The sequence below is a fragment of the Marivita sp. S2033 genome (assembly GCF_046592965.1).
Lineage (GTDB): Bacteria > Pseudomonadota > Alphaproteobacteria > Rhodobacterales > Rhodobacteraceae > Marivita.
Window position 1 is genome coordinate 218,560 of the sequence record NZ_JBISBV010000005.1, and the last position, 50,541, is coordinate 269,100.

At 62.7% G+C, this 50,541-nt stretch carries 44 protein-coding genes, 1 tRNA gene and 1 pseudogene (1 of these 46 only partly in view); 26 read left to right on the forward strand and 20 right to left on the reverse strand.

Features of this window, described 5'->3' with window-relative positions; genetic code table 11:
- A protein-coding gene (proS, locus tag ACGKZZ_RS11215) for a proline--tRNA ligase (protein WP_411223648.1) crosses the window boundary here: on the forward strand, positions 1 to 840 show its 3' portion. It extends 513 nt beyond the left edge of the window; the window shows 840 of its 1,353 coding nt (coding positions 514–1,353); its start codon lies off the left edge, out of view; its stop codon occupies positions 838 to 840.
- A gap of 84 nt (positions 841 to 924) precedes the next feature.
- On the opposite strand, the gene glmM is transcribed toward proS, so the two are convergent.
- The 9 genes from glmM to ACGKZZ_RS11260 form a co-directional block, all read right to left on the reverse strand.
- Positions 925 to 2,268, reverse strand: coding sequence for a phosphoglucosamine mutase (gene glmM, locus ACGKZZ_RS11220; RefSeq protein ID WP_411223649.1), 1,344 nt, complete (start codon positions 2,266 to 2,268; stop codon positions 925 to 927).
- Positions 2,268 to 3,278 carry a dihydropteroate synthase gene (folP, locus tag ACGKZZ_RS11225; protein ID WP_411223650.1) on the reverse strand — a complete coding sequence of 337 codons (1,011 nt, stop codon included), beginning with the start codon at positions 3,276 to 3,278 and terminating at the stop codon, positions 2,268 to 2,270. Before folP ends, glmM begins: the two co-directional genes overlap by 1 nt.
- A gap of 39 nt (positions 3,279 to 3,317) precedes the next feature.
- Complete coding sequence (locus ACGKZZ_RS11230) at positions 3,318 to 4,244, reverse strand: dihydroneopterin aldolase (RefSeq protein WP_411223651.1); 927 nt, start codon at positions 4,242 to 4,244, stop codon at positions 3,318 to 3,320.
- A gap of 123 nt (positions 4,245 to 4,367) precedes the next feature.
- Complete coding sequence (locus tag ACGKZZ_RS11235) at positions 4,368 to 5,000, reverse strand: cell wall hydrolase (RefSeq protein ID WP_411223652.1); 633 nt, start codon at positions 4,998 to 5,000, stop codon at positions 4,368 to 4,370.
- Positions 5,001 to 5,187: 187 nt separating this feature from the next.
- Complete coding sequence (locus tag ACGKZZ_RS11240) at positions 5,188 to 7,680, reverse strand: putative PEP-binding protein (protein WP_411223699.1); 2,493 nt, start codon at positions 7,678 to 7,680, stop codon at positions 5,188 to 5,190.
- 128 nt (positions 7,681 to 7,808) lie between these two features.
- Complete coding sequence (gene glyS, locus ACGKZZ_RS11245; protein ID WP_411223653.1) at positions 7,809 to 9,980, reverse strand: glycine--tRNA ligase subunit beta; 2,172 nt, start codon at positions 9,978 to 9,980, stop codon at positions 7,809 to 7,811.
- Positions 9,980 to 10,507: a DUF6446 family protein gene (locus tag ACGKZZ_RS11250; protein WP_411223654.1), complete on the reverse strand. Its 528-nt coding sequence runs from the start codon at positions 10,505 to 10,507 to the stop codon at positions 9,980 to 9,982. Before ACGKZZ_RS11250 ends, glyS begins: the two co-directional genes overlap by 1 nt.
- Before the next feature lie 3 nt (positions 10,508 to 10,510).
- On the reverse strand, positions 10,511 to 11,215 hold the full coding sequence (locus tag ACGKZZ_RS11255) for an FkbM family methyltransferase (RefSeq protein ID WP_411223655.1): 705 nt from the start codon (positions 11,213 to 11,215) through the stop codon (positions 10,511 to 10,513).
- Positions 11,215 to 12,144, reverse strand: coding sequence for a glycine--tRNA ligase subunit alpha (locus ACGKZZ_RS11260; RefSeq protein WP_411223656.1), 930 nt, complete (start codon positions 12,142 to 12,144; stop codon positions 11,215 to 11,217). The genes ACGKZZ_RS11255 and ACGKZZ_RS11260 overlap by 1 nt, the downstream gene beginning before the upstream one ends.
- Before the next feature lie 156 nt (positions 12,145 to 12,300).
- On the opposite strand from ACGKZZ_RS11260, the gene ACGKZZ_RS11265 reads away from it, so the two are divergent.
- Positions 12,301 to 14,031 carry a serine protease gene (locus ACGKZZ_RS11265; RefSeq protein ID WP_411223700.1) on the forward strand — a complete coding sequence of 577 codons (1,731 nt, stop codon included), beginning with the start codon at positions 12,301 to 12,303 and terminating at the stop codon, positions 14,029 to 14,031.
- On the opposite strand, the gene ACGKZZ_RS11270 is transcribed toward ACGKZZ_RS11265, so the two are convergent.
- Positions 14,015 to 14,953, reverse strand: a complete 939-nt coding sequence (locus ACGKZZ_RS11270; protein WP_411223657.1) for a DMT family transporter — start codon at positions 14,951 to 14,953, stop codon at positions 14,015 to 14,017. The two genes, ACGKZZ_RS11265 and ACGKZZ_RS11270, sit on opposite strands and share 17 nt — an antisense overlap.
- 142 nt (positions 14,954 to 15,095) lie before the next feature.
- On the opposite strand from ACGKZZ_RS11270, the gene ACGKZZ_RS11275 reads away from it, so the two are divergent.
- Positions 15,096 to 15,260: a hypothetical protein gene (locus ACGKZZ_RS11275; protein WP_411223658.1), complete on the forward strand. Its 165-nt coding sequence runs from the start codon at positions 15,096 to 15,098 to the stop codon at positions 15,258 to 15,260.
- Positions 15,261 to 15,302: 42 nt separating this feature from the next.
- Here the strand turns inward: ACGKZZ_RS11275 and ilvC are convergent, their stop codons facing one another.
- Positions 15,303 to 16,325: a ketol-acid reductoisomerase gene (gene ilvC / locus ACGKZZ_RS11280; RefSeq protein ID WP_411223659.1), complete on the reverse strand. Its 1,023-nt coding sequence runs from the start codon at positions 16,323 to 16,325 to the stop codon at positions 15,303 to 15,305.
- Between the two features lie 134 nt (positions 16,326 to 16,459).
- Between ilvC and ACGKZZ_RS11285 the strand changes: the two genes are divergently transcribed.
- The 3 genes from ACGKZZ_RS11285 to ACGKZZ_RS11295 all read left to right on the forward strand — a co-directional run bounded on the left by ACGKZZ_RS11285 (position 16,460) and on the right by ACGKZZ_RS11295 (position 18,570).
- The gene (locus tag ACGKZZ_RS11285; protein WP_411223660.1) at positions 16,460 to 16,915 is read left to right on the forward strand and encodes an Lrp/AsnC family transcriptional regulator; all 456 of its coding nucleotides are present in this window, start codon (positions 16,460 to 16,462) and stop codon (positions 16,913 to 16,915) included.
- On the forward strand, positions 16,912 to 17,370 hold the full coding sequence (locus ACGKZZ_RS11290; RefSeq protein WP_411223661.1) for an Lrp/AsnC family transcriptional regulator: 459 nt from the start codon (positions 16,912 to 16,914) through the stop codon (positions 17,368 to 17,370). The genes ACGKZZ_RS11285 and ACGKZZ_RS11290 overlap by 4 nt, the downstream gene beginning before the upstream one ends.
- A gap of 75 nt (positions 17,371 to 17,445) precedes the next feature.
- Positions 17,446 to 18,570, forward strand: coding sequence for an aminotransferase class V-fold PLP-dependent enzyme (locus ACGKZZ_RS11295; protein ID WP_411223662.1), 1,125 nt, complete (start codon positions 17,446 to 17,448; stop codon positions 18,568 to 18,570).
- A gap of 137 nt (positions 18,571 to 18,707) precedes the next feature.
- Here the strand turns inward: ACGKZZ_RS11295 and ACGKZZ_RS11300 are convergent, their stop codons facing one another.
- Positions 18,708 to 19,340 (reverse strand): DnaJ domain-containing protein, encoded by a 633-nt coding sequence (locus tag ACGKZZ_RS11300; protein WP_411223663.1) that lies wholly within the window; start codon positions 19,338 to 19,340, stop codon positions 18,708 to 18,710.
- Positions 19,341 to 19,416: 76 nt separating this feature from the next.
- On the opposite strand from ACGKZZ_RS11300, the gene ACGKZZ_RS11305 reads away from it, so the two are divergent.
- Entirely contained in the window at positions 19,417 to 19,674 is a 258-nt protein-coding gene (locus tag ACGKZZ_RS11305; RefSeq protein ID WP_411223664.1) for a BolA family protein, read from the forward strand.
- Between the two features lie 9 nt (positions 19,675 to 19,683).
- On the opposite strand, the gene ACGKZZ_RS11310 is transcribed toward ACGKZZ_RS11305, so the two are convergent.
- The 3 genes from ACGKZZ_RS11310 to ACGKZZ_RS11320 all read right to left on the reverse strand — a co-directional run bounded on the left by ACGKZZ_RS11310 (position 19,684) and on the right by ACGKZZ_RS11320 (position 22,933).
- Positions 19,684 to 20,064: a DUF4177 domain-containing protein gene (locus ACGKZZ_RS11310; RefSeq protein ID WP_411223665.1), complete on the reverse strand. Its 381-nt coding sequence runs from the start codon at positions 20,062 to 20,064 to the stop codon at positions 19,684 to 19,686.
- Between the two features lie 7 nt (positions 20,065 to 20,071).
- The gene (gene gatB, locus ACGKZZ_RS11315) at positions 20,072 to 21,586 is read right to left on the reverse strand and encodes an Asp-tRNA(Asn)/Glu-tRNA(Gln) amidotransferase subunit GatB (RefSeq protein WP_411223666.1); all 1,515 of its coding nucleotides are present in this window, start codon (positions 21,584 to 21,586) and stop codon (positions 20,072 to 20,074) included.
- Between the two features lie 84 nt (positions 21,587 to 21,670).
- Positions 21,671 to 22,933 carry a hypothetical protein gene (locus ACGKZZ_RS11320; RefSeq protein ID WP_411223667.1) on the reverse strand — a complete coding sequence of 421 codons (1,263 nt, stop codon included), beginning with the start codon at positions 22,931 to 22,933 and terminating at the stop codon, positions 21,671 to 21,673.
- Positions 22,934 to 23,136: 203 nt separating this feature from the next.
- On the opposite strand from ACGKZZ_RS11320, the gene ACGKZZ_RS11325 reads away from it, so the two are divergent.
- Positions 23,137 to 23,856, forward strand: a complete 720-nt coding sequence (locus tag ACGKZZ_RS11325; RefSeq protein ID WP_411223668.1) for a transglycosylase SLT domain-containing protein — start codon at positions 23,137 to 23,139, stop codon at positions 23,854 to 23,856.
- On the opposite strand, the gene ACGKZZ_RS11330 is transcribed toward ACGKZZ_RS11325, so the two are convergent.
- Entirely contained in the window at positions 23,853 to 24,743 is an 891-nt protein-coding gene (locus ACGKZZ_RS11330; RefSeq protein ID WP_411223669.1) for a lysophospholipid acyltransferase family protein, read from the reverse strand. The genes ACGKZZ_RS11325 and ACGKZZ_RS11330 overlap by 4 nt on opposite strands.
- A 191-nt stretch (positions 24,744 to 24,934) precedes the next feature.
- Positions 24,935 to 27,490 carry an aminopeptidase N gene (gene pepN / locus ACGKZZ_RS11335; RefSeq protein WP_411223670.1) on the reverse strand — a complete coding sequence of 852 codons (2,556 nt, stop codon included), beginning with the start codon at positions 27,488 to 27,490 and terminating at the stop codon, positions 24,935 to 24,937.
- A 156-nt stretch (positions 27,491 to 27,646) separates the two neighbouring features.
- On the opposite strand from pepN, the gene ACGKZZ_RS11340 reads away from it, so the two are divergent.
- The 7 genes and pseudogenes from ACGKZZ_RS11340 to ACGKZZ_RS11370 all read left to right on the forward strand — a co-directional run bounded on the left by ACGKZZ_RS11340 (position 27,647) and on the right by ACGKZZ_RS11370 (position 38,001).
- Complete coding sequence (locus ACGKZZ_RS11340; RefSeq protein WP_411223671.1) at positions 27,647 to 27,910, forward strand: DUF2256 domain-containing protein; 264 nt, start codon at positions 27,647 to 27,649, stop codon at positions 27,908 to 27,910.
- A 21-nt stretch (positions 27,911 to 27,931) separates the two neighbouring features.
- Positions 27,932 to 30,079, forward strand: coding sequence for a malate synthase G (locus ACGKZZ_RS11345; RefSeq protein WP_411223672.1), 2,148 nt, complete (start codon positions 27,932 to 27,934; stop codon positions 30,077 to 30,079).
- Between the two features lie 325 nt (positions 30,080 to 30,404).
- Positions 30,405 to 30,481: transfer RNA gene (locus ACGKZZ_RS11350), tRNA-Arg, on the forward strand.
- Positions 30,482 to 30,631: 150 nt separating this feature from the next.
- Positions 30,632 to 31,825: a DUF932 domain-containing protein gene (locus ACGKZZ_RS11355; RefSeq protein WP_411223673.1), complete on the forward strand. Its 1,194-nt coding sequence runs from the start codon at positions 30,632 to 30,634 to the stop codon at positions 31,823 to 31,825.
- A gap of 124 nt (positions 31,826 to 31,949) precedes the next feature.
- Entirely contained in the window at positions 31,950 to 33,092 is a 1,143-nt protein-coding gene (locus tag ACGKZZ_RS11360; RefSeq protein ID WP_411223674.1) for a hypothetical protein, read from the forward strand.
- Between the two features lie 233 nt (positions 33,093 to 33,325).
- A pseudogene (locus ACGKZZ_RS11365) lies at positions 33,326 to 33,920 on the forward strand (ParB/RepB/Spo0J family partition protein); the annotation flags it as partial.
- 778 nt (positions 33,921 to 34,698) lie between these two features.
- The gene (locus ACGKZZ_RS11370) at positions 34,699 to 38,001 is read left to right on the forward strand and encodes a DUF499 domain-containing protein (protein ID WP_411223675.1); all 3,303 of its coding nucleotides are present in this window, start codon (positions 34,699 to 34,701) and stop codon (positions 37,999 to 38,001) included.
- 171 nt (positions 38,002 to 38,172) lie between these two features.
- On the opposite strand, the gene ACGKZZ_RS11375 is transcribed toward ACGKZZ_RS11370, so the two are convergent.
- A complete protein-coding gene (locus tag ACGKZZ_RS11375; protein ID WP_411223676.1) occupies positions 38,173 to 38,862 on the reverse strand; it encodes an RES family NAD+ phosphorylase in 690 nt (229 codons plus the stop codon).
- Positions 38,859 to 39,272 (reverse strand): MbcA/ParS/Xre antitoxin family protein, encoded by a 414-nt coding sequence (locus ACGKZZ_RS11380; RefSeq protein ID WP_411223677.1) that lies wholly within the window; start codon positions 39,270 to 39,272, stop codon positions 38,859 to 38,861. Before ACGKZZ_RS11380 ends, ACGKZZ_RS11375 begins: the two co-directional genes overlap by 4 nt.
- 214 nt (positions 39,273 to 39,486) lie before the next feature.
- On the opposite strand from ACGKZZ_RS11380, the gene trbB reads away from it, so the two are divergent.
- The 11 genes from trbB to ACGKZZ_RS11435 all read left to right on the forward strand — a co-directional run bounded on the left by trbB (position 39,487) and on the right by ACGKZZ_RS11435 (position 49,137).
- Positions 39,487 to 40,485 carry a P-type conjugative transfer ATPase TrbB gene (trbB, locus tag ACGKZZ_RS11385; RefSeq protein WP_411223678.1) on the forward strand — a complete coding sequence of 333 codons (999 nt, stop codon included), beginning with the start codon at positions 39,487 to 39,489 and terminating at the stop codon, positions 40,483 to 40,485.
- Positions 40,482 to 40,814 carry a TrbC/VirB2 family protein gene (locus ACGKZZ_RS11390; RefSeq protein ID WP_411223679.1) on the forward strand — a complete coding sequence of 111 codons (333 nt, stop codon included), beginning with the start codon at positions 40,482 to 40,484 and terminating at the stop codon, positions 40,812 to 40,814. The genes trbB and ACGKZZ_RS11390 overlap by 4 nt, the downstream gene beginning before the upstream one ends.
- Positions 40,815 to 40,880: 66 nt before the next feature.
- On the forward strand, positions 40,881 to 41,174 hold the full coding sequence (locus tag ACGKZZ_RS11395) for a VirB3 family type IV secretion system protein (RefSeq protein ID WP_411223680.1): 294 nt from the start codon (positions 40,881 to 40,883) through the stop codon (positions 41,172 to 41,174).
- A 9-nt stretch (positions 41,175 to 41,183) separates the two neighbouring features.
- Positions 41,184 to 43,679, forward strand: a complete 2,496-nt coding sequence (gene trbE, locus ACGKZZ_RS11400; RefSeq protein WP_411223681.1) for a conjugal transfer protein TrbE — start codon at positions 41,184 to 41,186, stop codon at positions 43,677 to 43,679.
- Positions 43,676 to 44,464 (forward strand): P-type conjugative transfer protein TrbJ, encoded by a 789-nt coding sequence (gene trbJ / locus ACGKZZ_RS11405; RefSeq protein WP_411223682.1) that lies wholly within the window; start codon positions 43,676 to 43,678, stop codon positions 44,462 to 44,464. Before trbE ends, trbJ begins: the two co-directional genes overlap by 4 nt.
- Before the next feature lie 13 nt (positions 44,465 to 44,477).
- Positions 44,478 to 44,744, forward strand: a complete 267-nt coding sequence (trbK-alt, locus tag ACGKZZ_RS11410) for a putative entry exclusion protein TrbK-alt (RefSeq protein WP_411223683.1) — start codon at positions 44,478 to 44,480, stop codon at positions 44,742 to 44,744.
- A 3-nt stretch (positions 44,745 to 44,747) separates the two neighbouring features.
- Positions 44,748 to 46,097, forward strand: a complete 1,350-nt coding sequence (trbL, locus tag ACGKZZ_RS11415; RefSeq protein ID WP_411223684.1) for a P-type conjugative transfer protein TrbL — start codon at positions 44,748 to 44,750, stop codon at positions 46,095 to 46,097.
- A complete protein-coding gene (gene trbF, locus ACGKZZ_RS11420) occupies positions 46,094 to 46,783 on the forward strand; it encodes a conjugal transfer protein TrbF (RefSeq protein ID WP_411223685.1) in 690 nt (229 codons plus the stop codon). The genes trbL and trbF overlap by 4 nt, the downstream gene beginning before the upstream one ends.
- Positions 46,780 to 47,754, forward strand: a complete 975-nt coding sequence (trbG, locus tag ACGKZZ_RS11425) for a P-type conjugative transfer protein TrbG (protein ID WP_411223686.1) — start codon at positions 46,780 to 46,782, stop codon at positions 47,752 to 47,754. The genes trbF and trbG overlap by 4 nt, the downstream gene beginning before the upstream one ends.
- Complete coding sequence (locus tag ACGKZZ_RS11430) at positions 47,751 to 48,887, forward strand: TrbI/VirB10 family protein (RefSeq protein WP_411223687.1); 1,137 nt, start codon at positions 47,751 to 47,753, stop codon at positions 48,885 to 48,887. The genes trbG and ACGKZZ_RS11430 overlap by 4 nt, the downstream gene beginning before the upstream one ends.
- Position 48,888: 1 nt before the next feature.
- Positions 48,889 to 49,137 carry a DUF2274 domain-containing protein gene (locus ACGKZZ_RS11435; protein WP_411223688.1) on the forward strand — a complete coding sequence of 83 codons (249 nt, stop codon included), beginning with the start codon at positions 48,889 to 48,891 and terminating at the stop codon, positions 49,135 to 49,137.
- A 413-nt stretch (positions 49,138 to 49,550) separates the two neighbouring features.
- Here the strand turns inward: ACGKZZ_RS11435 and ACGKZZ_RS11440 are convergent.
- On the reverse strand, positions 49,551 to 50,541 hold a 991-nt coding region (locus ACGKZZ_RS11440; protein WP_411223689.1), incomplete at its 5' end, for a formylglycine-generating enzyme family protein.

A 50,541-nucleotide genomic window follows, 5' to 3' on the forward strand; every position in this document is an offset into this window, starting at 1 on the left:
CACGCCTATAACCGGCACTTGGTCAGCTACTTGCGCACCTATGAACGCATGGGGCTGCAAGCGATCCCGATGCGCGCGGATTCCGGCCCGATCGGCGGTGACGATACACATGAATTTCTCGTGCTGGCCGAGACGGGCGAGTCAGAGGTGTTCTATGACAGCGAGATCACCGATCTGAAATTCGGCGACCGGCAGATCGACTACGATGACAAGGCGCAGTGTCAAGCGGTGCTCGACGAATTCACCTCGCGCTACGCGCGCACCGACGAGACCCATGACGAGGCCGAATTTGCCAAGGTCCCCGAAGACCGCCGCCGCACCGCGCGGGGTATCGAGGTCGGTCAGATCTTCTACTTCGGCACCAAGTATTCCGACGCGATGGGCGCCACCGTGGCTGACGCAGAGGGCAATCGCGTTCCGGTCCACATGGGAAGCCACGGCATCGGCGTCAGCCGCCTGCTCGGCGCTATCATCGAGGCGAGCCATGACGACAAGGGCATCATCTGGCCCGAAGGCGTGACCCCGTTCCATTGCGGAATCGTCAACCTCAAGCAAGGCGATGCAGAAGCCGATGCAGCGTGCCAGTCGCTCTATGACAGCCTGATCGCGCTCGGGCTTGACCCGCTGTATGATGATCGCAACGAACGCGCCGGAGCCAAATTTGCAACGATGGATTTGATCGGCTTGCCGTGGCGGATCACGGTCGGTCCGCGCGGCCTCAAGAACGGTGTCGTGGAACTCACGTCCCGTCGCACCGGCGAAAGCGAGGAACTGGCGCCGGAAACGGCGATCCAGCGCGTCGCTGACATCTACGCGAAGGTCCGGCCTTCTTCTCATTGAAAATACTCCGGCGATTTGGGGGTGGCTCCCCCATTCCGCCGGTTTGCGTATTTTGCCACGCGGCCTGAACGCCGCGCTGTCAGATCACGCCGTAGCCTCGACTTCGGCAACGATGCCGTCAACCACGTCGACAAGCAGCGCCTCGTCTTCGCATTCCGCCATCACCCGGATCAGCGGCTCGGTTCCGGACTTGCGGATCAACAGCCGGCCCTTTCCGTCAAGCCGTGCTTCGGCGTCGGCAATGGCCCGCTTGACGGATGCGGCTTCCAACGGCGTCGCCGAGGCGTCATAGCGGACGTTCTTCAACAATTGTGGCACCGGATCGAAATTGCGCACCAACGCGCTGGCGGGGCGGCCGGACCGGCACATTTCGGCCAAAAACTGCAAACCGGCCATCAACCCGTCGCCCGTGGTGGCGTAATCCGTCATCACGATATGGCCCGACTGCTCTCCGCCGAGGTTCCAGCCGCCGCGCCGCATCGCCTCGACGACATAGCGGTCGCCGACGCCCGTGCGCTCAAGCCGCAAACCGCGTGCATCCAGAAACCGCTCCAGCCCGAGGTTCGACATCACCGTCGCCACAAGAACGCCACCGGCCAGCCGCTCTTCCTCGGCCCAGCGCGCCGCCATCAGCGCCATGATCTGATCGCCATCGGCAACCTGACCGGTCTCGTCGATCAGGATCACCCGGTCGGCATCGCCGTCCAGACAAATGCCAACATCCGCGCCATGCGCAACCACCGCCTCTGCCGCCAGTTGCGGATGAGTCGAGCCACAGCCCTTGTTGATATTCAGACCGTTCGGGCTCACCCCAAGTGGGATCACGTCGGCGCCCAGTTCCCAGAGAACCTCTGGCGCGGCCTTGTAGGCGGCCCCGTTGGCGCAATCGACGACCACCTTCAGACCGTCCAGCCGCTTGCCTGACGGAAAGGTGGATTTCACCCGTTCCTGATAGCGGAACCGACCGTCGTCGATCCGCTTGGCGCGCCCGATATTGTCGGCCTGCGCCACGTCCACGCCGCTGTTGATCAACGCTTCGATCTCGGCCTCGTCGTCATCCGACAATTTGAACCCGTCAGGACCGAAGAACTTGATTCCATTGTCCTGCGCCGGGTTGTGGCTGGCCGAGATCATGATGCCCAGATCGGCGCGCATGGATGGTGTCAGCAATCCGACAGCCGGTGTCGGGACCGGACCGAGCAGCAAGACGTTCATTCCCGTCGAGGTCAGACCGGCGGTCAGTGCGTTTTCGAACATATAGCCCGACAGCCGTGTATCCTTTCCGATAACAACGCGGTGTACGCCTTTGGAATCGCGCCTGAAATGGCGACCGACGGCGGCACCGATGCGCAGCGCCATGTCGGCGGTCATCGGATGGATGTTGGCGGTCCCACGAACGCCGTCGGTGCCAAAAAGCTTGCGTGCCATTACGGCTCTCCAAATTCTATCGCGCGCCAGAGCGAAAGCGCTTGGCGCGTTTCCAACACATCATGCACACGGATCACTTGCACCCCTTGCGATGCAGCGTGCAAGGCCACGGCGATCGAGCCAGGCATTCGTGTGTCCGCTTTGCCCGCACCCGTAATCGTACCGATGAACTTTTTGCGGGATGCACCCAACAGGATCGGACAACCCAAGCCGTGAAACAGGGATAGATCGCGCAACAGCGTCAGGTTGTGCTCTTGTGTCTTGCCAAACCCGATGCCCGGATCGACGATGATCCGGTCTCGGGCAATGCCAGCACGAACCAACGCGTCAACGCGGGCGTCCAGGAAATCATAGACGTCAAACCGCACGTCATCATAGCGCGGCGCGTCCTGCATGGTTTGGGGGTCACCTTGCGCGTGCATGACGCAGACAGGAACTCCATGCGCGGCGCAAAGCGGCGCGAGGTCGGGATCATAGGTGAAACCGGACACATCATTGACCAACGTCGCCCCCGCCTTCAACGCGGCCTCGGCCACCGCAGCTTTGCGCGTGTCGATCGAGATCGGAACGCCAAGCTCCGCAGCAATGGCGGCAATCGGGACAGCGACGCGTGCAATCTCTTCTTCAATCGCGATGGTGTCGGCACCCGGACGCGTACTCTCGCCGCCGACGTCTATGATATCAGCGCCATCGGCCGCCATCTGGCGCGCGTGGTTCAGCGCCGCCTCATGGCTCGCAAAGCGCCCGCCGTCGGAAAAGCTGTCGGGTGTCACGTTCAGGATGCCCATCAGCGAGGTGCGAGACATGTCGCACCCGGCAATCGCGGCGCGCGGGGCGGTCAGGCGCTCCAGCACATCGCCCGGCACATCTGCCGCCGGTACAATCGACGCAGCACTGGTGCGGTCTTGCGCAACGACATCGCTGAACCACAACGGCGAACCCGCAAGCGGCAGCGCGCCAGCGGGGCGCGGCAGGCCGGATCGGGGCAGGGGGCGGTAATAGGTGCTCATGCACGGTCAATGAAACGCGCCGCGCATTTTGACAAGCACTTAGAGCACGGTTTCGCCGATGGGCGCGTTGCGGACCGATACATGGTCCGACGGCGGAACGTCCGCGCCGATGCTCAAAAGCTCGCTAGCTTCCATCATCGCGGCAAACCACGTTGTCAGCGCGACAGCATCGCTGAACGCTGATTTCGGACCATCTACGGCATCCAGAACAATCTTCGATGGCGCCCACACGCAGACCTGCCCGTTCTTCATCGCCCAATCAAGCTCGGTGCGTGTGGAGACGACCTTGCATCGCGTGTCGCGCGCGGCCAGAACCCAACCGTTCTGTTCGATTGCCAAAAGGTCGATCCGTCTTTGCGCCAACGGATGCGTGACCTTCGGACGCGGACCGTCGGGCAGCCCGACAGTCAAGATCAGCGGCGCAGTTTGGGATTGCAGGGCGTCGATCCAGGTACCCAGATGCTCTGACCGCAATGCGTCGTTCGAAAGATAAACCACACGCGGATGCGGCCGTAGGTGCTCGGCATCCGTCGCCGCGTCGCCCAAATCCGCTCGCGAGCGCACAATCTCGACCCCCAACGCCCCCGGTCCACGGTCCAGTTTCTCGATCCGCACGAAGGTTCGCAGCGCTTGGGGTTCCAGCAAAATACGCTCTGCGATCCGGGCCGCCAGCGTTTCGAGCAGGTTCACGCGCTCTTCTGCAAGCTCGGTCGCGATCGCTTCGGTCACCCGATCATAGGACAGGATGCGATCAACGTCATCGTCAATAAGTCCAACGATCGGTTGCACTTCCACGACGATGTTAAAGCAAATTCGCTGGGTCGTCCCACGCTCGGACTGGAACGCACCGATCTCGACCTCGACGATATGGTCGCGCAACGAGATGCGGTCGACCGGGCCGTCAGCCGCCGTGGCGATTGCTCGCTCGGCGGGGTGCGCAAATGCCTGTCGGATTTCGGTGCTCATCGCGCGTCCTTGAGTATCGATTCCCAGTATCGGGATATCAGAGGGTGCGACGAACGCAAATGCCGCGAAGGGGCGTATCAGACGCCGCTCGCGACAGGGAAGGGGTGACGGCCGGTTTTCAGTTCAGCTGTTCGAGCTGACGCGCCATGTGTGGCGATAAAACAGGTGCACGCCGATGGAGGCCGTTTTCGTGTATGTGCGCGACCAGCGCGGGTTGACGGCATTGGTGTGATAATGTGTGGCTCCATCGGTCAGGTCGAGCGGTGCAACCCCGTCGAGAATGGCGCGCGCCACCTTGCCCACACGCTCCCAGGCGCGTGGTTCGCGAATGCGCTCGGGAATGCCGTCGCAGGTATAGGTGAACTGGCACTGGTACTTGCGCCCGGTGCCCTGATTGATCACGCCGCAGACATTGTCCGGAAACCGGCTGCTCTTGACGCGGTTCATGATCACTTCGGCCACGGCGAACTGCCCCTTGACCGTCTCGCCGCGCGCTTCGAAATAGAGCGCCTCGGCCAGACATTCCCACTGCGCGCCACCTTCAGCTTTGCTTTGGCTGTTCAGCCAGGAGGTGTTGTAGACCGCAGTCTCGCGCGACGTGGGCGTCACCAGCGAAGTCAGGTGAGATTGGCCCGCAGCGTCCAATCCGTTTTTCTCCTGTTGCAAGAGCGACGCAGCCGCGTCTTGCGACCGTTCTGCGACGGCCGGCGATGTCAGCATGGCCGCAGCCACGATCAATGCAAAAATTCTCGTCATGACGAGTTTTCATCTCGCGATGTTGTGGGTGGCGGCTAGACACACAAACAAACTGGCAGCGCCGCGCAATCGAGCGGGCTGTTAGCGAAAAATAGCTCTTCCCACAAGGCATGGGAGATATGCACCAGACGCAACCCGGTGTTTGCGGTCAAAATGGGGCGAAATCTGGGCGGTATTTCGCCCGCCGCTACTTCATCTTGTCCGCCAACGCAAGCTGTGCGGCAGCCAGTCGCGCCACCGGAACCCGGAACGGAGAGCAGCTGACATAGTCGAATCCGGCCTCGCGACAGAACGCAATCGATTCGGCATGCGCGGCATGTTCGCCGCAAATCGACAGGATCACGTCGGGCTGCGCCGCGCGTCCGCGTGTGGCACCAAGGCCCAGCAATTCGCCCACCCCTTCGGTGTCGAGTTTGTGAAACGGGTCTTCGTCGAACACGCCCTGGCGCACATATTCCGACATGAACCGCCCGGCATCGTCACGCGACAGGCCATAGGTCATTTGCGTCAGGTCATTGGTGCCAAAGCTCAGAAACTGCGTGTGCTCGGCGATGTCGCCGGCACGCAAACAGGCGCGCGGCGTTTCCACCATGACGCCAAGCCGAAACGTGAATTGCGCACCGGTCTCGGCCCGCACGGCGGCGGCAACGGCGTCGATGCGCGCCCGCACGAGTTCGACCTCGCGCTTGGCCGACACAAGCGGCAGCATGATCTCGGGGACGATCGCAACACCGTCCTTGCTGGCTTCGACCGTGGCCTCGAATATGGCGCGCGCCTGCATGTCATAGATTTCCGGCACCGTGATGCCCAGCCGCACACCGCGCATTCCCAGCATCGGGTTGTACTCGGTCAGGCTTTCGATACGGCGGGTCACATCGCTGACCGGAATGTCCAGCGCTTCGGCCAGTTCGCGCTGGCCGGCGCGCGAGGTGGGCAGGAACTCGTGCAAGGGCGGATCGAACAGGCGAATGCAGACCGGATGGCCCTGCATGATACGGAAGAGCTCAAGGAAATCAGCGCGTTGCATCGGCAGCACAAGTTCAAGTGCCGCCTCGCGGTCCTTCGGGTCATGCGCGAAGATCATTTCGCGCATGGGCGTCAGGCGTTCGGTTTCAAAGAACATGTGCTCGGTGCGGCAGAGGCCGATACCTTGCGCGCGAAAATGAAGCGCGGCCCGCGCGTCTGCGGGGGTGTCCGCGTTGGCACGCACACCGATGTCGCGCTCGGCATCGGCCCAGTTCATAAAGGTGCGAAAGGTGTCGTCGAGCGTCGCCTCGATCATGTCGACCGACCCTGCCAGAATCTGTCCGCTGGTGCCGTCGATGGTGATTACATCCCCTTCCTTGAGGACACGCCCATCTGCTGCGACCAGCATCCTGCGATTGGCCTGAAAGCGCAAAGTGGCGGCGCCGACGACGCAAGGCAGGCCCAATCCGCGCCCGATCACCGCGGCATGGCTGGTCATCCCGCCCCGCTCGGTCAACACGGCAGAGGCGGCATGCATGCCCCGAATATCTTCGGGGCTGGTTTCGCGGCGCACCAGCACGCAAGGCTCACCACGTGCGGCACTGGCCTGCGCGGCCTCCGAGGTGAAGACGATCCGCCCGGTCGCCGCACCGGGGCTCGCGGCGATGCCCGATCCGAGGATGTCGCGGGCAGAGGACGGCGCGACCTGCCGGTGCAGCAATTCCGACAGTGCACGCGGTTCGATCCGCATCAACGCTTCTTGTCTGGTGATGATGCGATCTTCCGCCAGACGCACCACGATCCTCAACGCGGCGCGCGCACTGCGTTCGACGCGAACACCGTCAAGAATGCTCAGTTCACCATTCGAGATGGTGAATTCGATCTGCATCTCTTCGCAAAGCTTTTCGCGCATCAGCGCGGCAATGTGTTTCAGCGCACCAAACGCGTCGGGTGCCAATTCTTCCAGCGATGCACCGCGCTTGTCTTTTTCCAGAAAGATGGATTTGACACCGCCTTTCAACGCTTCACGCCCTTGGCTCTGGCTCAGATACCGTCCGGTGACTTGCGGCAGGCCGGTCACCGAATTCACCAGTTGCAACACGCCCGATCCGCTTTCACCCCGACCGCGGCCCAGAGTCATTTCCTGAACGACCAACCCGAGCCCGGCATCCACCGGAGCACCTTTGGCCTGACGCAACAACCGAGCGGTCGTTCCTTCCCACGCGCGTGCCATGGAACGCAGGATTTCGGCCAATTGAACACCCGGGTCTTGCGGGAAGGGAACCTCTGCCTCCTCTTCAAATCTGTGCAGCGCCGCTGACAAAGCCTCTGGTCCGGTGCCGTCCATTTCATCGAACATTTCTGCATCCAGCCGGGCCACATCTACGGCGTAGGTCTGAATAAACCGTAAATAAAGATCCGTCGCCGAAGCTTCTCCGATGCGCTCGCACAGCTCGGCGTGGCGCGCGTCGTTCATGCCGATGTTGAGAACAGCACGCGGGCCACCCCAGTCGGGGTCCTCGGACGACGGCCGCACGCACAGCAGCGCTTTTTCGTCGAATTCGGCCAGAATGCCGGAAACGTCGGGAAGGTAACCACTTGTAAACCTGTGGACCGTATCAAAAGAGAGAGCGACCGTGCGCGGCACCGGCAGATCGAGTCGCACCAGTCGCTGCAAGCACTTTGCGCGACCGCCATGCGTTGGCGCCGACATGGGGGATGTCGGTGTGATCAGTGTCACGTCTGGGTCGTCGCGTCCCGGTTTCTGCACTGCGGCACCTTTTGGTTTGGGCGCAGCATAAGGCCGCTCTGCGCACTGGCAAGAGGTGTTTGTCCGCAGCCTCAGCCCTCGATGCGGGTCAGGTCGGCCACCTGCAGACAGGTGGTCCGGATGCTGCTGAGCAGGTTCAGGCGGTTTCGGCGCAATACTTCGCTTTCGGCGTTGACCTGCACGGCCTCGAAAAACGCATCGACCGGGGCGCGCAGATCAGCCATTGCCGCCATTGCGGTGCCAAAATCCTGTGCCGCCATCGCCGGGACAATCTTGGACTCGGCAACCTCCAGCGCCTCGAAAAGGGCGATCTCCGTCGGGTCTTCGGCAAATTTTGCATCGCCGCCGAAGGAATATTCAACCCCGTCCTTTTCCTCGGCCTGGCTCAAGATATTGTTCGCGCGCTTGAAGCCTTGGACAAGGTTTTCGCCGTCTTCGGTGTCAAGAAACGCTTGTAACGCTTTGGCGCGTTTGACCAAAAGTGCCAGATCATCATTGCCTTCCATCGCGATGCAAGCGTCGATCACGTCATGACGAATACCTTGGTCGCGCAGGTAGACTTTCAGGCGGTCGTGGAAGAAAGACAACAATTCCGGACCGTTTTGATGAGCGACCCTACCGTCTGGAAGTCTGGTCTCCGCAATGACGATTGGAGCATGACCCCTAGCAGCTGCTTCGGACGGGCCAAGACGCGAATTGACGATAGACCGGTCGATGCGCGGAAAGTGGGCATAAAAAAGGTCGTGCAGAAGTACCGAGTCGTGCTGTTGTAACACCAACCGGATCACCCCCAGCGCCGCCCGGCGCAGGGCGAACGGGTCTTTCGACCCCGTTGGCTTTTCGTCAATCGCCCAGAATCCGGTCAGTGTGTCGATCTTGTCGGCCAGCGCGACGGCCACGGAGACCGGAGCGGTTGGCACGTCGTCCGATGGCCCGAGCGGCGAATAATGCTCTTGGCAGGCGGCGCCAACCTCGGACGGCAAACCTGCGGCATCGCTGTAATAGCGGCCCATAAGCCCTTGAAGTTCCGGAAATTCATACACCATCTCTGATGCCAGATCGGCTTTGGCCATGCGCGCGGCCTGTTCCGTCAAATCCGCATCCGCGCCGACAACCGGCGCAAGTTCGCGCGCCAGGGCAGCCACGCGGTCGACCTTGTCTTTGACGCTGCCGAGCTTGTTGTGGAATGTCACGGCCTCCAGCGCATCGAGCCAGGGCTGCATCTTTTCGCCCTTCGCCACGCGCAAGTCATTGTTCCAGAAAAATTTAGCGTCGGCGAGACGCGCCGACAGAACCTTCTGGTTGCCGGCAAGGATAGTCGCGCCGTGATCGGCGGTTTCAACGTTCGCCACGGTGATGAAGCGCTCGATCTGGCCAGTCTTGGGATTGCGCACCGAAAAGAACTTCTGATGTTCCTTCATAGAGGTCTGCAACACCTCCGCCGGAAGATCGAGGAACTCCGATCCGATCTCCCCCAACAAGACGACCGGCCATTCGACAAGCCCGGCGACCTCGGCCAAGAGACCTGCGTCGTCAACAACGTCCAACCCGTTTGCGAACGCCTGATTGGTCGCATCGTGCCAGATCGCGTCGGCCCGTTCGCGCCCATCGAGAATGACATGCGCTTTCTTCAGCTTGGCCTCATAGTCGTCAAACCGGATCACATCAAATGCGTCCGGCGCCATGAAGCGATGCCCCTTCGTGCTGCGCCCCGACGTGATCCCGTCCACGTTCAATGGTACGATCTCCGATCCATCTTCGGCCGACAGCACGCAGATGATGGAATGCAGCGGGCGCACCCAGCGCAAGGTTCCGTCACCCCAGCGCATTGATTTCGGCCACGGGAAGTTGCGGATGGTGTCTTCCAGAACTTCGGCGACAATCTCTGCGGCAGGGCGGCCCGGCTTGTCGATCACCGCATAAAAAACGCGCCCCTTTTTCTCGTCGCGCTCGACCAGATCGGTGCGTGCCACACCGGCACCGCGCAAGAACCCCTCGATCGCCTTTTCGGGCGCGTCGACGCGGGGGCCTTTGCGCTCTTCTTTGACATCGGGCGAGCGGTCGGTCAGCGTATCGACCCGCAGCGCCAGACGGCGGGGCGTGGCATAGGCGGCGGACCCGGCATAGGTCAGTCCCGCCTCGACCAGCCCGTTGGTGATGCGTGACTTCAGGTCGTCTGCGGCCTTGGCCTGCATCCGTGCGGGGATCTCTTCGGAAAAAAGCTCGATTAACAGGTCGGGCATCAGTTGCCTCCGGGTTCGCGTTGCGGGCAATCGTCGCCCAGCGGCGAGCCGTCATAGGCCTTGTCGCCGCAATCGTTGATTTCGTGCCAGATATAGCCGCGTCCGTCTTCGGTGATCGCGACCACGCGGTCGATGCCGAATTCGCGGTTGCGTTCGCTGACAAACACATGCGCGCGGCCATCGGCCATGTCATCGCCGATCGCGTCGGCGTCAAAACACTCGAACCATGCCGGTGCGTTGCGCGGAGCGGCGCCGGTGTATTCCTCATAGGTGCCGCGCAAGGTCGACAGCGGGGTGCGCGTGGTAAAGCAGGCGCGATAGCGGATGGGTGAGCTGTCGGCGTCAATGGCCTTGAAATCCTCGTAGAGGATTGTCTCGCGCCGTCCGTCGAGCGTTGTCAGCTGCACATCGTCCGTCCCGGTCGGAACCACGTTTTCGTAATACGCGTAGACCTGGAGGTAATACATCGCCACCCCGGCGACGAGCGCGCAGATCAGGATGACCGCGGCAAGGAATTTTCCGGTCATCGTTTATTTCCAATCCATGTTGACGACAGGTTGCGACATGCCGGCAGCACGCACACGCAACGCGTCGGTACGCTCGGACAGTGCAGGGATGCGGCTTTCGTGGGTTTCCACGAACATGTATCCGACCCGATCCAGAACAGGGGTGTCGAACAGAGCCTCGAGCAATGGCACCTCTGCACCCTCGATGTCCATCTTGATCACGCCGACCTCTGTGTCGAGCGCTGCAAGAAACGCAGGGAAGTCGATCACGCTGACGTCAATCGCGGTCGACGTGTCGACGTTGCACTTGTCCGACATCAGCGAGGAGGATTGCGATTGTATTTCGCGATCGGTGTCAAAGGCCGCCGTGCGGTAAAAGGGCAGGGTGCCGTCCTGCGTGCCTGCGGCGGCTTCGATCACCTCGACATTTTGCAAATCGCCAAGGCGTTCGCGCAGATGCGATGCGGTCCAGGGATCAGGCTCGAACGCATAGACCCTGGAGGCATAAGGCGCCATCGCGCGGGTGTGCTGACCCAGATTGGCTCCAAGATCGATGCAGACCGTTCCCGCCGAGCGTGCGAGCGCGTCGCGAAACGCGGCTTCGGCAATCGGCGTTTCGACCAGCTTGCGCAGCTTGCGGCGGTATTTAAGCCCTATCGCCCCCGGCACATGCTGGAGCAGGGCGTATTTGGCCCGCCGCAGGGGTGTATTTCGCCCGGTGCCTGCCATCAGGCCGCGTGCCCTCCGGCATCTGTCTGCACAAACGCGTCTGCACACATCTTGGCCAATGCGCGCACGCGTCCGATGTAGGATTGCCGCTCGGTCACGGAAATCACGCCGCGCGCGTCGAGCAGATTGAAGATATGGCTGGCCTTGATGCACTGATCATAGGCGGGATGGGCCATGACGATCCGCATGCCGGTTTTCGGGTCGTCATGCGGTGCATCCAGAATACGCGCACACTCGGCCTCGGCATCCTCAAAATGGCGCAGCAGAATGCCGGTGTCCGCGACATCGAAGTTCCAGCGTGAATATTCCTGCTCGGTCTGGCGAAACACGTCGCCATAGGTCAGCGGGATCGGCGCGTCGGGATCGTTATAGGGCATGTCCATGACGTGATCGACGCCCAGCACATACATCGCCAGCCGCTCCAGACCATAGGTCAACTCGCCGGACACAGGGTGGCAATCATGCCCGCCAACCTGTTGAAAATATGTGAATTGCGACACTTCCATCCCGTCGCACCACACTTCCCAGCCAAGGCCCCACGCGCCCAGCGTCGGGCTTTCCCAGTCATCCTCGACAAAACGGATGTCGTGCAACGCCATGTCGATCCCGATGGCCCGCAGCGACCCGAGATACAGGTCTTGCAGGTTCGCCGGTGAGGGTTTGATCAGCACCTGATATTGGTAATAGTGCTGCAAGCGGTTCGGGTTTTCGCCGTAGCGCCCATCGGTCGGGCGGCGCGAGGGTTGCACGTATGCGGCGGCCCAGGGTTTCGATCCGAGCGAGCGCAGCGTGGTTGCCGGGTGAAACGTGCCAGCCCCCACTTCCATGTCGTAAGGCTGGAGCATGGCGCAGCCCCGAGAGGCCCAATAGGTTTGCAGGCGCAGGATGATTTCCTGAAAACTGCGCGGCTTTGTTACGGTCTGGTCCATCGTCGTCGCACCCCGGTTTGCGTTGGCGTCTGATTAGGCTGTGGGGCCTTGAGGGTCAATTGCACCCAAGGCTCTATTTTCGCGTTCCAGTGGCGAGACATTCTTGCTAATGCAGGGCGTTGAAACTGGTTTTTTCGGGCGGGTGACAGTCGAATGATGCGCAATGTCTTTTTTTCCATGCTGGCCACTTTGGTGTTTTGGGTCCAGCCGGTGGCGGCGCAGGACACCAGTTATATCCAGATCGAGGCACAACCGAGCCTGTCCGCGGCGGAAGGGAGGCTGCGCGATTACGCAGCTCAGCTTGCCGACGTCAACGGCTTTGATCTGGGGCGCGGATGGTACGGCATTGCCCTTGGTCCCTATCCGCGCGACGAAGCGGCGGCGATCCTGCGCAATCTGCGTGCGCGTGGCCTGATCCCGAGCGACAGCTATGTCGAAGGCCCCGAACGCTACGGCCAGCGCATATGGCCCATCGGTGCAGGCCCGGCGGTCAGTGCGCCAATCGTCGAGACACCGAGCGTCGAAGCATCCGAACCGGCAGACTCCACACCGCCGCAAGCGGCCGACGAAACACCCCGCGAGGCGCGCGCCTCGGAAGCGAATTTGAACCGGATCGCCCGTCAGGACATCCAGATCGCGCTCAAATGGGCGGGGTTTTACAACGCTGGAATCGACGGCGCGTTCGGGCGCGGCACCCGATCCGCCATGGCCGCGTGGCAACAGGCCAATGGCTTTGATGACACCGGCATCCTCACCACCGGCCAGCGGGCAGAATTGTTCCGCCAATACAACGCGGTGCTTGACGGGATGGACCTGCAAACCGTGCGCGAAACCCGTGCCGGAATCATGATTGACTTGCCCTTGGGCGCTGTCGGATTTGATCGCTATGACAGCCCGTTTGCGCATTTCGGCGCGACGGGGGCTGTCGAGGGTGCACAGGTCTTGCTGATCAGCCAACCGGGCGACCGGGACCGGCTTGCCGGGCTTTACGAGATCATGCAGACACTCGAAATTGTTCCACTCAAGGGCGACCGCGACCGCAAGCGCGACAGCTTCACCCTGACCGGAGAGAATGCAAGAATCGTGTCCCACACCGAAGCCCGGCTGACAGACGGTGCGATCAAGGGGTTCACCCTTGTCTGGCCCGCCGGCGATGAGGAGCGTCGCACCCGTATTCTGGCCGCGATGCAGAACAGTTTCACGCCAATCGACGGCGTGCTTGATCCGGCCGTGATTGCCGACGACACGCAGCGCGTCGATCTGGTGGCCGGGCTTGAGATTCGCAAACCCAAACTGACCGCCTCGGGCTTTTTCGTTGATCGTCAGGGCCGGGTGGTCACAACGCAGGCTGCGGTCGCCGCATGCGGGCGCATCACGCTCAACGGAGAATACGACGCACAGGTCGTGGCAACCGATCAGGCGTCGGGCATCGCGGTGTTGCAAGCGACGCAACCGCTGTCGCCGACGGCCGTGGCGCAGTTCAGCAACGGCACGCCGCGACTGAAGTCGGAAATTGCCGTGTCGGGCTATTCCTTCGGCGGCGTCCTGTCTTCGGCGACGCTCACGTTCGGCAGGCTTGCCGATCTGCGCGGACTCGATGGTGAGGATACGATCAGCCGTCTTGCCATCAGCACGCTGGACGGCGACGCTGGTGGTCCGGTGCTGGACGATAGCGGCGCGGTGGTCGGCATGTTGATGCCGCGCGATGCGGGCGGGCGGCAACTTCCTTCCGATGTCAGCTTTGCCACCAAGAGCGATACGCTTCGCGCCATACTGGAGCGGGCAGGCATCAGCGTTCAGGCCACACCCGGCATGGCGCGGCTCGATCCGGTTGACCTGACCGAGAAAGGCACCGCGATCACCGTTCTGGTCAGCTGCTGGGAGTGACCTCTGGCCGTTCCTTGCCGCCGAAAAGCCGCCTGAGCGCGCCCCATTGGCTGATGAAAAGCCCGCTCAGGATCAGGGCCAGCGCCAGCAAGAGGATCGGTTTGAACGGCTCTCCGAGGATGACGATGCCCAGCACGACGGACCACATCGGCACTTGGTAATTGACCAGCGACATGAACACCGGACCGGCGCTGCGAATGACCAGCACCCGCAGCAGATTGGCCCCCGCCGTCGGGAGCAATCCCAACACCGCGATGATCAGCAGGATGTTCAGCGGCGGCATTTGGGGCACGCCTTCCACGACGAACGCCGCTGGCAGCACCACCAGTGAGCCGAAGATCAGTGTTGTCGCGGCAAGCCCGAACGAGTCGATGGGCGGCAGTTTGCGCACGATGATCGAACTGATGGCGTAACACGCCGCCGCGCCAAGACAGGCAAGCCTGCCGAAGGGTTCCAGCGGGTCTCCGCTCGACGCGAAGACCTGCCCACCCAGGAGCACCGTCACACCGGCAAAGCCGACGGCAAATCCGAACACACGGCGCAGGCTCATCCGCTCTCCGGGAACAAAGACATGCGCCAGCGGCAACACCATCAACGCCACGGCTGCCATCGACACGCCTGCAAAGCCGGATGTGACGGTCTGCTGGCCCCAGCTCAGCAGCATGAAGGGCACGGCCGAGTTCAACACGCCCGAAAGGAAGAGCGCCGTCCACGCGGTTTCCTCGGTCAGAAACACGCGCCTGCCGCGCCACATCCAGAAGGCGGTGGTCAACAGGCAGGCAAAGCCGATCCGGCCACCGGCAAGCCAGAACGGCGTGATCCCGGTCAGGGCGATTTCGATGAACAGAAACGTCGCCCCCCAGACAAATCCGAGGGTCGCGATCATCGCCCAGTTGGCAGGTGTGATTTCGGGCGATTGCATGGGTCTTGCTTTCCTTTACGGCCGGTTTGCGACTGACGGCCGTGCGGAGCGGTTCCCATTGTTCACTGGGTTATCTCGTCACACCGTCGAAACCGATGCGCCTGCCTAACGTTTACTGCATGTAAATTGAAGGAGACATCTCATGGAATATCCCGCCGTACTCGGTCTGGTCGTTGTCATTCTGGTAGGCATCCTGGCCTTCGCCATTTATTCGCGAAAGAAAACCCACGAAAACCTCAAGAACGAGAAAGGCCCGATCAGCCCGCTCGATGCAGAGAAAAACCGGATGAAAGATCCCAAGGTCTGAAAGGCTCCAGCCCGCAAACCGGGCCGGAGCATGTCGTAAAGGTCAGTTCTTTTCCTTGTCGACCATCTTGCCCGCCGAAATCCACGGCATCATGCCGCGCAGCTTTTCACCGGTCGCTTCGATCTGGTGCTCGTCGTTGATCCGGCGCGTCGCTTTGAACGACGGCTGGCCAACGGCATTTTCCTGCATGAAATCACGCACGAACTTGCCGGTCTGGATGTCAGTCAGAACGTCCTTCATGCGCTTCTTGGTTTCGTCGTAGGGCAGGATGCGCGGACCGCTGACGTACTCGCCATATTCGGCGGTGTTCGAGATCGAGTAGTTCATGTTCGCGATGCCGCCCTCGTAGATCAGGTCGACGATCAGCTTGACCTCGTGCAGACACTCGAAATAGGCCATTTCCGGCTCGTAGCCGGCTTCGACCAGTGTCTCGAAGCCCATGCGGATCAATTCCACCAGACCGCCACAGAGAACCGCCTGCTCGCCGAACAGATCGGTCTCGCATTCCTCGCGGAAGTTGGTCTCGATGATGCCGGACCGTCCGCCGCCGATGGCCGAGCAATAGCTGAGGCCGATTTCCAGCGCCTTGCCCGAGGCGTCGTTATGCACTGCCACAAGGCAGGGTACGCCGCCGCCCTTGGTGTATTCGCCGCGCACCGTGTGGCCCGGCCCCTTGGGCGCCATCATGATGACGTCAACGCCGGGTTTCGGCTCGATCAGGCCGAAATGCACGTTCAGGCCGTGGGCAAACGCGATTGCCGCGCCATCCTTGAGGTTGTCATGCACGTATTTCTTGTATGTCTCGGCCTGCAACTCGTCGGGCATGGTGAACATGATCAGATCACACCAGGCCGCAGCCTCCGCGATGCCCATCACCTTGAGCCCTTCGCCTTCGGCCTTCTTGGCCGAGGCCGAGCCTTCGCGCAGCGCCACGACGACGTTTTTCGCGCCGCTGTCGCGCAGGTTCAGTGCGTGGGCGTGGCCTTGGCTGCCGTAGCCCAGAATGGCCACTTTCATGTCCTTGATCAGGTTGATGTCGCAATCGCGATCGTAATAAACGCGCATCTCAGTCACCTCGTTTTGGCGTTTCCATTGCGGTGCAGCATAGGGAGATATGTCGCGTGAGGGCTGCAAACTTCATTCCGTTTGGCCGATCTATGGGGATTTCATTCTTCATTGGCAGAGTTTATGAAGATTTCATGTTGGATTCGACCGACCTCCGTATTCTGCGCCAGTTTCAGGCGGCGCCCGACAGCCCCAGCGCGGATCTGGCCGATCGTGCAGGCGTCACCCCGACAACCCTGGCGCGCCGACTCGAGCGGATGCGGGAGGCGGGCGTGATCCGTGCGGTGCGCGCGGTGATTGACTGGCACGTCTTGGGATATTCGGTCGAGGTGTCGTTGCGCGTCACCCTCGACAAGACGCAACCGCGTGCGTTCGACGAGTTCCTTGCCGCGGCGCGTGGCGTGCCCGAGGTGATCGAGATGCAGACGTTTCTCGGACAGGTCGATGCCCGTCTCTCGGTCATCGCGCGTGACATGCCGCATTACCAGCAGGTCTATCGGGACAAGCTTCTGACCCTGCCGCATATCGCCGACATCGAGGCATTGATGCATGTTGCGCGGGTGAAATTCGACGAAACTCTGCCGTTATGATCGACCTTGATGACATGGACCGTGCGATGATCCGCATCGTGGCGCAGGATGCGCTCATCAGCGCGGGCGCTTTGGGCCGGCAACTCGGCCTGTCGCAACCCGCTGCATGGCGCAGGCTCAAGCGGCTTAGGGATGCAGGCGTCTTTCGCGGCCGGCGTCTGGATCTTGATGCGCAGGCGCTCGGGTTTGGCGTGACAGTGTTTCTGGGCGTCAAGATCGCCACCAAGGGGCGCGTCAGTCTCGATGATTTCGAGCGCGCGGTGAGCGCGATTCCCGAAGTACAGACGGTCGAGCATGTGTTGGGAGCGTATGATTACCGCCTGCGCGTCGTTGCCCGCGACATCGCGGATTTCGAACGCGTCCTGCGGCGGCGCATCATGACTTTGCCGGGCGTCGGCAACATTGATGCCAATGTCCTGCTGTCCGAAGAGCGCCTTTTGGGTCCGATCGGATAGCGGACTGCGTCCAAACAGCCTTTGCCAATCGCGCGCGGGCGCGTTACCTCAGAAGCAACTCAAGGAGGTTTGCCCATGGCGTTGCTCGACACTGTAGACCCGGACGGTCTCGAAGAATTCTCGGTCGTGTTCACCGACCGCTCTCTCAATCACATGTCCAAGACCTTTCAAACCGTCATGACGGACATTTCGTCAATGCTGAAAGAGGTCTATAACGCCGACGCCGTGGTGCTGGTGCCGGGTGGCGGCAGCTACGGCATGGAAGCGGTGGCGCGTCAGTTCGGGCAGGGGGCAAAGGCGCTGATCGTGCGCAACGGCTGGTTCTCCTATCGCTGGACGCAGATTTTCGACATGGGCCAGTTCGGTGGCGAAACGATCGCGATGAAGGCGCGCCAGACCGGCAACGACGTGTTCGCGCCCTTCGCGCCCGCACCCATCCAAGAGGTGACAGCCCGCATCCGTGAGGAAAAACCCGACATCGTCTTTGCGCCCCACGTCGAAACCAGCGCCGGTATCATCCTGCCGGATGACTACCTGACCGAACTGGCGAGCGCTGCGCATGACGTGGGCGCGTTGATGGTGCTGGATTGCATCGCGTCCGGCTGCGCCTGGGTCGATATGAAGGCGACCGGCGTCGACGTTCTGATCTCCGCACCGCAAAAGGGATGGTCGGCCAGCCCCAGTGCCGGTCTGGTCATGCTGTCCGAACGCGCCATCGCGCGGCTGGAGGATACCACGTCAAACAGCTTTGTCACCGATCTGAAAAAATGGCACCAGATCATGCAGGCTTATGAAAACGGCGGCCACGCCTATCACGCCACCATGCCCACCGATGCCTTGCGCAACTTCCGCGACACGATGCTGGAAACCCATGAATACGGGTTCGAAAAGCTGCGCGATGCGCAATGGGCTCTGGGCAATGCGGTGCGGGCCGAGCTGAAAAAGCACGGCGTTCAATCGGTCGCCGCCGACGGGTTCGGTGCGCCGGGTGTGGTGGTCAGCTATACGCAGGATCCCGAGGTGCAATCGGGCCGTGCCTTCGCCGCGCGCGGGATGCAGATTGCCGCAGGCGTGCCGCTGCAATGCGATGAGCCGCCCGAGTTCTCGACCTTCCGTCTGGGCCTTTTCGGGCTCGACAAGCTTTATGATGTGGACGGGACTGTTGAACGCCTGAAAGCTGTCCTCGACGACGTGCTTTAAGGTCGCGTCACGGCGCTGCCGGATTTGAGTGTTGGAAAAATAAGAAGCCGGAGACTGCACAGCGTCTCCGGCTTTTCTTCGACATGACTATGCAATCACCGCTCGGGGCACTCGCACTCCGGAACCCTTCATTGCGCTTACTTGAAGTTCCGGCTTTCCTTGATCTGGTCCCAGGCCCAGACCACCTCTTGCAACTGTTCTTCCTGGCTGCGGTCGCCGCCATTCATATCCGGATGCAGCACCTTGATCAGCGCCTTGTACGCCTTTCGCACCTCGGCCTTCGACCACGTGTCCTTGGCGTCAAGTATCTCGACCGCGCGCCGTTCGGTTGGGGGCAGCCGTTTGGTGATCCCCGATCCACCGCCAGTCTTGCCGGGATTGCGCGTCGCGTTTTCGCCCAGCACCTGATGCGGGTCTTCGATGCCCAACCGGGCCCAGGCCTTGGCTTCGGGATCGCGGAAATCCTTGGTGCGCCGCTCCCACACCTTGTCCGAGGTCATCTGCGCGTTCATCTCGGCTTCGGTCTTGCCATCGAAAAAGTTCCACTTGAGATTGTACTCGCGCACATGCTCCTGGCAGAACCAGAAGTAATCGTCGAGCACGTCCGGCGCCTTGGGGGCGCGGAACTTGCCGGGCTGCTGGCAGCCTTCGTGGTCACACAGCCGAACCGACGTTTCGGACGCGCCGGACATGCCCCGGCGACCGCGCGGATTCTTCTTCTTTGCCGACCTGATCGACATGTCAAAACCAAAGGGATCTGATTTGCTCATAACACTGCCTTTTCGACTCGAAGGCGACACTGTAGACGACCGGGGGGGAGAGTTAAAAGGGTAGGGCCGAAAAAAGATGTCGCGAACAGAACAAATTGAAGAACGTCTTCGCCACGCATTGTCGCCGCGAGAGCTGGTGGTGCATGACGACAGCGAAAGCCATCGGGGCCACGCCGGATATCAAGAGGGTGGCGAGAGCCATTTCACGGTCAAGATCCGCGCCGAGGCCTTTGCCGGTCAATCGCGGATCGCGCGTCACCGGATGGTGCATCGCGCCCTCGGGCCCGATCTTGTCGCCGCGATCCACGCGCTGTCACTGGACCTCGACGCTTAACTCAATACGTCAGGCGGGGCGCGTCTCTTCGGTGCCTTCCTCATAGGGTATGTCATCGGCGGAGTTATCCGTCGTTGGCTTTACCGGCGGCGCGGGCGGCGTCAGCACCGGTTCGCGCCGCTGCGGCGCAGGTGCCTCTGTCTCGTCGCTTTCGCGCAATGCCCGGCGAAACACCAGCAGCGTGCGCCATTGGGTGATCGTTCCGGTCAGCCCCTGCCGCTCTTCGGAGGGCAACACGTCGGAGCGGTGATAGGTCCAGCCTTGCACCGCCAGCTCGTTGATGGCCTGCTCGATCCCCAGCGCGAACCGGTCCTCCGGCGCCTTGACGCCTTTTGCCTTGATGCCCTTCGTCGGGGCGGGGATGACCTTGTATTCGAAGACGTCCGTCATCACGCTCTCAAAGCCCCAGTTTCGCGGTCACGATCTGGTTGACCGCCGCCGGGTTGGCCTTGCCGCCTGTCGCCTTCATCACCTGACCGACGAACCAGCCGGCGAGTTTGGGGTTCTGCTTGGCTTTCTCGACCTGCGCGGGGTTGGCGGCGATGATCTCGTCAACGGCGGTCTCGATGGCGCCTGTGTCGGTCACCTGCTTCATGCCGCGATCCTCGACGATCTGCGCCGGATCACCACCTTCGGTGTAGACGATCTCGAACAGATCCTTGGCGATCTTGCCGGAGATGTCGCCGTTTTTGATCAACGAGATGATACCAGCCAGTTGGGCCGGAGACACCGGGCTTTGCGTGATGTCGTGGTCTTCCTTCTTGAGCCGACCGAACAATTCGTTGATGACCCAGTTCGCCGCCAGCTTGCCGTCGCCGCAGGTGCTGACGACCTCTTCGAAATATCCCGCATTTGCGGTATCGGCCGTCAGAACGTCGGCATCGTATTCCGAGAGACCGAACTCCGTGACAAACCGCGCCTTCTTCTCATCCGGCAATTCCGGCAATGATGCCGCGATCTCGTCCACCCAGGACTGCTCGATCTCCAGCGGCATCAGGTCGGGGCAGGGGAAGTAACGGTAATCATGCGCCTCTTCCTTGCTCCGCATCGAGCGGGTCTCGTTCTTGTCGGGGTCGTAGAGCCGGGTTTCCTGATCGACCGATCCGCCGTTTTCCAGAATCGCGATCTGGCGACGGGCTTCAAAATCGATGGCCATCTGGATGAAGCGCATGGAGTTCATGTTCTTGATCTCGCAGCGCGTGCCGAGATGCGAGAAATCCTGCGTTTCCTGGTATTTTTCGTACTGCCCCGGACGGCAGACCGACACGTTGACATCGGCGCGCAGGTTGCCGTTTTGCATGTTGCCGTCGCAGGTGCCGAGATAGCGCAGGATCTGGCGCAGCTTGACGACATACGCCGCCGCTTCCTCGGGGCCGCGAATGTCGGGGCGGCTCACGATCTCCATCAGCGCGACGCCGGTGCGGTTGAGATCGACGAAGCTCATGGTCGGGTCCATGTCGTGGATCGACTTGCCGGCGTCCTGTTCGATGTGAATCCGCTCGATCCGCACACGCCGCGCGATGCCCGGTTCCATGTCGACGATCACTTCTCCTTCGCCGACGATGGGATGATAGAGCTGGCTGATCTGGTAGCCTTGCGGCAGGTCGGGATAAAAGTAGTTCTTGCGATCAAACGCGCTCACCAGGTTGATCTCGGCCTTCAGGCCAAGCCCTGTGCGCACCGCCTGTTCGACGCAGAATTCATTGATGACCGGCAGCATGCCCGGCATGGCCGCGTCCACGAATGCGACGTTCGAATTGGGCTCGGCACCGAATTTGGTGGATGCGCCAGAGAACAGCTTGGCTTTGGACGCGACCTGCGCGTGCACTTCCATCCCGATGACGAGTTCCCAATCGTGCTTGGCCCCGGCGATGACCTTGGGTTTCGGTGTCTCAAAGCTCAGGTCCAGCATGGCAAATCCTCTTGGCGCGAACGGGCCGTGGAATACGCCAGAGGGGGGCAGGGGGCAAGGGGCCGTGTGGCGGTCGGCGCAGGATCAACCCGCGTTGCGATTGACTTGGGCGGGCATCGTGACCGGCGGCAATCCGCGCGCGTGCCGGTCAAGCGCGGCCCAGGCGCGGTGGCGTCCCTTGGCAAGACGGTCAGCCTCGTCCAGCCGTGCGGCCCAGACGCCCTTTGCGGCGTACCAGACGCGCGGATGCACCTCGCGCAGATGCTCGGTGACGATCCAGTCGAAACATTCGGCAATGCGCATGCGCGCTTCCCGGTTCACGCCCGAAGGCTCGAGGGCGGAGCCGGTATAGGCGGCCAGAACATTGGCGGTATGTTGATCGCCCTGTCGCGCCAGAATATCGCGCAGACCCTGACAGAAGAGATCGGCATCCAGAAGCGCGAACGCATCGTCATCAACCGTCAGCGCGTCAAGATAGGTCCAGCTGTAGCCGCCAGCGCCCCAGACATCGCCTGTGCGCACCATCGTGCGGCGGGCCTCGTGTTCCAGCCGCTGATGACTGCCGAACCAACGCGGCAGCATGTGGTTGCCGAGCGCGCGCATGTAGCTGGCTGTACCGGGGGCAAGATCGATCAGATCTTCGTAATCGTCACTGGCGCGGGCGCGGGGGCGCGTCTCGGCCGACAGAAGCGTGCAGCGCACCGACGCCAGCATCGGCGAATCGAGTTCGAACGCATCGAACCCGTCGATCAGATCGCCCGCGCGCTTGAAGTGGCGGAAAAACGCGGCGCGGTGACTGGCGGGTATTTCCTTGCGCCAGCCCTCGCCGCGCCATGCCCACCCGATATCGACATGCGCCATCGCAACCACGTAGGCAATGCCGTGATCGTCCGGCACCTCCTTCAGCACCAGCTGCATCTCCTCGAGAATCGCGGCGGCCGCCATCTCGTCATCGCCCCTCACGGCGCGCGTTGCGGCGGTGATCGCATCGGCGCGGGCACCTTCGGCCAATATTTGTGCCTCTGGCACGCCACCCGGCGTCATGGCACGCAGGACGTCGGCACTGCGGATCGCCTCTCCCAATGTGGCCCAGGCGTCCTGACGCGCGAGGTACAGCCCGGATTCAAACAACGCGCCGCGAATTTCCTCTTCCTCGCTGGTTTCGCGGACCGGAAGATTGTGATGTTTCGCCGATTGAGGCAAAGCGTCGATATTGATCAGACCGCCCGTCAGGGTGGGGTGCTCCGTGGTGCCACGCGCCTTGCGGATCAGGGTCGTCAGGTTGTCCAATACAGGCATCACATCCGCTTTCGGCTGATCCGGCACGGGCGCCGGAGTTGGAATCATTGTCCCCCTAGGTTTGGTGGAAAAACATGTCGCAAATCGGGCGTCAAAACGGAAACTGGCCGGAATTTTGAGGTGCAAGCGGAACTTCGCCGGCCTTTATATTTCGCATTTTAACGAACGGTGTCGGCAAGTTTCCGCAGAAAACCGGCCGCTTCGGCGCGCTCAACTTGATATTTACGCGAAACTCCGCAAAAACCCCGCGAATGTCACGCTTGGGATTAATAGGTGTGGCGGCGTTTCTGCTTGGCTTCGGACAGTCCGTGGCCGCGACACCCGCCACCGTGGTCGACACGCAACCGGCCATCTCATTGACCGCATCCTTGCGGCCCGTGGCTCGAAACGTCACGCCACTTCCCGAAATGCGCTGGTCGCACAAGCGCGAATCCGATCGCTGGTCGCGCGCGTCCCTGTCGGCGCTTCGCAGCCATGCAAGCGCATTGCCCCGCACAGTTCCGCGCGACATTGCAAGCTGGTGCCCGGCCTATGCCACCAACGACACCTCAGGCCGCGAGGCATTCTGGATCGGATTGCTGTCGGCCTTGGCGAAACACGAAAGCACCTTTCGCGCCAATGCGGTGGGCGGCGGTGGCAAGTGGTACGGATTGATGCAGATCCTGCCCGCAACGGCGCGCGGCTATCGCTGTCAGGCCAGTTCGCGCGATGCCTTGAAAAATGGCGGTGCCAACCTCCAATGCGCCTTGCGGATCATGGCGGTGACGGTGCCGCGCGATGGGGTCATCTCGTCCGGCATGCGCGGCGTCGCGGCAGATTGGGGACCGTTCCACAGCCGGTCCAAGCGCGCGGATATGAAGGAATGGATGCGGGCGCAGCCCTATTGTGCAGGTCTCTCGCGGTCGTTGCGTCCGGTGGCACGGCCAATGCCGAGCCGGATCAACCCGGTGATCTCGACACGCGGACGCTAGGTGCGCCGCGCCGGTTGGCGCGCGCCGTTCCACAGCGAAACGCCGGGGCTTTGCGCCTCTCCCAAGGCCAGTGTCGCACGTCGTAGCAGTGCAATGCCGTCCTCTGAGTTCTCCGGCAATGCGCTCGGCGAAATCGGATCACCGATGCAGATGGCATAGGGTTGTCGGTGCTTGTTCAGCGTCTCGTGAAACAAGGTGATGTCGCGCAGCGTCGGGTGAATGGCGTCGAACAGATAAAACAGCGCCGAGTTGCGCGCCTGTAGATGGATCGGAATCACCGGCAGATCGAACTTGCGCGCCAGCATGGCAGCCGACGGCATCCAGCGCCGTTCGTGCAACCGCATCCCGCGCCGCTTGGCCAGTCGACCGGAGGGAAAAATCACGCCCAGACGCCCGTCCTGAACCGCCCGTTTGGCATACACCATCGTTTCGCGCGTTTTGGCATGGCTGCGCCTGTCTGTGCGCCACTCGACCGGCGCGATCATCGTCTCCATCTGCGGCAGCACCTTGAGAATGTCGTGATTCGCAAAGAAATACGCGTCATCGCGCACTTGGGTCAGAACCGAGTGCAGGATGATTCCGTCCGCGATCCCGGTGGGGTGATTGGAGACAACCAGTGCCGCGCCGCGTTTGGGGAGGCGATCCAGCCCGGTCACGCTCACGCGTTGCGCCAGAGTTTGGGCCAATTGATCCATAACCTGTTTGGCGGATTGGTCGCTGAACGTGTCGGCCAAGGCGACGGTTCGACCATAGCCGAGTATCCGGTTCAGTACGGGGCGGGCGAGCGACGCCGCGATGGTCTTGCGAAACAACCACGGCGCACGGTCCTCGATCAGCGGGTCGATGCGGTTTTTCACGAGGCTGTCTGTCACAGGGCGGTGTTTCACAGGCCCTCTCCTGAGAAGCGGGATTATGGCGGCATGACGAGCGCAAGATATTCCGGGCCGTGAGGCAAGTCGAAAGGTGGCGCAGAGCGGTTTGCGCGATGTCATGCCGCTTTTGTTACAACTCCGTCATCCGCCGACCGGTTCCCGCGCTTCGCCATGTCGCGCAGGACCGGGGCAGTGCGGCGCGCGGGTTATCCAAGAATGCGCGTGACCATCTCGTCGGTGTCGCGGCTCAGGTCCGGCTTGGCCTTGATCCGCTGCAATGCCTTTCTCATCAACGCCTTGCGCTCGGAATCATAGCGCGTCCAGGTCTGAAATGCCGAACACATCCGCGCGGTGGTTTGCGGGTTCTTGTCATCAAGCTTGATCAGCCAATCGGCGAGCAGATCGTACCCCGCACCGTCGCGGCGGTGAAAACCCGCGTGATGCCCGGCCAGCGCGCCCATGACCGCGCGAAAGCGGTTGGGGTTGGTCCAGTCGAACGCCGGATGTTGTGTCAGCGCGTGTGTCACCTCGACCGTGTCTCGCGGATCGGAGGCCATGACCTGGAGTCCGAACCATTTGTCCATCACCAGCCGGTCATCCTTCCACTGTTCGTGGAACTGCTGCACCGCAGGCGCGCCGGTGCCCGACCGGATCAACTGCGACAGCGCCGACAACTGCAACGTCATGTTGTCTGCGCTGTCAAATTGCCGTTGCGCGCTGACGCCTTTATCAAGCCGGGTCTTGAGCGCCAGAAGCGCGGAGCCAAGCGCCCGTTTGCCTGCCTGATCGGCATCTGGAACGTAGGGCGCATAAACCTGCATCTCTTCCATCAGATCGGGCAGCCAGAGTTTCCAGCGCGTTGCCATGTGATCGCGCAACCGCTCTGTGGCCGCCCAGATCGCATCTGGATCAGGTGTCGTGCCACGCTCGAACAAGGTTTGCGCCAGTTCCGATTGCGTCGGCCCCGACAGCATCAGCGCGCGGAACGCCGGATCGAGCGTGTCATCGCGCACCACCTGTTCCAGCCCGTCGAGCCAGAGATCGTCCGGCGCCGCCCCGTCGCGGATCATCGCCACGAGACAGTCCCGCGCCAGATCGCGCCCGGCCTCCCAGCGGTTGAAGTCATCCGTGTCATGCGCCAGCAGGAACGCGCGCTCCTCGCGGCTCACCTCGCGTTCCAGTATTACAGGCGCGGAAAACCCGCGCAGGATGGACGGGGTGGGGCGGCTCGCCAGCCCCTCGAAGCTGAAGCTCTGCTCGCTTTCCGTCATCTCCAGAACGGTCGTCGGCATCACCTCGTCACCATTCGGGTTCAGCAGCCCGACCGCGATCGGGATCACCTGCGGTGCCTTCTCGTCCTGTCCGGGTGTCGGCGGGGTCTGCTGGCGGAACGTCAAAGTGTACTGGCCGTCGCTGTCATCCCATGCCTCGCTGACCTGAAGGCGCGGCGTGCCCGATTGGGAATACCAGCGCTTGAACTGCGCGAGATCGCGGCCGGTCGCGTCCTCGAACACCTTGAGCCAATCCTCGATCGTGGCCGCGTCTCCGTCGTGGCGGGTGAAATAAAGATCGAGCGCCTTGTAGTATGCCTCGTCCCCAACCAGCCGCTTGAGCATCCCGATCACCTCGGCACCCTTTTCATAGACGGTGGCGGTGTAGAAATTGTTGATCTCCTGAAAGCTCTCTGGCCGCACAGGGTGGCTCAGCGGCCCCTGATCCTCGGGGAACTGGCGCGCGCGCAGGTCGATCACGTCGCTGATGCGCTTGACCGGGGCAGAGCGCATGTCGGAGGTGAACTGGCTGTCGCGATAGACCGTCAGGCCTTCCTTCAGGCACAGCTGGAACCAGTCGCGGCAGGTGATGCGGTTGCCGGTCCAGTTGTGGAAATACTCATGCGCGATGATCGCCTCGATGCGCTCGAAATTGGCATCGGTGCTGGTTTCGGGGCTGGCCAGCACGGCGGAGGAGTTGAAGATGTTCAGCCCCTTGTTCTCCATCGCGCCCATGTTGAAATCATCAACCGCGACGATGTTGAAGATATCGAGATCGTATTCCCGCCCGTACACCTCCTCGTCCCATGTCATCGACTTCTTGAGCGACTCCATCGCGAAGGCGCATTTATGTTCGTCGCCGGGGCGCACCCAGATGTTCAACTCCACGTCCTTGCCGGACATGGTGGTGAACCGGTCCGGATGAGCGACCAAATCCCCCGCCACAAGCGCAAACAGATACGCCGGCTTCGGCCACGGGTCATGCCACTCCGCCCAGCCATCGCCCTTTGCGGTCGGGTTGCCATTTGACAACTTGACCGGCTCATCGCCCTCGATACGCACCGTAAAGATGCTCATCACGTCGGGGCGGTCGGGATAATAGGTGATCTTGCGGAACCCTTCGGCCTCGCATTGCGTGCAATACATGCCGCTCGACATGTAAAGACCCTCAAGCGCGGTGTTGGTTGCCGGGCTGATCTCGACTTCGGCCTCCCACACAAACGGCGCATCGGGCACGTCATACCGTACACCTTCCGGTGTCACCTCTGGTTCGATCGGCGCGCCGTCGATCTTGGCCCAGACCAGCGTCATATCCTCGCCATGCAGGAAAAACGTCCGGCCAGCCGTCTCGGGATTGGGTTTGAACCGGATACGGCTGATCACCCGCGTGGCGGTCGGTGCCAGACGGAAGGTCAGATGCACGTCCTCCACCACAAAGCCGAACGGTGTATAGTCGCTGAGATAGATTGTCTGGGGGGCGGCGTCTTTCATGGGGCAGGCTCCGGATGGGTTGATGCAACAGGGCGTTGAACTAGCTAGAGTGTTAGGCCGACGCCCGCGCGCCTTCAACCGGATTGCCACTCTGTCGGCGCGCATCAAAGCAAAAGACATCTGCCGCGAAGCAGCCTGACCGAAGGACGGACCGACATGCCCAGGACCCGCAAGAAATCCGACCTTCCCAGCAAGATCTGTCCGACCTGCGCGCGTCCCTTCACATGGCGCAAGAAATGGGAAAAATCCTGGAACGACGTGCGGTATTGTTCGCAACGATGCCGGACCACGCGGGGTCAACCTGCATCTTGCGACAGAGAGTTGGCCGCATTTTCAAATAATGCCGAACAGCGTTTCGGCCACAAAGACCGGCCATCCATATTGCGTCCCGGGCGCGGAAATCCTAATGGAACACCATAGTATACAATGAGGACTGCGGACATGGCCACCCGGATCGACCGTCACGGTTTGCAAATCGACCATACTTTGTGCGACTTTATCGAAACGCAGGCATTGCCCGGCACCGATGTCGAGGCGGATGACTTCTGGCAGGCGCTATCAACGCTGGCGCATGAGTTCGGCCCAAGGAATGGTGAACTGCTCGCCATCCGCGACGATCTCCAGACCAAGATCGACACCTGGCACATTCGCAACCGGAACCAGCCGCATGACCACGAAGCCTATAAGGCATTCCTGACCGAGATCGGCTATCTTCTGCCCGAAGGCGACGACTTCGAGATCAAGACTGCAAACACCGACCCCGAAATCGCCAACGTGCCCGGCCCGCAACTGGTCGTGCCGATCACCAACGCGCGCTACGCGCTGAACGCCGCCAACGCGCGGTGGGGCAGCTTGTATGACGGCTTTTACGGCACCGACGCGATGGGCAGTCCGTCGCCCAAGGGCGGTTACGAGAAGGGGCGCGGTGCCCGTGTCGTTGCCCGTGCGCGGGTGTTTCTGGATGACGCGTTTCCGATCGAAGGCGGCAGCCATGCGGACGCGCGGCGCTACCGTGTAAAGCGCGGCGCGTTGTTGATCGATGATATGCCGCTCGCCGATCCGGACAAGTTCATCGGTTACACCGGCCACCCCAAGGCGCCAGACACGGTGCTGCTGCGCAATCACGGATTGCATGTCGAACTGGTCTTTGACCGCACCCATTTCATCGGCAGCCGCGATCAGGCAGGCTTGGCCGATGTCCGGCTCGAAAGCGCGATTTCCGCGATCATGGATTGCGAGGATTCCGTTGCTTGTGTCGATGCCGAAGACAAGACGCTGGCCTACACCAATTGGCTTGGCCTGATGAAGGGCGACCTGACCGACAGCTTCGAGAAGGGCGGCAAGACCGTCACCCGCGCGCTCAACCCCGACCGCACCTATACCGGCCCCGATGGCAACGACGTCACGGTCAAGGGCCGCGCGCTGATGCTGGTGCGCAATGTCGGACACCTGATGACCAACCCTGCGATCCTGCTGAAAGACGGCTCGGAAATCTACGAAGGGCTGATGGACGCGATGGTCACCACGCTCATTGCCAAGCACGATCTGAAGAAGACCGACGGCGCGCGCAATTCGCATCACGGGTCGGTCTATGTGGTGAAGCCCAAGATGCACGGGCCGGATGAAGTGGCCTTTGCCGACGAGACCTTCACCTTTGTCGAATCCGCGCTGGGCTTGCCGGAATACACCGTGAAACTCGGCATCATGGACGAGGAACGCCGCACCTCGGTCAACCTCAAGCAATGTATCCGCGCCGCCAAACACCGCGTCGCCTTCATCAACACCGGCTTTCTCGACCGCACCGGAGACGAGATTCACACCTCGATGGAAGCGGGCGCCTTCAGCCGCAAGGACTTCATCAAGCGCAAGGCCTGGATCGGCGCCTACGAGGATCGCAACGTCGATATCGGTCTGGAATGCGGCCTGTCCGGCAAAGCGCAGATCGGCAAGGGCATGTGGGCCATGCCCGACCAGATGGCGGCGATGCTCGAGCAGAAGATCGCCCACCCCAAGGCCGGTGCAAACTGTGCCTGGGTGCCGTCGCCGACTGCCGCAACGCTGCACGCGCTGCATTATCACAAGGTCGACGTGTTCGCCGTGCAGGACAGACTGCGCCAGGGCGGTCGGCGGGCGCATGTGGACACCATTCTCGACATCCCGCTCGCCGCCTTCCAGAAATGGTCGCGCGAACAGGTCACGCGCGAGGTCGAGAACAACGCACAAGGCATCCTCGGCTATGTGGTGCGCTGGATCCAACAAGGCGTCGGGTGCTCGAAAGTGCCGGACATCAATAATGTGGGCCTCATGGAAGATCGCGCCACATGCCGCATCTCGGCCCAGCATATCGCCAACTGGGTGCACCATGACATCATCTCCAGAGACGACACGATGGACATCATGCGGCGCATGGCGGTGGTGGTCGATGAACAGAACGCCGATGATCCGTTCTACACACCGATGGCCCCCGGTTTCGACGGAATCGCCTTCAAGGCCGCATGCGATCTTGTCTTTGACGGGCGCGAGCAACCCTCGGGCTACACCGAACCGGTGCTGCACAAGCGTCGGTTGGAACTCAAAGCCGCACAGTGACACAACTTCCGGCCCGTGTTTCTTTGGGCCGGAAATACCTCGGGGGTCTGGGGGCAGAGCCCCCATGCGCCTTGAGCGACATCTCTCGGAGCGAAACTTCGTCCAAACCGCTTTTTTACGTTTGCGCCACCAAGACCTTCTGCGTATAGACGCCGACAGGCACCCGTAGCTCAGCTGGATAGAGCGCTGCCCTCCGAAGGCTGATGTCAAGGGTCCGTTGTGTGAAAGTGAGTGGAAATAAACGTTTCAGATCAGTGGCTTGCGGGACTGCCGATCTTTGCTTTAATCCCGCGGAAAATTGAAGTAAGCACTGCGTAAGCAGTTTGCACCCATAGCTCAGCTGGATAGAGTGTCGCCCTCCGAAGGCGAAGGTCGTAGGTTCGAATCCTACTGGGTGCGCCACTTCCCCTTAAATTTAGCGGTTTTCTGCCCTGCGACGATGCCGCGGGCCCCTGCTTTTCAACGTCTTGAGAGTCAGAGGCGGGCAGGGAGGGCCGTGACGGGTTGAGGGCTGGAGGAGAGGCCTCCGGCGCCCGTCGCGGAGGTTTTCCCATGAATACCGAGATTATCGATGCCCGTCCCGACACCAGCGGCGGCTACAGGGTGGATGTGTCGCGCGGCACGAATGTGGACCGCGTGTCGTCCGAGTGGTTCTCGCGGCCGGATGACGAGCGGTATCTGTCGCTCGACGATCTCTTTTCATCCGTAAAAGGCCGGGCGGAGCGGAGCCGGACGCGCACGGTGGAGAGTGCTGCGATCCGGGTCGAGGCCCATCGCGACGATCCGGAGAAGCTGGGACTTGTCCTGCCCGGCGCGGACGAACCCATCGCGCCGACGCATTGGTCCTTCGGCCAGCTCTCGAGCCTCGTCGGCGCCCCCGCGGCTTATCTGCGGCAGCTGCCCGCCCCGCTGGCGGGGATCAACCTGCAATACGGCCTGACCAACCACCGGGCCGAGCAGATCAAGACGATGGAGGTCGCGAATGGCCGCACCGAACTGCGCGCTGTCACCGGCCCCGACTATGGCCGCATCTACGACCACGAGCTGGTCTCCGCCGTCCAGCGCATCGCGGGCAACGGCACGGGCGACACACGCTGGAAGGTCCCGGGCGTGCTCGACTGGTCGACGGGCATCTACAACCCGCACGTGGACGTGACGAAGGAGACGACGACGCTCTACGCTTCCGACCGCGACGTGTTCCTATTCCTCGTCGACGATCTGAACCCGATCGAGGCGGGGCTGCTGCCCGACGGCTCGCCCGACCTCTATTTCCGGGGGTTCTATTGCTGGAATTCCGAAGTGGGGGCCAAGACGCTGGGCATCGCCAGCTTCTACCTGCGCGCGGTCTGCCAGAACCGCAACCTATGGGGCGTCGAGGACTTCCAGGAGATCACGATCCGCCACTCGAAATACGCCGCCTCGCGCTTCGCCCACGAGGCCGCCCCGGCGCTCAGTCGCTTCGCCGAGTCCTCGCCAGCGCCCTTCATCGACGGGATCCGGGCGGCGCGGGAGAAGATCGTCGCACGGTCGGACGAGGATCGGCAGGACTTCCTACGCAAACGCGGGTTCTCGAAGGCGGAGACCGGTCGGATCGTCGAGACGGTCCTTGCCGAGGAAGGCCGCGCGCCCGAGAGCGTCTTCGACTTCGTGCAAGGGATCACGGCGGTGGCCCGGTCCAAGCCGCAGCAGGATGCGCGGCTGGTGATGGAGGGGAAAGCGAAGGTGTTGTTGGAAAGGGCGCTTTAATCCTCGATATTGGGTGGCGGGCACAAGTGCACCGCCACCTTGGGGCCACAAGGAAAACAAGTCTGGTCCGCGAAGCTTGTACCATCTAATTGTCGTTATGCTGGATAAGGAGCAATCAGAAGTCATGTATATTTCGATCACCTTCCCCGTTGCGGACTTTCGCAACTTGCATCGCGAAAATGCCGGAAGGCTTGATCGGCCTGCTTGGGGGAGGACCGATCCTCAGGCGCAATTCGCCCGTGGCTTTGGAGCTATACATACGCGGACAAAGTCTGGAAATGGATTTTCTGGAGAGAATTACTATGCCGATTGCGACAACCTAATTCGTTATCCGGAGCAAATATTCGTATCACCTTTTGCTGATTTCAATCGCCCAATTCTTGCTTACCCATTCTATCGCCGGTTCTTTTTCGATGGTCAGATGGCTGGCAGATTTGAACTAGGTTTTCGCCTCAACGAAGGATCGCTTGCCGACATCTCAGTTACTAGAGGCGATGCCCAGTATATTGCATCCACTTTGGCGAAGAAGCTTCTTGATGAAGAGGTTCGAGTACAGCTCGTTGACGGCAGAGAGCTGACGCAGCCTTTTTCGAACGCGATGAATGCTCTTCGCGATGGATGGCTTCTCAGCAGCACAAAAACGAAGGCACTAAGTACGTTCGACATCTCAACTGTTGGGGCCAACTATGTCGGCGTGGGGAAGCCATTCGTATTTATTAGGGCTGGGAACCAGACAAGGCTGGCAGAGGAACGCCAGAAACGGAATCTCCTCGATCAAGATGACTTGAGGTTATTTCTTACACGATCTGGGTCACAGGGCCAAATTTTTGATACTGCCGTAATCCAATCTCAAAGGGACTTGGATGATGAAAATGCAAATGAACGACTTGCGAGGCTGTTTTACTCGCAGCTGAGGACACTTGTTTTTGCACATTCATTCTATTTGCGCCAGGTTGAGGCAGGACTGATCTCTGGTCCGAGGTCTCTAGAGTCCGCGCTCAAATCACTTGTTGACCGTCTATCGGCCTTGGAGCCGGTAGAAGATCAACATGGCGACGCACTGACCTGTGAAGCACTGCGTCAGATTCTCAGGAGTGCGGATATCGACGTTGCTCGCATGAGCCGCGAAATAGACGAACAGCTTAAACCCGGGTGGCTTAGGCGCAACCTTGGAGGTTTTTTCGGCTATTTCGACAGGAAAGCTGACTTGGCAATTGAGGCCGCCGCAGGTGCTGCGACTAAGCAGCTACTCTCCGGCGGCCCTTAAAATATTGGGCAGCACCGAATGCTTAGCCCGTCTATGCCGGTGAGGGAACCAACCCTCTTGCTTCAGAAATAGTATGGCACGTTCGCCATTGCAAGTGGTGATGGTGGGAAGTTTCGCGGTGTCGTCATCGATCTATCGTGGCTCTCTCAGAGTAAGAGGTGGGCCGGGTTTTCCGTGACGGGTTTGGAGGTCGGGAGAGAGGCTCCCGGCTGGCCTGTCGCGGAGATATCCCGATGACAAAGCAACAGAAAATCACCCTCAGCGCCTCGCGCGACATTCCCTTCAACAAGCTGATGCTCAGCCAGTCGAACGTGCGCCACGTCAAGGCCGGTGTGTCGATCGAGGAACTGGCCGAAGACATCGCGCGGCGGACGCTGCTGAGCTCCATCACCGTGCGGCCGGTGCTGGACGACAGCGGCGCCGAGACCGGCATGTACACGATCCCCGCCGGTGGGCGGCGGTTCCGGGCGCTCGAGCTGCTTGTAAAGCAAAAGCGCATGAACAAGACAGCACTTGTCCCCTGCATCGTGCGCACGGACGGACTGGCCGAAGAGGACAGCCTCGCCGAAAACGTCCAGCGCGCGCCGCTACACCCGCTCGACCAGTTCCGCGCGTTTCAGTCGATGCGGGACAAGGGCCGCACCGAGGAGGAGATCGCCGCGGCCTTCTTCGTCTCGGCCAGCGTGGTCAAGCAGCGGCTGAAGCTCGCCGCCGTGGCACCATCGCTGCATGATGCCTATGCCGAGGAGGAAATGACGCTCGACCAGCTCATGGCCTTTACGGTCAATCCCGATCACGCGCGCCAGGTTCAGGTCTGGGAGGCGCTGCAGCGGCACTATTCGCGGCAGAAGGAAGCCACCGCGGAAGTCATCACCCGGGCCGAGTTCATCCGTGCCCTGAAACGCGAACTGCCTCCGGCCATCGCCGAGCTTCAGGCCGCCAACATCGCTCCGGCCGACATGCCGCAATCGGCTATCGGCCCCGGCATGGGCGTCTTCTCGCGCTACAAGGCCGTGCTGGAATCCGACGACAGTCCGATGACGGTCAAGGCCGCGCTGCAGCTGATCAACCGCGAGCTCGACGAATACCTTGGCGGCATCCAGGGCGAGTTCGATGCCGACACCCGCTTTGCCATCACCTGGTTCGAACAGAACGGGCTGAAAGCTGGCGACTATGGCACGGCGAACAACATCGCCACAGCGCGCGGCATCTCGGTCGAAAGCGTGAAGCATGCCGGGATCGTGGAGAGTGCCGCCGGAAAGGTGCGCATCCTGAAGCGCGACGAGATGGACCCGGAGTGGGAGCCGGATGCCGACACCCATCTGACCATCTGGGAAAGCTGCCAGCATCTGGTGCGGCTGCACGAGAAATACGGGATCGGCTATGAGGCGGCCGTGATGCTGAAGAAGTTCGGCGCCAAAGCCGGCGATGTGCGCGACCTCGCCTATGTGCTTTACAACATCTGCGAAAAGCGGGGCGAGGCGAAGGAAGCGACCGCCTACAACGCGCTGATCGCGGACTGGACCGACCTTACCCGCGAGGCGGCTACTGCGCCGCTGTCGAACAAGAGCGGGCAGATGAGATTTGAGGTTTAAGGGGTAGCATCATGGCAAAAAGCACGCGCCAATATGTGTTCGAGGGCATGGAACTGCTGCCCGAAGCGTTGATCCCCTTTGTCGAACGGCGGCTCGAGGCCTCGTTGCAGGGACATTGGCAAGTCCAGGTGGTGGAGAAGCTGCCCGGGCTGCGCCCGGATTCGAACGGCAAGATCGTGTGGGACCAGTCTGCGCTCCTGAACGCGATGGATCGCTTCTGGATGGATGCGTTCAAGGCGGTTCTGGGGCGCGCCGAGCGATCGATCGTCAACGAGCTGGTCGATGTGCGCAACAAGCTCTCGCACAACGGCACCTTCACCTATGACGATGCCGAACGCGCGCTCGACAGCATGCGGCGGCTGATGGAGGCAATCAGCGCCGCCGACGTCGCCGACCAGCTTGGCAAGATGCGCGACACGATCCTGCGCACCAAGTTCACCGAATTGCAGCGCAACGAGGAGCGGAAGAAGAGCCAGCGCTCCGACATTTCGGTCGAGACGGTGGCGGGGCTGCTGCCCTGGCGCGAGGTGGTGGAGCCGCATCGCGACGTGGCGACCGGCGAGTTCCAGCAGGCCGAGTTCGCAGCCGACCTTGCCAAGGTGCACAACGGCAGCGCGCCCTCGGAGTATCGGAACCCGACCGAATTCTTCTCGCGCACCTATCTGACTTCGGGCCTATCGACCCTGCTGATCGGTGCGGCCAAGCGGCTGTCGGGGACGGGCGGCGATCCGGTGGTGGAGTTGCAGACCAACTTCGGCGGCGGCAAGACACACTCGATGCTGGCGCTTTACCACATGGCGGGTGGCACACCGGTCGAGGATTTGCCGGGGCTTGACCAGCTTTTGTCGCGTGAAGGGCTGACGGTACCGGGCAAGGTGAACCGGGCGGTGCTGGTGGGCACGTCCTACGGCCCTTCGGATGCGGCCAAGAGGGAGAAGGATTACGGTCGGTCGATCCGCACGACCTGGGGGGAACTGGCGTTCCAGCTTGGGGGTGAGGCGGGCTATGCGCTGGTCGCCGAGAATGACGCCAACGGGATCGCGCCGGGGTCGAACCTGCTGGAAGAGCTGTTCCGGCAATGCGCGCCGTCGCTGATCCTGATCGACGAATGGGTCGCCTACCTGCGCCAGATCTACAAGGTGGAGGGGCTGCCTTCGGGCTCGTTCGACTCGAACCTGTCTTTCGTGCAGTCGCTGACCGAGGCCGTGAAGGCCAGCCCGGGCACGCTGCTGGTGGCATCGCTGCCCGCGTCGCAGATCGAAGTCGGCGGGGAAGGGGGGCAGGAAGCGCTCTCGCGCCTGAAGCAAACCTTCAGCCGGGTCGAAACCGGCTGGCGCCCGGCCGACCAGGAGGAAAGCTACGAGATCGTCCGTCGGCGGCTGTTCAAGGAAATCCCGGGTGACAAGTTCCACCACCGCGACAACACGCTGAAGCAATTCGCTAAAATGTATCGCGACAGCCCGAACGAGTTCCCACAGAACTGCGAGGGCGAAGACTATCGCCGCAAGCTGGAAAAGGCGTATCCGATCCATCCGGAGCTGTTCGATCAGCTCTACACCAGCTGGGGCTCGCTGGAGAAATTCCAGCGCACCCGCGGTGTCTTGCGGCTCATGGCGCAGGTGATCCATGAGCTTTGGATGAACAATGATCCCTCGGTGATGATCATGCCCGGCAGCGTGTCCATCAGTTCGGCGCGCGTCGAGCCGGAGTTGCTGCACTACCTCGACGTCTCGTGGCAGTCGATCATCGCAGGCGATGTCGATGGGCCAAACTCCACGCCCTACCGGATCGACCAATCGGCCCCGAACCTTAACCGCTATTCGGCCACGCGCCGTGTGGCGCGGGCGATATTCATGGGGACTGCGCCGACCCATGGGCAAGACAACAAGGGCCTCGATGATCGTCAGATCAATCTGGGTGTCGTGCAGCCCGGTGAACGTCCTGCCATATTCGGCGACGCCCTACGCCGCCTCGCCAACAACGCCCGGTTCATGCACGGAGACCTTGGTCGCTATTGGTATTCGATGTCGGCGAGCCTCAATAGGCTTGCGGCAGATCGGGCCGGGCAGATCGAAGAGCCGCTGGTTCTGTTGGAAATCGACAAAGCGCTTGCGACCTACATCAATGGCTTGGGCGACCGCGGACATTTCGACACCGTCCAGGTCGCGCCCAGCAGTTCAGCCGATGTTCCCGATGAACCCGGTGGCGTTCGTGCCGTCGTCCTTGGTGTAGCCCATCCGCATACCGGGCGAGAGAATTCCGATGCGATGACTGAGGCAAAGGACATCCTTTTGCAGCGTGGTTTAACCCCAAGGGTTTATCGCAACATGCTCGTCTTCCTTGCGGCAGAGGCGCGTCAGCTCGACGGGCTGAAAGAAGCGATGCGCTCATCCCTCGCCTGGACAGGGATCGTCAAGGACACGGACCGGCTGAACCTAACCCAACGCGACAGCGCCCTTGCCAAGGCCAAAGTCGCTGAAGCGGCCGAGACGGTTAAGACGCGGCTCAAGGAAACCTGGTGCTACCTCCTTTATCCGATGCAGGACAGTGCGCAGGCCGATGTGGAGTGGATCGCGTCCAAGGTTCCGGCGCAGGACGGGCTTCTATCCCGCGCCAGCAAGAAACTGGCCAGCGACGAAGGCTTGCTGCCAGAGCTCGGACCTGCCCGCCTCGACCGCGAACTCCAGAAGTACATATGGAATGGGAAAAGCCACCTACCGCTCAGGGATCTCTGGGAATACCTCAACCGCTACATCTACCTGCCGCGTGTTAAGGATCGGAACGTCTTGATCAAGGCCGTGCGCGCAGCTGTGGGCGCTATGGTTCCTGGCCCATTTGCCTATGCGGAGCGATGGGACGAGAAGAGCAGCCGATACATCGGTCTGGTCCTTCAGAATGCCGCGAATGCCCCCGTGGTCATCGACGCCGACAGTGTGATCGTGAAGCCAGAAGTTGCAGAAAAACAGGCCGTAGAGACCACCATGGCGGCCGCTGCACCCTCCGATCTGGCACAAACCACGACCAAGGCTGCGGTAGATCAGACTGGCCTGAAGCCAACGGCGGAGGTCGTGCGGCCTGAACAAGATCCGACCCGGTTCATCGGGACCGTCATGATCTCGTCAGATCGGCCAGCACACGAAATGCGCCAGATTGTAGAGGCGATCATTGAACAGCTGACCGTGCTGCCCGGCAGCGAGGTGTCACTTAAGCTCGAGATCGATGCCGAGGTGCCAAATGGCCTTGACCGAAGCAAGGTGCGCACGTTGCTTGAGAACGCAAACACGCTGGGCTTCATCGATAAGGTGATCAAGTGATCCGAGTTTATTGCTCAGGTGTCTGCGACGTTTATGGGCCGCCCGATGGGTTGATCGCCTCGACCACGTAGTCAGCGAAATCCTTCACTTTGCGGGTCGCTACAGGAGCGCCTGTGACCATTGTGATCGCGGCAATCTGGTAGATGGCTTTGGCATCCGAGTTGCCTCTGTCTACTGCACCCGCAACACCTCCCCATCATCCAGCCGCTTGACGTAATCGACTGCGGTGCCGTTCCAGTGGTACGCAAAATGAGCCCCTTGGGTCGGGATCGGGATCACGTCGGGCCAGAAGACGGCGATGCACTGGCCCTCGGGAAAGCGCACGCTGGGCCAGGTAATGCCGTTCGAGCCGGCCGCACGGCGTTCGGCTCCGAAGAGTTGCGAGGGGTGGTAGTCTTCCGGATCCAGCAGATCGGCGCGGCCCGTGGCGTCGTCGAGATCGGCGTCGATCGATCCGATCAATTCGCGGAACTGCGAGGTCCAGCCCGGGGCCTCGTCCGTGCTGCGCATGAAGCGGGCGTGGTGGTGGACGGTCTCGGCAATCGCCACCTCGGTGCGGTCACCCGCATAGTAGAGGCCGAAGCTGCCGTCCGAGAACCGTCCCGGTCGGAGCGGCGAGCAATGCACGAAAGGCGCCATGACCCAACTGGCGCCGGGGCCGGTCACGCGGCGGGCGACGGGCACCTTGGACAGATCGCCGATGCTCTCGCGGATGCGCGGATTGAACTTGGCCTCGGCCGAGGCCAGCGCCTCCCAATCGGCCGGATCGGCGATGTCCTCGAAGAGGTCGATGGGCGGATGGATGGTGCGGATGATGCGGACCGTGCGCGGCCAGTTTACGCGGCGGACAGGCACATTCACCAGGCACCCCGTTCGGCATCGAGATAGGCGCGCAGATCGATCAGGTCGGTGATCTCGCCCCGGAGCATGACGTCCAGCGCGCTTCGGCCTGCGAAGGCGGCGTTCGGCTTGCGGATCCAGGCATAGCCGCGGGCTGGGTCGGTGAAGACATAGCGCAGCGCCTTGTGGATCCCCATCAGGATCGCCATGCGCGCGCGCAGGTCTCGGTCGATCCGGCCGATATCGCCGGTCTTCCAGCGCGCCCAGGTGCGCTGCGCCATGTCGCCGAGCAGGGTGCGGGCTTCCGCATCGGTCAGCTCCCAGGCGCGGAACAGGTTGACGGTGGTGCGCGCCAGCGCCGCCGCCTCCTCGTCGGTGATCACGGGAAGGTCGGTGCGTGCGAGGACGGGCTGGACCGTGGCGAACTGCATGGCTGTCTCCTTTGGCATCAATATAGACATTATGTGCCAAAAGGCAAGGTGGACCGTGCGGTGCTGGGTCGATCGCTTCCTGCCCTTTTCCCTGTCTTTGCGCGCCAGAGCCCTACGCCCCTTGAAGAGCTGTTGAGCGCAGCCCGTTTCCGGTTTTCTTGATGGACCCGATTCAGGGCCGCCCGTCGGTGGCCGCTCACGGAACGGGGACAGAATGGCAGAGGCAGCTCGGAAACCGGAAGCGATGGCACGCGGCGCGCGGATGCTGCGCACGGCGCTCGGACCCGCCATCGCCGGGTTTCTGGAAGATCCGATGATTGTCGAGGTCCTGCTCAATCCTGACGGGCGGCTCTGGATCGACCGGCTGTCCGAAGGGCTCTCCGATACTGGCGCGACCTTGTCTGCCGCCGATGGCGAGCGGATCGTGCGGCTCGTCGCCCATCACGTCGGGGCCGAGGTGCATGCCGCGCGGCCCCGCGTTTCGGCCGAACTCCCCGAGACTGGTGAGCGGTTCGAGGGGATCCTGCCGCCCGTGGTCACCGCGCCCTGTTTCGCGATCCGCAAACCCGCCGTCGCGGTCTTCACGCTCGCCGACTACGTCGCCTCCGGGATCATGACCGAGACCCAGGCGGCGCTGTTGCGCGACAGCGTTGCCGCGCGGGCCAATATCCTCGTGGCGGGCGGCACCTCGACCGGCAAGACGACGCTGACCAATGCGCTCTTGGCGGAAGTGGCCGGAACGTCGGACCGCGTTGTCATCATCGAGGACACGCGCGAGCTGCAATGCGCGGCACTCAACCTCGTCGCCCTGCGCACCAAGGATGGGGTCGCCTCGCTCTCCGATCTCGTTCGTTCTTCGCTCCGTCTGCGCCCCGACCGCATTCCCATCGGCGAGGTGCGCGGGGCCGAGGCGCTGGACCTGTTGAAAGCTTGGGGCACCGGCCATCCGGGCGGCATTGGCACCATACATGCGGGCTCGGCCCTGGGGGCCCTGCGGCGCATGGAACAACTCATCCAGGAGGCGGTGGTGACCGTGCCGCGCGCCCTCATCGCCGAGACCATCGATCTCATCGCCGTCCTCTCCGGGCGCGGGGCCAACCGGCATCTCGCCGAGCTCGCCCGCGTCGACGGGCTCGGGCCGGACGGTGACTACCGCATCACCCCGGCGGCGCTGCCGACCGGGATGCACACTGACACAGGAGACCCTTCATGACCCGATCCCTTTACCGGCTGCGCGCGCAGGCTGCGCATGCCGTCACCTACGCCACTGTGACCCTGATGCTGGCCGGACCGGCCCGGGCGGCAGGGTCCTCCATGCCCTGGGAAGCGCCGCTGCAATCCATCCTCGAGTCGATCGAGGGGCCGGTCGCCAAGATCATTGCGGTGATCATCATCATCGTCACCGGCCTGACGCTGGCCTTCGGCGACACCTCCGGGGGGTTCCGCCGCCTGATCCAGATCGTCTTCGGCATCTCCATCGCCTTCGCAGCGAGCTCCTTCTTCCTGAGCTTCTTCAGCTTCGGCGGCGGAGCGCTGATCTGATGGTGACGACCGGTTCACACAAAGTGAACGCGGCTTTCCAGTGGAAAGCCGCGAGGGAGGAACGCCTTGAGCGGTAGCGAATGGCCAGCCTTTGAACGATTGTCCGACGTGCCGGGCTTCACCGTCCCGGTCCACCGGGCCCTGACAGAGCCGATCCTGTTGGCGGGCGCGCCCCGGGCCTTCGCGATCCTGAACGGCACGCTGGCCGGGGCCATCGGGCTCGGGCTGCAGCTCTGGGTCGCGGGCATCGCCATCGGCCTTCTGGGCCACCTGGTCGCGGTCTGGGCAGCACGGCGCGATCCGCTTTTTGTCGAGGTCGGGCGTCGGCATCTGCGCCTTCCCGGCCATCTCGAGGTCTGAGGCAACAGGATGATGAACCTCGCGGAATATCGCCGGAAAGGAAAGCTGCTGGCGGATTACCTGCCCTGGGCGGCGCTGGTGGCCCCCGGCGTTGTGCTGAACAAGGATGGCAGCCTGCAGCGCTCTGCCCGGTTCCGCGGCCCCGATCTCGACAGCGCGGTCGCGGCCGAACTCGTGGCCGTGGCGGGGCGCATCAACAACGCCTTTCGCCGCCTCGGCTCTGGCTGGGCGATCTTCGTCGAGGCGCAGCGCGTGGCGGCGGCCGATTATCCCGATAGCCGCTTTCCCGATCCGGCCTCGGCGCTCCTCGATGCCGAGCGGTGTGCGGGGTTCGCAGAGCAGGGGGCGCATTTCCAGTCGGAGTACGTCCTGACCTTTCTCTACCTGCCGCCCCCCGAGGAGGCCGCGCGGGCCGAGACCTGGCTCTATGAGGGGCGCGACAAGTCCGGCATCGATGCGGGCGAGGTGCTCCGTGGCTTCATCGACCGCACCGACCGGGTGCTGGCGCTTTTCGACGGCATCATGCCCGAATGCCGTTGGATGGGTGACAGCGAAACGCTGACCTATCTGCATTCCACCATCTCGACGCAGCCCCACCGCGTCCGCGTGCCGGAAACCCCGGTTTACCTCGATGCGCTCCTCGCCGATCAGCCCCTGACCGGCGGGCTCGAACCCCGTCTGGGGAACGCCCATCTCCGCGTCCTGACCCTCTCGGGTTTCCCGACGGCCACCACGCCCGGGATCCTCGACGAGCTCAACCGGCTGGCCTTTCCCTATCGCTGGGCGACCCGCGCGATCCTGATGGACAAGATGGAGGCCGCGCGGATGGTCGCCCGCATCCGACGCCAGTGGTTCGCCAAGCGCAAATCCATCGCCGCGATCCTGAAGGAGGTGATGACGAACGAGCAATCGGCGCTGGTCGATACCGACGCTGCCAACAAGGCCGCCGATGCCGACATGGCCTTGCAGGAGCTCGGCGCCGATGTGGCGGGCGAGGCCTATGTCACGGCGACGCTCATCGTCTGGGACGAGGACCCGCGCCGCGCCGATGAAAAACTCCGCCTGGTTGAAAAGGTCGTGCAGGGCCGGAACTTCACCGCCATGGTCGAAACGGTCAACGCCGTCGATGCCTGGCTCGGCTCGCTGCCGGGACAGGCTTATGCCAATGTCCGCCAGCCGCCGATCTCCACCCTGAACCTCGCCCATATGATCCCGCTCTCCGCCGTCTGGGCAGGGGAGGAACGGGATGCGCATTTCGACGGCCCGCCCTTGCTCTATGGAAAGACCGAAGGCGCGACGCCCTTCCGGCTCTCGCTCCATGTGGGCGACGTCGGCCATACGCTGGTGGTCGGGCCGACCGGGGCCGGCAAATCCGTGCTGCTCGCCCTCATGGTGCTTCAGTTCCGCCGCTACCCGGACGCGCAGGTCTTCGCCTTCGATTTCGGGGGCTCGATCCGTGCCGCCACGCTTTCCATGGGCGGCGACTGGCATGATCTGGGCGGTGAATTGACCGAAGGCGCGGAGGCGACGGTCTTCCTCCAGCCGCTCGCGCGTATCGTCGATCCCGTCGAGCGGAGCTGGGCCGCGGGCTGGATCGGCGCGATCCTCGCCCGCGAAGGCATCGCGATCACTCCGGAGGTGAAGGAGCATCTTTGGTCCGCGCTGAGCTCGCTGGCCTCGGCCCCGGTCGGCGAACGCACGATCACCGGTCTCGCGGTCCTACTGCAATCCTCCGACCTGAAGCAGGCCCTGCGCCCCTATTGCCTCGGCGGGGCGCATGGGCGGCTGCTCGATGCCGAGATTGAAGAGCTTGGTGCCGCCTCGGTGCAGGCCTTCGAAATCGAGGGGCTGGTCGGCACCGCCGCGGCCCCCGCGGTCCTCGCCTATCTCTTCCACCGAATCGGCGATCGGCTCGACGGGCGGCCGACGCTGCTGATCATCGACGAGGGGTGGCTCGCGCTCGATGACGAGGGCTTCGCGGGCCAGCTCCGCGAATGGTTGAAGACGCTGCGCAAGAAGAACGCCTCGGTGATCTTCGCGACCCAGTCGCTTTCGGATATCGACGCCTCTGCCATCGCACCCGCGATCATCGAAAGCTGCCCGACCCGGCTGCTTCTCCCCAATGAACGGGCCATCGAGCCCCAGATCACCGCGATCTACCGCCGTTTCGGCCTCAATGACCGGCAGATCGAAATCCTCGCCCGTGCCACGCCCAAGCGCGACTACTACTGCCAGTCGCGGCGCGGCAACCGTCTCTTCGAGCTCGGCCTCTCCGAGGTGGGCCTCGCGCTATGTGCGGCCTCGTCCAAATCCGACCAAGCGCTGATCTCGGAGATCCTCGCCGAACACGGTCGCGACGGCTTCCTCGCGGCCTGGCTTGAAGCCCGTGGGGTCGGCTGGGCCGCCGAGCTGATCCCTGGCCTCACCAATCTCGCGCCGGAGCCCGAGCCAGCCGATGCCCCGATCCCCCAAGCCCCTGAATCCGAAAAGGAGATCACCCCATGACTAGCACTCCCCGTCGCCTGTCCCGTCTCGCCAGCGCCTCCGCGCTCGCCCTGACGCTCGCAGCCCCCATCGGCCTTTCGCCGATCTTCGCGACGCCCGCCCAGGCCTTCCTCTTCGGCGGGGGCGGGCGCATCGTCTACGACCCGCGCAATCACGCCGAGAACATCCTCTCCGCCGCCCGGGCGCTCGAGCAGATCAACAACCAGATCACCCAGCTGCAGAACGAGGCGCAGATGCTGATGAACCAGGCCCGCAATCTCGCGAGCCTGCCCTATTCCTCGCTGCAGGCGCTGCAGCAGAATGTCGACCGCACCCGGCAACTCTTAAGCCAAGCGCAGAACATCGCCTTTGACGTCGCCCAGATCGACCAGGTCTTCCAGCAGGACTATGCCAACATCCCCATGGCGGCACCCGAGGCGCAGCTTCTGGCCGATGCGCGCTCCCGCTGGGAAAACACCGTTGGCGGGCTGCAGGACGCCCTGCGCGTGCAGGCGGGCGTCGTCGGCAATCTCGACGGCCAGCGCGCCGAGCTCTCCGCTCTTGTCGGTGAAAGCCAGTCCGCCGTCGGTGCCCTGCAGGCGACCCAGGCGGGCAACCAGCTTCTGGCGCTGCAATCCCAGCAGATCGCCGACCTGATCGCTGTCGTGGCCGCCAATGGCCGCGCCACGGCGTTGGTCGAGGCCGAACGGTCCGCCGCCGCCGAACAGGGCCGGGTCCAGCGGGAGCGCTTCCTCACCCCGGGCGCGGGCTACCAGCCCGGCAATGCCCGGATGTTCAACAACTGAAGCGAGGTGATCCATGGAGGGATCGGTCCTCGCCCGCATCGCGGCCATCGTCTTCGTCGCCATCGCGATCACCGCGGCGGTGGTGGAGATGGGCCGGGACGAGGAAGGGCAGGCGACGCGTCCAGCGGCTCCCCTCATGCCGGAGGTCGATCCGCTCCGGGCCGAACAACGGCGCTGCCAGGAGCTGGGCGAGGCTGCGGCTTCCGATCCCGACTGCCTCGCCGTCTGGGCCGAAACCCGCGACCGCTTCCTCGGTCGCGACCGGGCCGGGGGCGAATGAGCCATGGGTGGCACCGGCGTCATCGACACCTTCCTCGGGGTCTTCACCTCCTATATCGACAGCGGTTTCGGGCTGCTCGGTGGCGAGGTCGCCTTCATCGCCAGCACGCTCATCGTGATCGACGTGACGCTGGCCGCGCTCTTCTGGGCCTGGGGCGCCGATGACGACATCATCGCCCGCCTCGTGAAAAAGACCCTCTTCGTCGGCGCCTTCGCCTTCCTGATCTCGAACTGGAACAGCCTCGCCGCCATTGTCTTCGACAGTTTCGCGGGGCTGGGATTGCTCGCCTCCGGCACCGGGTTTTCGCCCGCCGATCTCCTGCGCCCGGGCCGCGTGGCGCAGACCGGCCTTGATGCCGGGCGGCCCCTTCTGGACTCCACCGCCGATCTCATGGGCTTCGTCGCCTTTTTCGAGAACTTCATCCAGATCGCCTGCCTGCTCTTCGCCTGGGCGCTGGTGCTCTTGGCCTTCTTCCTGCTCGCCGTGCAGCTCTTCGTGACGCTGATCGAGTTCAAGCTGACGACGCTCGCGGGCTTCGTGCTGATCCCCTTCGGCCTTTTTGGCAAGACCGCCTTCATGGCCGAGCGGGTGCTGGGCAATGTCGTCTCCTCCGGCATCAAGGTGCTCGTGCTGGCGGTGATCATCGGCATCGGCTCGACGCTCTTCGGCCAGTTCACTGCTGGGTTCGGCGGCGTGACACCCACGATCGACGAGGCCATGGCCATCGTCCTGGCCGCGCTCTCGCTCCTCGGTCTCGGCATCTTTGGGCCCGGCATCGCCACCGGCCTTGTCTCGGGCGGCCCGCAATTGGGCGCGGGGGCCGCCGTCGGCACCGGGCTTGCTGTCGGTGGGGCGGCCGTCGCGGCGGGCGGCGGGGTCCTGCTCGGCGCCCGCGGCACAGGGGCGCTGGCCTCGGGCGGGGCCGCCGCCACGCGCGGAGCCGCTGCCGCCACGGGGGCTGCCTCCGCCGCCTTCAGCCTCGGATCGATGGGCCAGACCGGGGCCACCGGTGTTGCGTCCGGACTCGGTGGCGTGGCGCGGGCAGGGGGCGCGGCGGCTATTTCGCCCCTGCGCCGGGCCGCCGCCGCGGCCTCCGACGGCGTCAAGGCAAGCCATGCCGAAGGCGCCCGCGCTGGCTTTGCTGGCACTGGGGGCACCTCATCCATGGGCAGCGTGGCTGGCGTGTCGGCCGCCATGGCCGCCCCCGCTGGCAGTCCGCCGGCCTGGGCGCGCTCCATGCGCCGCAGCCAGGCCATGAGCCATGGCGTCTCCGCCGCCACCCACGCGCTGCGCGCCGGGGACAGCCCCGGCTCCGGCGCCTCCGTTTCCCTGTCTGAAAGTGACCGCCCATGAGCCTCTTCAAACGTTCCGCCCCCCATTACGGCAAAACCCCGGAACCCGAGACCCCCTATCAGAAGGCCGCCCAGGTCTGGGACGAGCGTATCGGCTCCGCCCGGGTGCAGGCGAAGAACTGGCGCCTCATGGCCTTTGGGTGCCTGGTGCTCGCGGGCGGTTTCGCCACGGCGCTGGTCTGGCAATCGGCCCGCGGCACCGTGGTGCCTTACGTCGTCGAGATCGACCGGCATGGCGAGGCGCGCGCTGTCGAGGCGGCCAGCGCCGGGTATCGCCCGAGCGATCCGCAGATCGCCTGGCATCTCGCCCGCTTCATCGAGGAGGTGCGGGGCTTGCCGGCCGATCCCATCGTGGTCCGGCAGAACTGGCTCCGCGCCTATGAGTTCACCACCGACCGCGGTGCATTGGCGCTGAACGACCATGCCCGCGCCAACGATCCCTTCACGCGGGTGGGCGAGGACCAGGTCTCTATCGAGGTCTCGAGCGTCATCCGTGCCTCGCCGGACAGTTTCCGGGTGGCCTGGTCCGAGCGGCATTACGAGAACGGCCAGCTCGCCCGCACCGAACGCTGGACCGCGATCCTGACCATCGTGATCGACCCGCCGCGCACGGCGGAGCGCCTGCGCGCCAATCCCCTCGGAATCTACGTGAACGCGATCAACTGGTCGCGGGAGATGAGCCAATGACCCGACCGATCCTGCCCACCGTCCTTGTGGCCTCCACGCTTCTGGCAGGCTGCGCCAGCGACCGCCCGCCTGACTTCGCCTATGACGATGCGGTCCCACCCTTGCCGTCACCGCCCGCCACGGCACCCGACGACGGCCCGCGTCCGCTCCATGTCCCGCCCGCCTGGACCCCGAGCCGGGGCGGGGAGGCGGCCCCGACGCCGGTTGCCCAGGTCGGCAATGCCAATCAGGCCGCCCGTGTGGAGCCGCGGCAGGCAGGGTATTTCAACGCGATCCAGATCTACCCCTGGTCCGAGGGCGCGCTCTATCAGGTCTACGCCGCCCCCGGCCAGATCACGACCATCGCGCTCGAACCCGGCGAACGTCTGGCCGGCACCGGACCGATCGCGGCCGGCGACACCGCGCGCTGGATCATCGGCGACACCGAAAGCGGCGCGGGTCGCGACACCCGCGTCCTCGTCCTCGTGAAACCCACGCGGCCCGACATCCGCACGAACCTCGTGATCTCGACCGATCGGCGCACCTATCTGATCGAACTCAATGCCAGCGAAGAGATCTGGATGCCGGCCATTTCCTGGGCCTATCCGCGCGCGCCCGAGACACCGCGCGTCACGCCGGCCACGCCGCGCATCCCTCCAGCGCATGCGCGCAACCACCGCTACGGGTTACAGGGTGATAGCCCGCCCTGGCGGCCGGTCTCGGTCTTTGACGACGGGCGCCGTACTTACGTCGTCTTCCCGCGCGGCATCGCCCAGGGCGAGATGCCGCCGCTCTTTGTCCTCGGCACCGATGGCGAGCTGGAAATCGTCAACTCTCGTATCCACGGCAACGTGCTGATCGTGGACCGGCTCTTTGGCGCGGCCGAGCTGCGCTTGGGACGCGGTCCCCGGCAGGAGGTGGTCCGCATTGTAAGGATCGAACCCCAGACCGAGGCGACCGTGGTCCAGCACGATGCGGAGCGGGGGACATGAGCGAGGCGCCGACCGATACCGCCGCCGCCATGCGCCTGCACGCCGATCCACCGCGCGTCACGCGGATTTCGCGCAAGTTGATCATTGGCTTTGGCGTCGTCGCGGGCCTCGGCATCGGTGCCGCGCTGATCTATGGGCTGCAACGTCCGGACAGGGCAGCCGCCCCGGAAGAGCTGATCACCACGGACCGCCGCCAGCCCGCCGATGGATTGCGCGATCTGCCCGGCAGCTATGACGCGATCCCCCGTCTCGGTCCGCCCCTGCCGGGCGATCTCGGCGGCGGTATCCTCGACGCCCAGCAACGCGGCCAGCCCATCGCCGCGCCGAGCCTCGCGCGCCCCACCATGGATCCGGCCGAACAGCAGCGGCTTGCGGAACTGGAGGCCGCCCGAGTCAGCGACCTCTTCTTCCAGGCGCGCCCCGGGGCACCCGCGTCCACCGGGTTCCAGATGCCGCCTGCGGCACTGGGGAGCGGGTTGGCCGCCATCCCAGAAACCGATCCACGCCAGGCCTTCCTGACCGCGCCGATCGACCGGCGAACGGTGGCCCCCGACCGCGTCCAGCCCCCAGCCTCGCCGTATCTCCTGCAGGCCGGATCGGTCATCCCGGCCGCACTGATCACCGGCATCCGCTCCGACCTGCCGGGCCAGATTGCCGCGCAGGTCACCCAGAACGTCTATGACAGCCCGACCGGCAGCCTGCTCCTGATCCCGCAAGGCACCCGCCTGATCGGGGCCTATGACGACAGCGTGACCGTCGGCCAACGTCGCGTGCTCCTGGTCTGGACCCGGCTGATCTTCCCCGATGGACGGTCCTTCGTGCTCGAACGCCAGCCTGGGGCAGATACGGCGGGCTATGCGGGTCTGGAGGACCGCATCGACAATCACTGGGCCAGCATCCTGCGCGCGGCGGGGCTTTCCACCTTGCTGGCCATAGGGGCGGAGCTTTCCCTGAACGAGGAAGACCGCCTCGCCCGCGCGCTCCGCGACGGGGCCCTGGACACGATCAACGAGGCTGGCCAGAGCATCGTCCAACGCCAACTCGAGGTCCCGCCGACCCTGACCATCCGCCCGGGTTTCCCCGTCCGCGTGATCGTCACGCGCGATCTGGTATTCGCACCATCCAGAGGCTGACATGACCAAGCTGAAACTCGGGCCGATCCCGGACTCCAAGCCGGTGAAACTGAACGTGGAACTGCCCGCAGAGCTGCATCGAGATCTCATCGCCTATGGCGAAATTCTCGGCCGGGAAGCGGGGGAGGGGCCGATTGAACCGGTCAAGCTGGTTGTCCCCATGCTCGAGCGGTTCATTGCGACGGATCGCGGGTTTGCCAAGGCGCGGCGGACGCTCCCGAAATCCGGGCTGACGAAGCAGGGGCCATGATCCAAGGCTCCAGTTCCCATGAAAACAGAGGTGGCTTACCCGGACGGCGCAGACATCGGTCTGGTGATGGATGGTAGAGATTACGAGATTATTTCAATAGGTTGAGCGGCTTCGTGTGCGGTACACGTTCACTTTTCGAACGCACTATTTCGTGCGGCGTCGCGCTAGTTGCGGCCCAATCAGTGCAATAGGATGCGCGAAGCCACCGACAATCCCTGCGAGTACGGCCGGTTTGACCCCAAAGCTTTCGGTTGAGTGGCAGCGGTGTGTGGCCTGGTGGAGACATGAGGGAGTATAGGCGTATGGGCCGCTTGTTTTGGGTAAGGGACTTTTGCAGGATGTTTACCTGCTCGGTGCGGGCGGGATAGCTCAAGCTTTTCCGTATTTTTAGTTCAGCCGAAATGACACCGATTTCACTCCAAATCGCGTGCGATTCGAAATCCGATCGAGAGGTGTTCTTCGGACTTGTACCTTCCGCGTCGAAACGACGCCCGAAGGTATTTGGGACTATAGTCACCCCATGAGCCGCCTCTCACCGTAATGGTGTTGCAATCGTCATCACGCCTAGGAGATCCATCCAGCGGTATGCCAATCAATCCATCTACGTAGCAGTCTTCAGTCCATTCAGACACATTTCCAACCGTATCAAACAGTTTGAAACCATTTGGTTTGAAATACGCAACTGGAGACGTGGAAGGAAACCCATCTCGGCACTCAAGATGCTCAGATAGAGTTCTGTCAGGAAAATTTCGTAGTAAAGTTTCGTCCGGTCCGTTTGCAAATTCGCAGGCCCGAGACAAATCATCACCCCATGCGTAGGTGCCGCCGGTCCCGGCTCTTATCGCATACTCAAGTTCGGCTTCTGACGGCAGTCGGAAAGGGGCGCCATCGACCTTCGAGTTAAGCCAGTCTAAATAGGACTTTGCATCGAAATAACTAATGCAATTTACCGGAAATGTCTTTGGATCAAAACCATTTGTCGCTCCATACAGCCTATCTATTTCGTCGCGATTCCTGTTCGACCAATTCCCTCTCTCATCCGGGGCTTCACAATCCTCGGAATATTGGAAGCTGGTTTCTAAGGCAAATATATCAAACTCGCGAAATGTAACTTCGGTACGTCCGAGAGCAAATTTCGAAACCGAAATCTGTTGGACCGGCCTCTCCCAGCTTTCAGGTTCGGGGTCCGAATTGGGAGCTCCCATATTGAAATCTCCAGCGGGCAGAACGATCATTTCTGGACAGAAAAGGTCACAGTCCCGGAATACCTGAAAGTCTGGCCACGGATCTGCTATGGGTCTTATTCCCAGCGCACAATTTTCGAATCTTGTCTTGAGTGCATCGGATACCTCATCATACAGGGAGTAATCATCGTGTTCCACGCTTCGCAGGCGTTTGAGAAAT

Coding starts and splice junctions, on each gene's coding strand:
- ACGKZZ_RS11360 (WP_411223674.1), top strand. CDS start 31,950: ATGTATATTTCGATCACCTTCCCCGTTGCGGACTTTCGCAACTTGCAT.
- ACGKZZ_RS11345 (WP_411223672.1), top strand. CDS start 27,932: ATGGCCACCCGGATCGACCGTCACGGTTTGCAAATCGACCATACTTTG.
- folP (WP_411223650.1), bottom strand. CDS start 3,278: ATGAGCACCTATTACCGCCCCCTGCCCCGATCCGGCCTGCCGCGCCCC.
- ACGKZZ_RS11300 (WP_411223663.1), bottom strand. CDS start 19,340: ATGAGCAAATCAGATCCCTTTGGTTTTGACATGTCGATCAGGTCGGCA.
- ACGKZZ_RS11240 (WP_411223699.1), bottom strand. CDS start 7,680: ATGTCGGCGCCAACGCATGGCGGTCGCGCAAAGTGCTTGCAGCGACTG.
- ACGKZZ_RS11310 (WP_411223665.1), bottom strand. CDS start 20,064: ATGACGGACGTCTTCGAATACAAGGTCATCCCCGCCCCGACGAAGGGC.
- ACGKZZ_RS11295 (WP_411223662.1), top strand. CDS start 17,446: ATGGCGTTGCTCGACACTGTAGACCCGGACGGTCTCGAAGAATTCTCG.
- ACGKZZ_RS11435 (WP_411223688.1), top strand. CDS start 48,889: ATGACCAAGCTGAAACTCGGGCCGATCCCGGACTCCAAGCCGGTGAAA.
- ACGKZZ_RS11265 (WP_411223700.1), top strand. CDS start 12,301: ATGCGCAATGTCTTTTTTTCCATGCTGGCCACTTTGGTGTTTTGGGTC.
- ACGKZZ_RS11390 (WP_411223679.1), top strand. CDS start 40,482: ATGACCCGATCCCTTTACCGGCTGCGCGCGCAGGCTGCGCATGCCGTC.
- ACGKZZ_RS11355 (WP_411223673.1), top strand. CDS start 30,632: ATGAATACCGAGATTATCGATGCCCGTCCCGACACCAGCGGCGGCTAC.
- trbF (WP_411223685.1), top strand. CDS start 46,094: ATGAGCCTCTTCAAACGTTCCGCCCCCCATTACGGCAAAACCCCGGAA.
- gatB (WP_411223666.1), bottom strand. CDS start 21,586: ATGCTGGACCTGAGCTTTGAGACACCGAAACCCAAGGTCATCGCCGGG.
- glmM (WP_411223649.1), bottom strand. CDS start 2,268: ATGGCACGCAAGCTTTTTGGCACCGACGGCGTTCGTGGGACCGCCAAC.
- trbJ (WP_411223682.1), top strand. CDS start 43,676: ATGACTAGCACTCCCCGTCGCCTGTCCCGTCTCGCCAGCGCCTCCGCG.
- ACGKZZ_RS11260 (WP_411223656.1), bottom strand. CDS start 12,144: ATGGACCAGACCGTAACAAAGCCGCGCAGTTTTCAGGAAATCATCCTG.
- ACGKZZ_RS11340 (WP_411223671.1), top strand. CDS start 27,647: ATGCCCAGGACCCGCAAGAAATCCGACCTTCCCAGCAAGATCTGTCCG.
- ACGKZZ_RS11290 (WP_411223661.1), top strand. CDS start 16,912: ATGATCGACCTTGATGACATGGACCGTGCGATGATCCGCATCGTGGCG.
- ilvC (WP_411223659.1), bottom strand. CDS start 16,325: ATGCGCGTTTATTACGATCGCGATTGCGACATCAACCTGATCAAGGAC.
- trbB (WP_411223678.1), top strand. CDS start 39,487: ATGGCAGAGGCAGCTCGGAAACCGGAAGCGATGGCACGCGGCGCGCGG.
- ACGKZZ_RS11325 (WP_411223668.1), top strand. CDS start 23,137: ATGTCACGCTTGGGATTAATAGGTGTGGCGGCGTTTCTGCTTGGCTTC.
- ACGKZZ_RS11305 (WP_411223664.1), top strand. CDS start 19,417: ATGTCGCGAACAGAACAAATTGAAGAACGTCTTCGCCACGCATTGTCG.
- ACGKZZ_RS11270 (WP_411223657.1), bottom strand. CDS start 14,953: ATGCAATCGCCCGAAATCACACCTGCCAACTGGGCGATGATCGCGACC.
- glyS (WP_411223653.1), bottom strand. CDS start 9,980: ATGCCCGACCTGTTAATCGAGCTTTTTTCCGAAGAGATCCCCGCACGG.
- ACGKZZ_RS11285 (WP_411223660.1), top strand. CDS start 16,460: ATGTTGGATTCGACCGACCTCCGTATTCTGCGCCAGTTTCAGGCGGCG.
- trbG (WP_411223686.1), top strand. CDS start 46,780: ATGACCCGACCGATCCTGCCCACCGTCCTTGTGGCCTCCACGCTTCTG.
- ACGKZZ_RS11230 (WP_411223651.1), bottom strand. CDS start 4,244: ATGAGCACCGAAATCCGACAGGCATTTGCGCACCCCGCCGAGCGAGCA.
- pepN (WP_411223670.1), bottom strand. CDS start 27,490: ATGAAAGACGCCGCCCCCCAGACAATCTATCTCAGCGACTATACACCG.
- ACGKZZ_RS11235 (WP_411223652.1), bottom strand. CDS start 5,000: ATGACGAGAATTTTTGCATTGATCGTGGCTGCGGCCATGCTGACATCG.
- ACGKZZ_RS11320 (WP_411223667.1), bottom strand. CDS start 22,933: ATGATTCCAACTCCGGCGCCCGTGCCGGATCAGCCGAAAGCGGATGTG.
- ACGKZZ_RS11275 (WP_411223658.1), top strand. CDS start 15,096: ATGGAATATCCCGCCGTACTCGGTCTGGTCGTTGTCATTCTGGTAGGC.
- trbL (WP_411223684.1), top strand. CDS start 44,748: ATGGGTGGCACCGGCGTCATCGACACCTTCCTCGGGGTCTTCACCTCC.
- trbK-alt (WP_411223683.1), top strand. CDS start 44,478: ATGGAGGGATCGGTCCTCGCCCGCATCGCGGCCATCGTCTTCGTCGCC.
- ACGKZZ_RS11380 (WP_411223677.1), bottom strand. CDS start 39,272: ATGCAGTTCGCCACGGTCCAGCCCGTCCTCGCACGCACCGACCTTCCC.
- ACGKZZ_RS11255 (WP_411223655.1), bottom strand. CDS start 11,215: ATGGCAGGCACCGGGCGAAATACACCCCTGCGGCGGGCCAAATACGCC.
- ACGKZZ_RS11430 (WP_411223687.1), top strand. CDS start 47,751: ATGAGCGAGGCGCCGACCGATACCGCCGCCGCCATGCGCCTGCACGCC.
- trbE (WP_411223681.1), top strand. CDS start 41,184: ATGATGAACCTCGCGGAATATCGCCGGAAAGGAAAGCTGCTGGCGGAT.
- ACGKZZ_RS11250 (WP_411223654.1), bottom strand. CDS start 10,507: ATGACCGGAAAATTCCTTGCCGCGGTCATCCTGATCTGCGCGCTCGTC.
- ACGKZZ_RS11370 (WP_411223675.1), top strand. CDS start 34,699: ATGGCAAAAAGCACGCGCCAATATGTGTTCGAGGGCATGGAACTGCTG.